45 protein-coding genes, 1 tRNA gene and 1 pseudogene are annotated in these 51684 nt (G+C 69.5%); 24 read left to right on the top strand and 23 right to left on the bottom strand.

Annotation, left to right across the window (positions count from 1 at the left end; all coding sequences use genetic code 11):
• Nucleotides 1-29 precede the first annotated feature (29 nt).
• On the bottom strand, nt 30-1361 hold the full coding sequence (locus tag Q9R22_RS11785) for a DUF2254 domain-containing protein (RefSeq protein ID WP_207387845.1): 1332 nt from the start codon (nt 1359-1361) through the stop codon (nt 30-32).
• 120 nt (nt 1362-1481) lie between these two features.
• On the opposite strand from Q9R22_RS11785, the gene Q9R22_RS11790 reads away from it, so the two are divergent.
• Nucleotides 1482-2087: a bifunctional 2-polyprenyl-6-hydroxyphenol methylase/3-demethylubiquinol 3-O-methyltransferase UbiG gene (locus Q9R22_RS11790; protein WP_131333567.1), complete on the top strand. Its 606-nt coding sequence runs from the start codon at nt 1482-1484 to the stop codon at nt 2085-2087.
• A 33-nt stretch (nt 2088-2120) separates the two neighbouring features.
• Here Q9R22_RS11790 and Q9R22_RS11795 read toward each other — a convergent pair whose 3' ends face one another.
• From Q9R22_RS11795 to Q9R22_RS11805, 3 genes are read right to left on the bottom strand one after another with little or no spacing between them, the layout of a single operon-like run.
• Nucleotides 2121-2468: a GNAT family N-acetyltransferase gene (locus Q9R22_RS11795; protein WP_064845589.1), complete on the bottom strand. Its 348-nt coding sequence runs from the start codon at nt 2466-2468 to the stop codon at nt 2121-2123.
• A gap of 44 nt (nt 2469-2512) precedes the next feature.
• On the bottom strand, nt 2513-3523 hold the full coding sequence (locus Q9R22_RS11800; RefSeq protein WP_311254268.1) for a pirin family protein: 1011 nt from the start codon (nt 3521-3523) through the stop codon (nt 2513-2515).
• Nucleotides 3520-4032, bottom strand: coding sequence for a carboxymuconolactone decarboxylase family protein (locus tag Q9R22_RS11805; protein WP_131333566.1), 513 nt, complete (start codon nt 4030-4032; stop codon nt 3520-3522). Before Q9R22_RS11805 ends, Q9R22_RS11800 begins: the two co-directional genes overlap by 4 nt.
• Nucleotides 4033-4336: 304 nt before the next feature.
• Here Q9R22_RS11805 and Q9R22_RS11810 point away from each other — a divergent pair, with 304 nt between their 5' ends.
• Nucleotides 4337-4807, top strand: coding sequence for a MarR family winged helix-turn-helix transcriptional regulator (locus tag Q9R22_RS11810; RefSeq protein ID WP_131333564.1), 471 nt, complete (start codon nt 4337-4339; stop codon nt 4805-4807).
• A gap of 129 nt (nt 4808-4936) precedes the next feature.
• Complete coding sequence (locus Q9R22_RS11815) at nt 4937-6067, top strand: DUF808 domain-containing protein (RefSeq protein WP_131333562.1); 1131 nt, start codon at nt 4937-4939, stop codon at nt 6065-6067.
• Here the strand turns inward: Q9R22_RS11815 and Q9R22_RS11820 are convergent.
• Together Q9R22_RS11820 and Q9R22_RS11825 are read right to left on the bottom strand one after the other, a co-directional pair.
• On the bottom strand, nt 6045-7184 hold the full coding sequence (locus Q9R22_RS11820) for a trans-acting enoyl reductase family protein (RefSeq protein ID WP_131333560.1): 1140 nt from the start codon (nt 7182-7184) through the stop codon (nt 6045-6047). The genes Q9R22_RS11815 and Q9R22_RS11820 overlap by 23 nt on opposite strands.
• Before the next feature lie 88 nt (nt 7185-7272).
• Nucleotides 7273-8016, bottom strand: a complete 744-nt coding sequence (locus tag Q9R22_RS11825; protein WP_242670496.1) for a hypothetical protein — start codon at nt 8014-8016, stop codon at nt 7273-7275.
• A gap of 129 nt (nt 8017-8145) precedes the next feature.
• Here Q9R22_RS11825 and Q9R22_RS11830 point away from each other — a divergent pair, with 129 nt between their 5' ends.
• From Q9R22_RS11830 to Q9R22_RS11840, 3 genes are all read left to right on the top strand, one after another.
• A complete protein-coding gene (locus Q9R22_RS11830; RefSeq protein ID WP_165489816.1) occupies nt 8146-8985 on the top strand; it encodes an arylamine N-acetyltransferase in 840 nt (279 codons plus the stop codon).
• Between the two features lie 237 nt (nt 8986-9222).
• Nucleotides 9223-10695, top strand: a complete 1473-nt coding sequence (locus Q9R22_RS11835) for an LGFP repeat-containing protein (RefSeq protein WP_242670495.1) — start codon at nt 9223-9225, stop codon at nt 10693-10695.
• Nucleotides 10696-10746: 51 nt separating this feature from the next.
• Nucleotides 10747-11076: a DUF2087 domain-containing protein gene (locus tag Q9R22_RS11840; RefSeq protein ID WP_131333556.1), complete on the top strand. Its 330-nt coding sequence runs from the start codon at nt 10747-10749 to the stop codon at nt 11074-11076.
• Between the two features lie 179 nt (nt 11077-11255).
• Here Q9R22_RS11840 and Q9R22_RS11845 read toward each other — a convergent pair.
• The 3 genes from Q9R22_RS11845 to Q9R22_RS11855 all read right to left on the bottom strand — a co-directional run bounded on the left by Q9R22_RS11845 (nt 11256) and on the right by Q9R22_RS11855 (nt 13249).
• Nucleotides 11256-11339 (bottom strand) — tRNA-Leu (locus tag Q9R22_RS11845).
• A 119-nt stretch (nt 11340-11458) separates the two neighbouring features.
• Complete coding sequence (locus tag Q9R22_RS11850) at nt 11459-12322, bottom strand: metal-dependent hydrolase (RefSeq protein ID WP_131333554.1); 864 nt, start codon at nt 12320-12322, stop codon at nt 11459-11461.
• 288 nt (nt 12323-12610) lie between these two features.
• Nucleotides 12611-13249 carry a YdcF family protein gene (locus Q9R22_RS11855; protein ID WP_242670494.1) on the bottom strand — a complete coding sequence of 213 codons (639 nt, stop codon included), beginning with the start codon at nt 13247-13249 and terminating at the stop codon, nt 12611-12613.
• A 117-nt stretch (nt 13250-13366) separates the two neighbouring features.
• Here Q9R22_RS11855 and Q9R22_RS11860 point away from each other — a divergent pair, with 117 nt between their 5' ends.
• The gene (locus Q9R22_RS11860) at nt 13367-13843 is read left to right on the top strand and encodes a thioesterase family protein (RefSeq protein ID WP_131333552.1); all 477 of its coding nucleotides are present in this window, start codon (nt 13367-13369) and stop codon (nt 13841-13843) included.
• A 33-nt stretch (nt 13844-13876) separates the two neighbouring features.
• Here the strand turns inward: Q9R22_RS11860 and Q9R22_RS11865 are convergent, their stop codons facing one another.
• From Q9R22_RS11865 to Q9R22_RS11875, 3 genes are all read right to left on the bottom strand, one after another.
• A complete protein-coding gene (locus Q9R22_RS11865; RefSeq protein WP_242670493.1) occupies nt 13877-14413 on the bottom strand; it encodes a DUF2617 family protein in 537 nt (178 codons plus the stop codon).
• 198 nt (nt 14414-14611) lie between these two features.
• A complete protein-coding gene (locus Q9R22_RS11870; protein ID WP_131333549.1) occupies nt 14612-15661 on the bottom strand; it encodes an aldo/keto reductase family oxidoreductase in 1050 nt (349 codons plus the stop codon).
• Nucleotides 15658-16293, bottom strand: coding sequence for a tetratricopeptide repeat protein (locus Q9R22_RS11875; protein WP_035964882.1), 636 nt, complete (start codon nt 16291-16293; stop codon nt 15658-15660). The genes Q9R22_RS11870 and Q9R22_RS11875 overlap by 4 nt, the downstream gene beginning before the upstream one ends.
• Nucleotides 16294-16398: 105 nt before the next feature.
• On the opposite strand from Q9R22_RS11875, the gene Q9R22_RS11880 reads away from it, so the two are divergent.
• Both Q9R22_RS11880 and Q9R22_RS11885 read left to right on the top strand, forming a co-directional pair.
• A complete protein-coding gene (locus Q9R22_RS11880) occupies nt 16399-16845 on the top strand; it encodes a YsnF/AvaK domain-containing protein (RefSeq protein ID WP_064845575.1) in 447 nt (148 codons plus the stop codon).
• A 197-nt stretch (nt 16846-17042) separates the two neighbouring features.
• Nucleotides 17043-17588, top strand: a complete 546-nt coding sequence (locus Q9R22_RS11885; protein WP_064845574.1) for a histidine phosphatase family protein — start codon at nt 17043-17045, stop codon at nt 17586-17588.
• A gap of 13 nt (nt 17589-17601) precedes the next feature.
• On the opposite strand, the gene Q9R22_RS11890 is transcribed toward Q9R22_RS11885, so the two are convergent.
• Nucleotides 17602-18435: a formate/nitrite transporter family protein gene (locus Q9R22_RS11890; protein WP_131333547.1), complete on the bottom strand. Its 834-nt coding sequence runs from the start codon at nt 18433-18435 to the stop codon at nt 17602-17604.
• Between the two features lie 340 nt (nt 18436-18775).
• Here Q9R22_RS11890 and Q9R22_RS11895 point away from each other — a divergent pair, with 340 nt between their 5' ends.
• On the top strand, nt 18776-23857 hold the full coding sequence (locus Q9R22_RS11895) for an NAD-glutamate dehydrogenase (RefSeq protein ID WP_131333545.1): 5082 nt from the start codon (nt 18776-18778) through the stop codon (nt 23855-23857).
• A gap of 53 nt (nt 23858-23910) precedes the next feature.
• Here the strand turns inward: Q9R22_RS11895 and Q9R22_RS11900 are convergent, their stop codons facing one another.
• On the bottom strand, nt 23911-26619 hold the full coding sequence (locus tag Q9R22_RS11900) for a multicopper oxidase domain-containing protein (RefSeq protein WP_311254269.1): 2709 nt from the start codon (nt 26617-26619) through the stop codon (nt 23911-23913).
• 243 nt (nt 26620-26862) lie between these two features.
• Between Q9R22_RS11900 and Q9R22_RS11905 the strand changes: the two genes are divergently transcribed.
• Nucleotides 26863-27366, top strand: coding sequence for a DUF456 domain-containing protein (locus tag Q9R22_RS11905; protein ID WP_131333541.1), 504 nt, complete (start codon nt 26863-26865; stop codon nt 27364-27366).
• Nucleotides 27367-27650: 284 nt separating this feature from the next.
• On the opposite strand, the gene Q9R22_RS11910 is transcribed toward Q9R22_RS11905, so the two are convergent.
• Genes Q9R22_RS11910 through Q9R22_RS11920 form a run of 3 tightly spaced genes read right to left on the bottom strand, consistent with a single transcriptional unit; the run spans nt 27651 to nt 30066 of the window.
• The gene (locus Q9R22_RS11910) at nt 27651-29042 is read right to left on the bottom strand and encodes a molybdopterin molybdotransferase MoeA (RefSeq protein ID WP_131333540.1); all 1392 of its coding nucleotides are present in this window, start codon (nt 29040-29042) and stop codon (nt 27651-27653) included.
• Nucleotides 29043-29064: 22 nt separating this feature from the next.
• Nucleotides 29065-29673, bottom strand: coding sequence for a molybdenum cofactor guanylyltransferase (locus tag Q9R22_RS11915; RefSeq protein ID WP_131333538.1), 609 nt, complete (start codon nt 29671-29673; stop codon nt 29065-29067).
• Nucleotides 29674-29676: 3 nt separating this feature from the next.
• Entirely contained in the window at nt 29677-30066 is a 390-nt protein-coding gene (locus Q9R22_RS11920; RefSeq protein ID WP_131333536.1) for a hypothetical protein, read from the bottom strand.
• 409 nt (nt 30067-30475) lie between these two features.
• Between Q9R22_RS11920 and Q9R22_RS11925 the strand changes: the two genes are divergently transcribed.
• From Q9R22_RS11925 to Q9R22_RS11945, 5 genes are read left to right on the top strand one after another with little or no spacing between them, the layout of a single operon-like run.
• The gene (locus tag Q9R22_RS11925; protein WP_131333534.1) at nt 30476-34210 is read left to right on the top strand and encodes a nitrate reductase subunit alpha; all 3735 of its coding nucleotides are present in this window, start codon (nt 30476-30478) and stop codon (nt 34208-34210) included.
• Complete coding sequence (narH, locus tag Q9R22_RS11930) at nt 34210-35952, top strand: nitrate reductase subunit beta (RefSeq protein ID WP_131333533.1); 1743 nt, start codon at nt 34210-34212, stop codon at nt 35950-35952. Before Q9R22_RS11925 ends, narH begins: the two co-directional genes overlap by 1 nt.
• Nucleotides 35952-36647 (top strand): nitrate reductase molybdenum cofactor assembly chaperone, encoded by a 696-nt coding sequence (gene narJ / locus Q9R22_RS11935; RefSeq protein WP_131333531.1) that lies wholly within the window; start codon nt 35952-35954, stop codon nt 36645-36647. The genes narH and narJ overlap by 1 nt, the downstream gene beginning before the upstream one ends.
• Nucleotides 36644-37450: a respiratory nitrate reductase subunit gamma gene (gene narI, locus Q9R22_RS11940; RefSeq protein WP_131333529.1), complete on the top strand. Its 807-nt coding sequence runs from the start codon at nt 36644-36646 to the stop codon at nt 37448-37450. Before narJ ends, narI begins: the two co-directional genes overlap by 4 nt.
• 35 nt (nt 37451-37485) lie before the next feature.
• Nucleotides 37486-38709 carry a nitrate/nitrite transporter gene (locus Q9R22_RS11945; protein WP_131333527.1) on the top strand — a complete coding sequence of 408 codons (1224 nt, stop codon included), beginning with the start codon at nt 37486-37488 and terminating at the stop codon, nt 38707-38709.
• A gap of 44 nt (nt 38710-38753) precedes the next feature.
• On the opposite strand, the gene Q9R22_RS11950 is transcribed toward Q9R22_RS11945, so the two are convergent.
• Entirely contained in the window at nt 38754-39122 is a 369-nt protein-coding gene (locus Q9R22_RS11950; protein WP_131333525.1) for a GntR family transcriptional regulator, read from the bottom strand.
• A 92-nt stretch (nt 39123-39214) separates the two neighbouring features.
• Here Q9R22_RS11950 and Q9R22_RS11955 point away from each other — a divergent pair, with 92 nt between their 5' ends.
• The 6 genes from Q9R22_RS11955 (at nt 39215) to Q9R22_RS11980 (ending at nt 45816) form a co-directional block, all read left to right on the top strand.
• The gene (locus tag Q9R22_RS11955) at nt 39215-40309 is read left to right on the top strand and encodes an acyl-CoA dehydrogenase family protein (RefSeq protein WP_242670492.1); all 1095 of its coding nucleotides are present in this window, start codon (nt 39215-39217) and stop codon (nt 40307-40309) included.
• Nucleotides 40306-41640, top strand: coding sequence for a bifunctional PIG-L family deacetylase/class I SAM-dependent methyltransferase (locus tag Q9R22_RS11960; RefSeq protein WP_131333523.1), 1335 nt, complete (start codon nt 40306-40308; stop codon nt 41638-41640). The genes Q9R22_RS11955 and Q9R22_RS11960 overlap by 4 nt, the downstream gene beginning before the upstream one ends.
• Nucleotides 41637-42581, top strand: coding sequence for a glycosyltransferase family 2 protein (locus Q9R22_RS11965; RefSeq protein WP_311254271.1), 945 nt, complete (start codon nt 41637-41639; stop codon nt 42579-42581). The genes Q9R22_RS11960 and Q9R22_RS11965 overlap by 4 nt, the downstream gene beginning before the upstream one ends.
• Nucleotides 42574-43038, top strand: coding sequence for an SRPBCC domain-containing protein (locus Q9R22_RS11970; RefSeq protein ID WP_064847396.1), 465 nt, complete (start codon nt 42574-42576; stop codon nt 43036-43038). Before Q9R22_RS11965 ends, Q9R22_RS11970 begins: the two co-directional genes overlap by 8 nt.
• 269 nt (nt 43039-43307) lie before the next feature.
• Nucleotides 43308-44537, top strand: coding sequence for an MFS transporter (locus tag Q9R22_RS11975; RefSeq protein WP_165489814.1), 1230 nt, complete (start codon nt 43308-43310; stop codon nt 44535-44537).
• Nucleotides 44538-44724: 187 nt separating this feature from the next.
• Nucleotides 44725-45816 carry an alanine--glyoxylate aminotransferase family protein gene (locus Q9R22_RS11980; protein ID WP_131333517.1) on the top strand — a complete coding sequence of 364 codons (1092 nt, stop codon included), beginning with the start codon at nt 44725-44727 and terminating at the stop codon, nt 45814-45816.
• Between the two features lie 240 nt (nt 45817-46056).
• On the opposite strand, the gene Q9R22_RS11985 is transcribed toward Q9R22_RS11980, so the two are convergent.
• The 3 genes from Q9R22_RS11985 to Q9R22_RS11995 all read right to left on the bottom strand — a co-directional run bounded on the left by Q9R22_RS11985 (nt 46057) and on the right by Q9R22_RS11995 (nt 48738).
• The gene (locus tag Q9R22_RS11985; protein WP_131333515.1) at nt 46057-46611 is read right to left on the bottom strand and encodes a type 1 glutamine amidotransferase domain-containing protein; all 555 of its coding nucleotides are present in this window, start codon (nt 46609-46611) and stop codon (nt 46057-46059) included.
• A gap of 144 nt (nt 46612-46755) precedes the next feature.
• Nucleotides 46756-47718, bottom strand: coding sequence for an aldo/keto reductase (locus Q9R22_RS11990; RefSeq protein WP_131333514.1), 963 nt, complete (start codon nt 47716-47718; stop codon nt 46756-46758).
• 84 nt (nt 47719-47802) lie between these two features.
• Nucleotides 47803-48738, bottom strand: coding sequence for a VOC family protein (locus Q9R22_RS11995; RefSeq protein ID WP_131333512.1), 936 nt, complete (start codon nt 48736-48738; stop codon nt 47803-47805).
• 229 nt (nt 48739-48967) lie between these two features.
• On the opposite strand from Q9R22_RS11995, the gene Q9R22_RS12000 reads away from it, so the two are divergent.
• Complete coding sequence (locus Q9R22_RS12000; protein ID WP_131333510.1) at nt 48968-49318, top strand: hypothetical protein; 351 nt, start codon at nt 48968-48970, stop codon at nt 49316-49318.
• Here Q9R22_RS12000 and Q9R22_RS12005 read toward each other — a convergent pair.
• Entirely contained in the window at nt 49296-49982 is a 687-nt protein-coding gene (locus Q9R22_RS12005) for a hypothetical protein (RefSeq protein WP_242670489.1), read from the bottom strand. The two genes, Q9R22_RS12000 and Q9R22_RS12005, sit on opposite strands and share 23 nt — an antisense overlap.
• Complete coding sequence (locus Q9R22_RS12010; RefSeq protein WP_242670488.1) at nt 49903-50382, bottom strand: hypothetical protein; 480 nt, start codon at nt 50380-50382, stop codon at nt 49903-49905. Before Q9R22_RS12010 ends, Q9R22_RS12005 begins: the two co-directional genes overlap by 80 nt.
• 13 nt (nt 50383-50395) lie before the next feature.
• Here Q9R22_RS12010 and Q9R22_RS12015 point away from each other — a divergent pair.
• Nucleotides 50396-51577 (top strand): annotated as a pseudogene (locus Q9R22_RS12015) (hypothetical protein); the annotation flags it as partial.
• Nucleotides 51578-51684 lie beyond the last annotated feature (107 nt).

Genomic DNA, 51684 nt, shown 5'->3' on the forward strand with positions numbered 1-51684 from the left:
GTTTCTGTGCGTAACCCGGCGGGGGCGGGTCACCGACTGTGGTCGGCGGGATCCGTGTGGTCGGAGGACAGGGAGCGGAGGTGGCGTAGATCCTCGGGGTGCATGTCCTTCTGCGCTTCGAGCCCGTCGAGCAGCAGTTGCATCTGTCGCTGCAGTGCCGGAACCAGATCGGGGTGCCCCTGGTCTCGCAGGTGGGTGATCAGCATCCGCAGCCCCCGCAACATGGTGGCGGCCACGTCCGGCTGGTCGAGGCACGTCTGCCGGAGCTGATCGAAGGCGTGGGCGATGTATTCCTCATGGGAGAGGTTCCAGGGCTGGACGAGCACCCGGTGGGATCCGTCCTGCAACGCCGGGGGCGGAAGTGGAGTGATGAGCAACGTCCGCATCAGACTCCCCAGCCGCAGGATGACCTCCACGGCGGTCGTGGGGTCATTCACAGCCGGACTCAGGGCACGCAGCCCGATGTCCACGAGCTGCCGGATGGAGAAGTCGACGTCCTGGAGCGTGGTGCGCATGTCGGACACGCCGATCGACTCGGCGAGACCCTTCCTGCTGGCGGCAGAGGGGCGGGGCCACACCGTCAACAGGGGTTCACCGGCGTGGATGTAAGCACCCACGCGGGTGTCCATGCGCACGGTGGTGTCGGGGGAGGCGGCCGCGAGGAGCTGGCGGATATCCACCTGGCTGATCCATCCGCTGCGCGTGGCGGGAATGACCGCGGCGTCATCGGGGGCATCGTGGAAGTCCCGGGGGTCGACCTCACGCATCCCGGAGGGCACTTCGTCGAGTGCGGCGGCCACCTTCTCTCCCTCGTCCGCGATGACCCGGGCCACGTTGCCCACCTGGAGCCCGTGGGCCAGGTGATCCAGGTGCACGATGATGCCGATCACGGTGATCAGCGTCAGCACCACGGCGAGCGTCAGCGACACCTTCGGCGCAGGGGCCGTGGTCTCCCCGCTGACACTGGGCAGCGCCAGCACGCAGTAGAAGAAGGTGGCCACGAGCAGGCCGATCACGCGCTGACTCAGCCGGTCCCGGATGAAGGACCGCATGACCCGAGGTGAGAACTGGCTGCTGGCCAACTGCAGGCTGACCACGGTCAGGGAGAACACCACGCCCACGGTGGTGATCATCGCCCCGGCCACGGTGGCCAGCAACCACGTGGCCGCGTTGCTGCTCATCTCCAGCGTGAACGGCACGTGGGTGTCGTACCCCAGGGCATGATCGACGGACGTCGCGATGATTGCCAACACGATCCCGCCCAGCATGATGATGGCGGGATAGAGGAACAGGCTCTCCTCGAATCGGTACCGCAGCGCCGCGAGGCGCAGCCGCCACGAGACGCCTCCACGTCCAGCCACTGTCTGTCCTCCGAGCATTGTTCGCCGACGAGCCTGCCGATCGTCAGCCTACCCAGACCGTTCACTGAGGCGGGCACGCGGAGCGTGGGCAAGGGGGCGGCACCTCGATAGCCTGGCCCCATGACGGAACAGAACAAGTGGCTTGCCCAGGTGGCTCGGAACCCCGGGCATTCCCAGTGGTACATCGAACGGTTCCGCACCATGGCCGCGCGCGGGGAGGACATAGTGGGGGAGGCCCGGCTCATCGACGCCATGGTTCCCCGCGGCGCTCGCATCCTGGATGCCGGGTGCGGAGCGGGGCGGCTGTCCGGGTACCTGCACGCGGCCGGGCATCGGGTGGTCGGGGTGGACGTGGATCCCGAGTTGATCGACGCCGCCCGGCAGGACTACCCGGGCCCTGAGTATCGCGTGGCCGATCTCGCCGTACTGGCCGACATGGACCTCGGGGACGCCTTCGACGCCATCGTGTGCGCGGGCAACGTGGTCACGTTCCTAGCGGAAAACACCCGGCGGGACGTGCTGCGCGGCTTCCGCAGTCACCTGGGTCAGGACGGCCGCGCGGTGGTCGGTTTCGGCGCGGGGCGCGGCTACTCCGCCGAGGAGTTCTTCGCCGACGCCGCTGCGGAGGGTCTCACACCGCAACTCACCCTGGCGGGGTGGGACGTACGCCCCTGGTCCCCGGACAGCGAGTTCCTCGTGACCGTGTTGGGACCCGCGGCCGGGTGAGTGGAAGCGGCTGTGCTGAGGCGCCGATAGAAGTTACCGATTCATCCCCGACAACGCCTGCAAGTGCGTCGGGCGGACCGCAGTGGCGTGGGGTTGGTAGTCGTCGTGCTTGCCGAGCCAGGACTTGATGTAGGGGCACACCGGGACGATGGTCTTCCCGTCGGCGATGGTGCCGTCCAAGGCCACCCTCGAGAGCGTGGAGGCGAGACCCTGACCGCTGTAAGCGTCGTCGACGGTCGTGTGGTAGAAGATCCGCTGCGGCTCGTCGGCGCCGTCGAACGGCAGGTAGTGCGCCTCGCCGATGACCGCGTCACCGTCGAGGAGTTCGTAGCGGTGCCCGTCGGCGTTGTGGCGGACGGTGATGTCGGATTCGGTTTCCACGGGACTCTCCTGGGTGGGATCGGGCGGGGCGGGATCGGGCGGGCTCAGCCGCGGGGTCGCAAAGTGACGGTGGGCAAAGTCGGGGCCGGCAATGGCGCGGGCTGATCGTCGGGAAAGGGGCCGAAGCGCGGGTACGGGGTCCCGTCCGAGTAAGTTCCGGACTCTGGGGTGGGGGCCGGTTCGGCGTCGATCTCGGCCTGCCACTGCTCACGGTAGGCCACGACCTCCTCGTGGGTGCGGCCCACGAAGTTCCACCACATCACGATCTGCTCCCCCAGGGGCTCCCCGCCCAGGAGCATGGCCCGCACGGGCTTCTCGCCGGCGGTTAGGACCACGCTGTCCCGCCCCGTGGGGAGGTAGGCCAGGTGGTCCTCCGGGATCGGCGCCGAGTTCAGGCTCAGGTCCCCGGTGTCCACCAGGACCCCGTGCTCGAAGGACGGGTCCAGGTTCAGTTCCAGTTCCGTTCCCGGCTCCATGAGGATCTCGGCGGCCACCAGCGGGGGTGTGTAGGTGTTCACCGGGGACGTGGATCCGGCCAGCTCACCGATGAATATCCGCAGCTCGGCGCCGTGGTTCTTCACGGGCTCTGGCGTGTAGTGCTCGAAGGTCGGTGCCATGTGACGGGTGTCGTCCGGCAGGGCGTACCACAGCTGCACGCCGTGCAGGGTGGTGGTGTCCGGGGTGGAGAACTCCTGGTGGGAGATCCCGCGCCCGGCGATCATGAGGTTGACCTCCCCGGGGCGCACGTCCGCGCTGTACCCGGCGGAGTCCAGGTGGGAGATGCCGCCGGTGAACAGCCAGCTCACCGTGGCCAGGCCGGTGTGCGGGTGGCGCGCCACGGACATGCCCCCGGTGTCTGCCACGGGATCGGGGCCGTAGTGGTCCAGGAAACACCACGCGCCGATGAGACTGCGATGGCGCTGGGGGAGGGTGCGGCGCACGGTCATCGCCCGCGGGCCACCCAGGGGCACGTCCCGCGGGGTCAGCAGGGCCGCCCCGGCGCCGATCGCCTCGGTGCACAGGACCTCTTGCGGGTTGCGTTCCAGGTTGGTCATCGTGCACCTCCGCTGCTCGTGGTCGCACCGGCCGGCGCGGACGCAGTCTTACGGGGACGGACGGGGTGTCCGGACAGGATGGAGATCCGGTTGAAGGCGTTGATCGCGATCGCGGTCCACTGCAGAGCGGAGTACTGCTCGTCGTTCAGTGCTTCCCGGGCCGCGGCCTGCTCGGCGTGCCGCGTGTTCTCGTCGGGCAGCAGGGTGGCCGTTTCGGCGATGATCAGGGCGGCCCGTTCTACGGCATTGAAAAGAACGGTGTCACGCCATGCGGGGAGCACGGCGAGTTGCTGCGCGGTCACCCCGGCAGCCTCGGCCTTGCGGACGTGCAGGTCCAGGCAGAACGCGCACCCGTTGAGCTGGGACACCCGCACGTTGACCAGTTCCACGACCGAGGCGGGGATGCCCGCGTCCTCGGCCGCGGCCCCGACCTTGCGGGAGAAGGCGTTGACCGCCCGCCAGCTGGAGGGGTCGGACTTGTCCAGGAAGAAGCGGTCCTGCTCGGTCATGGCGGCTCCTCGTGGTTTCGCGCGCCGGCTGCGTTCGCCGGAGACGACGACGCTGCTGTCGCGGCCTCCCGGCGCGTGTCCGGGATGCGACGGGGCGGTCCGGGTGGAGATGAACTCATTTGAACAGAAATATCTTCCTCGCAAGACTAACTTGCGGTCGGGGTCCGCTCAAGGGGTCGGGACAGGGTGCGGGGCTAGGGGTGGCCGCGCAAGAAGATTCTTGGACAAATGTTTCCGTGGCGAGGTAAAATCATCCCTCAGCTCAACGAGTTCTAAGGGCTCGAAGGGCTCGAAAGGGGAGATCATGACCGCGCACGCCGACACCGCTGCCCAGGCGGTGGACCCCGTGACCCTGTGGGGCCAGGTGATCGAGGGGTTCCAGAGCACCAACAAGAACCTGCACCGAGAGGTGGCCGCGGCCCATGCGTTGAACGCCGCGGAGGCCGAGGCGTTGCTGCGGCTGACGCGCACCCCGCACCAGCGCATGCCCATGGCCGAATTGGCCCGTCAGGTGGCCTTCAGCACCGGCGGTTTCACCAAGGTCGCGGACCGGCTCACCAAGCGCGGCCTGGTCCGGCGTGCCCCGTGTCCCGAGGACCGGCGCGTCGTCTACCTCGAGCTCACCGCCGAAGGCCGCACCACGGCAGGGAAGGTCCGTGATCTCGTGGCCGAGACGATGACGGCCACGTTCGTGGACGTCCTGGGCCCCGAACGCGCCGTCGTGGTCGCACAGGCGATGGCCGATCTGCACCGCAGTGGAATCGACCGCGCGTAGCGGTCTCGGCGACCGAGGCGCGAACCACCTCGGACAGGGGCCGATGCCGCTCGTGGTTCGCGCCGGCCGCGGCACCCTTTACGCTTGTCCTTAATCAAGATGGCTGAGCACATGGATTGAGGGAGCCTGATGGCCGCTGGACTGGCTGCGCTGCTGGATGACATCGCGGCACTCGCCAAGCTGACCGCCGCGAGTGTGGACGACATTGCCGGGGCGGCGGGGCGCGCGAGCGCCAAGGCCGCGGGCGTCGTCGTCGACGACACCGCGGTGGCCCCGCGATTCGTGCAGGGTGTTAACCCCAAGCGGGAACTACCGATCATCAAGAAGATCACGATCGGCTCCCTGCGCAACAAGCTGCTGATCATCCTGCCGGCGGCCCTGATCCTGAGCCAGTTCGCGCCGTGGTTGCTCACGCCGCTGCTGATGCTGGGCGGCACGTACCTGTGCTTCGAGGGCGCGGAAAAGGTGATCGAGCACCTGTCCCACAAGGACCACGCCCCCAACGAACCCGCCGCGGACCGCGGTCCGGAGGCGGAGAAGAAGATCACCTCCGGGGCGATCCGCACGGACCTGATCCTCAGCGCGGAGATCATGGTGATCGCGCTCAACGAGGTCTCCCACGAGCCGTTCCTGTCCCGCACGCTCATCCTGATCGTGGTGGCGATCGTCATCACGGTGCTCGTCTACGGCGTCGTGGCCCTGATCGTGAAGATGGACGACATCGGCCTGGCCCTGGCCCAGAAGGACTCCGAGGGCGCCCAGAAGTTCGGCCGGGGCCTGGTCAAGGCCATGCCCACGGTGCTGTCCGTGATCTCGATCGTGGGTGTCTTCGCCATGCTGTGGGTGGGCGGGCACATCATCCTGATGGGCATGGCCGACCTCGGGTTCACCCCCGTGTACGACTGGGTCCACCACCTGGGTGAGTCCGTGCACCACGTGGCCGGGGTGGGCCCCGCGCTCGCGTGGCTCGTGGAGACGTTCTGCGCCCTGGTGCTGGGCATCGTGTGGGGTTCCATCATCGTGGGCATCGTCCACGTGCTGCCCTTCGGGAAGAAGCACGGCGACGACGACGTTCACTCCTCCGATGCCGCCGGCCGTGAGTCCTCGGATGCCGACGACGCCGTGTCTACCCACCGGGGGAACGTCGCCGCGGTGCGCGGAGCACCGTCGTCCGGGGTCTCGGCGACCGGGGCGTCGTCATCGGCAGATCCTCATGTGGAAGGCGGCTCGACCGCGGTCAGCGAGTCGCCCCGGAGCTGACCTCCCGCAACCCCGCCGAAGCGCACAGCTCCACGAGGCCTTCCATGCCGAAGGCTTGCAGCGGGCCCACCACCCCGCGCGCCCGTGAACGGTCCTTGAGCACGTGCTCCGCCCCGGCCGCCAAGAGGTGACCCGTGAGCGTGTAGACGTTGGGACCCGCCACACGGACCTCGGACACGGTCTCGCCCCGGGAGTCGGTGACCACTGCGGTGGCCAGGGAGGACGACTTCGCCCGCTCACTCGCGCTCGGCCCGCCCTCGGACCCGGTCAGGGCGGTGATGCCCTTGCCGAGCGCCTTGCGGGCCAGGGACGAGGAACCGGCCACGGCCATCACGGGTAGCGCAGCCTTCATGACTGGCCCCGGCGCGGAGAACCACCCGTTGAACACCTCGATGTTCGCAACCTCCGGGAACGCCTCCGGCAGGAACACGATCTCGCTCCCGGGGACCATCACCGCATTGCGCTTCGCCCCGTCTACCGTGAACGTGTGTTGCCGCGGTATCCGCCCCGGCTTCTGCCACCGGTGACCACGCCACACCAGGAACGGTTTGCTCAGCTCCTCGAGCATGGTGGTCATGGTCCCGCCGCTCAACCCGGTAGGGCCCGCCCCGGGGGCGAAGTAGCCCACCCGCAGAGTCTCGGCGCGGTCCCCGGCGCGTTCCAGAGCCAGGGATCCCGCGAGGATCCCGGGCACGTAGTCGTAACCGAATGCGGGCAGCATGGTGCCGCGGGGCGCATCACCCGGCGCAGCGGCGTCGTCGGACGCGGCGGCGGGATAGCGCTTCTGGAGCCGACGCACGAAGCCCACCTCACCCGTCGAGTCCAGGTAGTGGGCACCCTGCGACGCGGCGGCGTTCGCGGCCACGTCCCCGAGTCGCTCGAAGGGACCCACGGTGGTGACCAGGACGTCCCCCTCGGAGACCAGCGCGCGGACGGAATCGGGCTCGGCCAGGTCCGCGGTCCGCACGTCCAGGCCGCCCAGCGTGCAGGCCAGCTGGTTCAGGGGCCGTTCGCGGCGCCCGGCGAGGACGGGGCGGACTCCCCGTTCCACGAGGGACTCGACCACCAGGCGGCCGGTGTATCCGGTGGCTCCGAAAACCACCACGTGAGCGTTCATGGGTGTCCTCCTGCGCTGGGACGGACCGCAACGGGTGCCGTGCGGGCTGGTTCGTCACGTTACGGGATCGGGCCGGAGTGCGCGACGACTACGCGGGCTCCCCGCGCACCACGTCTACGTGCACGTGGTCCAGGTGGCGCAGGATCTCGTTCGCGGGCGGCGGCGCGTTGTAGGGGTGCCAGCGCCCGGCGGGGGAGCGCGAACCCCAGGCCATGTCGTCGAAGATCACGTACTGGACGTCCAGGTCCTCGGCGTGGGCCACGAGCCAGTGCGCGAGCTGCCACCCCTGCCGGCGGTTCTCCTCCGTCATGGGGCGGAAGAACACGTCGACGGCGCGCCCGTCGTAGTGCGTGGAATTCTCGCCATGCCCGTGGCCCACACCGCCCGGGGCGTAACCGCCGAGGCTCAGGGGGCCGAAGACCTCGATCATCGCGTCCCGGACCGCTTCGGCCCGGGGCGTCAGCCCGGAGGGGGTGATCTCCTGCGCCTCGAGTCCCTCGCTGCTGTGCCCGCGGCAGCGCAGGCTGGGCCCAGCGTCGTCGGGCGGGCCGTGCGTGAGACGCTCCATGACAGTCGGCTCCACGCCGGGTACCGCGGAGGCGTCCGCACCGCGCACGACGGCGGTGGTCGCGGCCTTGGCCTCCTCGCGGGTCAGAGGGACGTCCCCGTCCTGCGTGGTCACCGTGCATTCCGCCCTGCCCAGTGCGGGAGGGGCACTCGACACGATCGAACGCAGCGGTCCCGAACCAACCCACACGGCACCCACCACGAGGGCGAGCACCACGAGCAGACCCAACATCCAGCCGGCGGCGCGTCCCGGAGCGCGGCTCATGAGGGGGACGGAGACGTGGTGTGCGGATGCATGACGGGTCCTTGTCGGGGTGCGGTCGTGTGTCACCATGATGCCGGGTCAACCTTGCCGTGCCCCGCGTACCGGCCCGCTCCCGTGCCCCCGGAGGTCATGATGAACGAACGCCTCGCGTCCCCGTGGCGGATCGAGGACGTGGACGTCCCCGGCTACCTCGCGGCATTGGATGTCGACGCCGCGCAGCTCGCCGCCGCCCCGCGGGACCTGGGCCTGCTCGAACGGCTGCACCGCGCCCATGTTTTCACGTTCCCGTTCAGCAACGTGGAGGTGCTGCTCGGACGGCATCCCGGGGTGGAATTGGCGACCGTGCAGGACCAACTCGTCCGACGCCGCCGCGGCGGGTACTGCTTCGAGCACTCGCAGTTGTTCGCGGCCGTTCTGGAAGCGCTGGGCTTCACCGTGCGCCGCGCCCTGGGCCGCGTGCGTTCGTTCGACAGCCCCCGCACCCACATGACCGTGCTCGCGGACCTCGCCGGCACACGCTACCTGTGTGATCCCGGCTTCGGTTTCAGCATCACGGGTCCCATCCCGTTGCACGACGGCGCTCGCCGCGTGGAGGGGGACCGCACCTTCTCGATCGGGCGGGTCACGGACGAGGGCTGGCCCGTGTGGTCGTTCGAGCGGGACGGGGCCATGGAACACGTGCTGGACGAGTCCACCATCCACCCCGCGGACGTGCGGATGGGCCACCTGCAGACCTCGACCGGTGCGGAGTCCATATTCCGCCATCACCTCATGGTCATGAAGCACACCCCGCGGGGCCACGTGACCGTGACCGAACACGGCACCACCGTGCGCACCCCTGGGCGGCCGACCCGGCAGCGGGAACTGACGGCCCCGGAGATCGTGACCGAGGTCCGGGATCTGGGCGTGCGGATCACCGAGGAGGAAGACGCGCAGCTCACCGACGTCGTGACCCGGATGAGGGGCTGATCGGGGCGGGATCGGCGGCCGCGGGCGGCCAGTCCTGGGGGGGCGACGGCTGCGAGCGGCCGGGACACCAAAAATTAACGCGGCACGGGCTTCGCGTTCGCAAAATTCGATCACGCCGATGGCATGATCTTCACCTGGCTGAGCATTTCCCCCGATGCTCGGCCAGCGCTGCGCCCGGAATGAGCTGACCGAGCGGGCCACAACTGAATACCCCCCCATGTAGAAAGCAGCCCCCCCATGCGTTTCTTCCGTTCCTCCGTGGTGCCCGCGGCGGCCCTCGCCGTGGTCACGGCGCTGTCCCCGTTGGCGCTCTCCCCGTCATTCCTGGCCCCGGCGAACGCCGCTCCCGCAGTGACCGCTCCCGCGGTTCCCGCGGTCCGGACCGCGCCGCGGGTTCCCGAGGCGCCCGTGCACGCGGCTCAGGCCCCCGCCCTTCCCGCGACCGCCCATCACAAACCCTTCAAGGCCGCGGGCAAGAACTCGAGCTACCACATCTACACGAACGGCATCGACCGTTCGAAGGCCGTGGGTGTGCTGTTCTACCTGGGCGGGGACTACGACAACCCCGGCGAGACCTGGGTGCACAGCCCCCAAGGGACCGCGCTCACAGCACTGGCCGCTCAGGCCCGCAAGAAGAACATGATCCTGGTGGTCCCCATCTCCCCGGACCACAAGCTCAAGCCCAACGGCATCACGTGGTGGGAGGACGCGGACGGCAACGGCGACTACTTTCGCGCGCTCAAGGACAGCCTCGTGAAGACCTACGACCTGGACACCTCCCGCGTGTGGCTCGCCGGCTACTCGGGTGGCGCGGAGTTCATCACGTACGAGCTGCTGGCCGATCGGCAGAACTGGATCCTTGGCGGCGGTGCGACAATCATCGGCGGCGGCGGTGCCAGCGGCATGCAGACCGCGCCGAGTGCCGCGGTGCGCTCCCTCCCGATCACATGGCACGCGGGGACCAAGGACGTGGCCGGCAGCACCAACCCACCCACGTGGTCCGCGTCCGCCGCCGCAGCCCAGGGCATGAAGCGGTTCCGGGCGGACGGGTTCACCCGCGCCTCCCTCAAGACCCTGCAGGGCTACGACCACGACGACTACGACGTCGTGGGCCTGATCGCCCAGGGTTTGGCCACGCTGCCGCCCGCGCCGACGACGACGGGCCAGACCGCCACACGGGGCACCCCTCAGACGTCCTGGCTGCGCGGGGCCATCCGGACCGACTACGTCGCTACGGGTGGGATGGGGACATATGGGCAACCGACGTCGGCGGAGAAGCCCACGGGGCGCGCGGGCGGGGTCTACCAGGGCTTCACGAAGAACTACACGTATTACTGGAGCCCCGCGACCGGCGCCCACCCCGTGAAGTGGGGGACCGGCATCGGTAACGCCTACAAGGCTGCCGGTCTGGAGCGCGGGTGGGGCTATCCCGTAATGGCGGAGCGCAAGATCCCCGGCGGCGCCTACCAGGACTTCCGCAACGGCAACGCCCGCTACCGCGCCATGTACTCCCCGGGCACGGGCACCCGCGTGATCAAGCTCAGCGGCGGGATCGGTACGGCCTGGCAGAAGGCCGGGCACGAACACGCGTGGGGGTACCCCGCGACCGACGAGTACGCTGTCTCCGGCGGTATGGCCCAGCGCTTTTCCCGCGGTGTGGTGGCCACGTGGCACTGCTCCACCGGCAAGGTCACGGTGAGTCGGGGGTAGCGGTACCCGGCCGGTGCCCCGGACGCACGGCAACCACCGTGCGTCCGGGGCGTGCCACCCGGGGTGTTGCGTCCATGGTCCGGACGAGGGCGTGATGCCCCGGTCCCCGCGCAGGGACACGACCGGCGCCTGCAGTTTCTCGGCCAGCGCGCGGATCTGATCCGCAGCGTGCCGGACCTGCCCGTGCGCTGGGTCGACGACGTCGTGGCCGCGGTGGCCCGGCGGGTCGTGCGCCCCGGGGAAGCCGTCGCGGAGTCCGCGCTCAACGGGTGGCTGCGGATGTTCGTGCTCGACGCCGCGTTCTTCCATCGGCACGCCGTGGACACGGGAGTGCTCAGGCGCGCCCTGGACGGGGCCCGGTACGAACTGACCGAGGATTGAGCGGGGGCCGCGGCGCGAGGGGCCGGCCGCACCATCGATACGGAGGGTTCCCGCGGTCTCCGTCGGCTTCGGTTCTACGGAGCCGTCCGGTGGGAAGCGCCGGATAACGGTTGCCTTCGACCGACCCCGCGAATGACGAAGTCCCGCCCGACCTTCCGGTCGAACGGGACTTCTTGCGGTGCGCGAGGGGGGAGTTGAACCCCCACGCCCTCTCGGGCACACGGACCTGAACCGTGCGCGTCTGCCTATTCCGCCACTCGCGCTCGTTGTTCCACGCGGCATTCGCCGGTGAGCAACGTCGAAAAGAATACCTGACGCGTGCGACGTTTGGCGAATCGCGGCGTGGTCGAACTCTCGGTAGGGGCGGCGGCACTGTGGCGCCTCAGATGCTCACCGTGAGTCCCGCCCACGTGACGCCGGCGCAGAACAGTCCAGCGAGCGCGTAGAGCGTCACCGGGACCAGCAGAGCGATCTCCCGGGCGGAGCCCGCGTTGCCGAGCACGGGGAAGCGCACGAACGAGCGGCCTTTGTAGAACGTGGTGGGCAGCGGCAGGGACGTGCGCAGGGGCCACAACAGGTGGATCCCCTGGGTCGTGAGCAGGTCCCCCAGCATGTGCACGGCGCATCCGAGACCCACGGCCACCACGAACCAGCGCGGGTCCCGCGGGGGATTCGCCGCGACGAACGTCCCCAGCAGGATGCCCACGATCCAGTTCGCGTGGGAGAGCCGGTCCGGGACGAACGCCAGGACCTTCACCGCGCACGCGATGAGCAGCACGGACAGCACCGCCGCCAGGGGCAACACCTGTCCTGGTAACGACGCCGCGGCGTCCGGGATCTCTCCCGCCTGACCTTCCGCCCCGGGCCAGGAGAAGGAGTTCCAGCGCAGGGCGTCCCCCACGGGGACGGACGCGCGCTGGGACAACAGCGCGAGGACGATGATCAGGAGCAGCCCCACGAGCGAGTGTGTGGCCCTGCGGTGGCCCCCGGAGAGTTTGCCGACCGCCCGGGCCACCCACGTGGACAGTGGCGGGAGGGAGCGGGCGACCGTGCCCCCGGGGTGGTCGAGATCCGGGAGCAGGGCCGCGCCGGCGCAGATCAGCGCGCCGGTGATGACGCCGGGGTCGCCCACGGGCATCACCCCCAAACCCACCGGAACGGAGACGTCGGCGAGGTGCACGGTGTAGGTACCGGTCAGCGCCACCCACGCGGCTGCACCGCACGCGGCATGGCTGGGGCCCATCATCGGGGGAACCTGGGCATGGTGGTGGTCCTCTCAAGACCTCGGGGAAGAAGCAGACCCCAGGGTAGGAACCGGTTCCGACCTGCATAAGCGGCTGCGGAGGCCGCCTCGGTGACCTGCTCGGATCCGCACTGTGCGCGGCAGTCGACCACCGCGCGTCCATGCCCCGTGCCATCCGTTCACGACGGTCGGTGCACCGCGCCTCAGTCACCCGCGTGGGGCCATGTCCTGCCCTGCCGAACCAGCGTGGGTGGGTCCGCGCACCACCCCTCGATTCGTGAGCGTGAAGCGTCAGTCCAGAGACTTGGGGTTCCAGGGGAGCTGCTGATCGCACCCCGGTGTGAGCCAGGCCTTGATGAAGCCGCCCGTCTGGTGCAGGTACTGCATGAGCAGGCTCTTGCCCGTGATGTGGAAGTCCACGGCGGACATGCGTAGCTCACCGGGATAACAGCGGGAGAGGATGAGCCGCGATCGGGGCGCGTGCTGGGTGAAGGTCACGGCGGTCACGGTGTCCCACCCGCGTTCCTCGAAAAGCTTCTGCAGCTCCATGGCCTCGCCCTGGGTCGTGGACGGATCCGGTTTGAAGCAGATCACCTCCACGCCCTCCCGGGGCGCGCAGAACGGGCGGGTCGAGTAGTACTCCTGCATCCGCGGTGGTTCGTACGGCTGGGGGTCCGGGGCGGAGATCACCAGCGTGTCCGCCACGTGCTGGTTGAACACGAGGTCCTCCGCGTAGGCCATACGGGACGTGTCCGGCGGTCCGAGCACGAACACCGCGTCAGATCGTTTCGGCGGATCCACGCGGGGGTTGTCCAGCACGGCGTGGCACACCGCGAGCCACAGCACCACGAGGATCGTCAGGACGGTCAACACCAGCAGGGGCCACCGCCGCTTCTTGGCGAGGGTCTGCCCGGAGGCCGCGTGTGCCACGGATGTCCTTCCGATGTGGGGCTTTACAGGAATGCCGCGGATATCATCTCATCCAGCGGAACCCCTTCCGAGGCTTCTGCATCTCGTACCGGTAAACACCCACCAAGGAGTCAGCTCATGCGCTCGAACGACCACCTCGAACGTTCGATGACCTGCCAGGTTCCGCTCCGGTGGGGGGACATGGACTCGTACGGCCACGTGAACAACGTGGAGGTCGTCCGTGTGCTCGAGGAAGCGCGCATCGCCGCGTTCGGCGTCCCCGTAGGCACGGGCGAGCAGGTCCTGCCGGCCAAGATCCCCTTGTTCTCAGTGCTCCCGGAGGGCACCCAGGCGCTGATCGCCGAGCACCGGGTCAAGTACCTGCGCCCCCTGGCGTACCGCAACGTCCCCGTGGATGTGCGCGTGTGGGTGGTCTCCGCCCGGGCCGCCACCCTGGTCCTGGGATTCGAGATCCTCGACTTCGCCGACGGCGCTCCCTGCGTCCGCGCCCAGACCCAGCTCGCGTTCTACCTCCCGAGCACGCGCACGGTGGTGCGCCTGACCCCCGAACAGCGCGAACTGCTGGAACCGTATACGGGGCCGTCGCCGTTCTGACCTGCGCACACCCGCGCACCGCGCCGACGCCGCTCAGGCGGCGAGCTTCACCGGGGTCCGCAACCGCAGCTGCGCGCGGGTGCGCAGGATGTGGCCGCTTTCCGGCAAGACCCGCCACGTCCACCACAGCACGGCGTGGGAGTCCGGGTCCGCGTGGCACGTGGCAGCGGTGACCGCCGCGGGGTCCTCGGTGTCCTGGACGCACACGGCCAGGGGTGCCGCATCCAGGGTGTCGTGCAGGCGCGCGAGCTCCCGCTGCAGACCGCGAGGGGAGTGCTCGGTGACCGTGCAGCCCACTTCCACGTGCGAGGCGAACGGCGTGGGGTGGGCGATGCTGCACAGCGTGGGCAGTTGCGCTGCGGTGTCCTCGAACAGACCCACGGTCTCGACCCACTGCTCCCCGGCGTGGGTGATCACGCACTGGTGGTGCAAGGAACCCACACGCAGTTCCACGACCGTGTGCTCGTCCACTCGCAGCGAGCGCCCGGCCGGTGCGTCCAGCACGCCCAGGTCCGTGCGGTACCCGAACTGTTCCGGGCGGCACACGACATGCCCGTGCAACGGGGTCATCCAGCGATGCTCCATAGCCCTGTTCTCCCTCTTAGGCCCCGCGGCAGTCCGCCGCATCGGCTTTACAGAAGAAAATATCCACCAAGCAGGGGCGCGAGCAAGCACCGGAAGGTCACCGTTTGATGACGACGCATATATGCCACCCGGGCCCACACGGACGCGGCGCGTGCCGGAACGGCCGCGGTGACAGGGGCTGGATCAGGGCAGCGGACGGCCCCGCGCCGCCGTCCACAGTGCGTACCAGTCCTCGTGGGTCATGAGCTCGGCGGCCCGCGGCGCCTGCGCGCACGCGGCGATCCGCTGCGGGTTCAGGGTCCCCACCATCGGGCGGATACCGTACGGGTGGCGCAGCAACCAGCCCACCACCACGGCCTCGCGGGACACGCCCATGCGCTGGGCGAGCTGCTCCACGAGGGCGCTCGTCCGCCGTACGGGGTCCTCGTTCACACCGCCGGAGGATGACGCCGCTCCCCCGGCCTCCGCACCGCCCATCCCGTCCTCCCCGGACGAGGCAGCCGGCGCGGACGTAGCTCCGGACGCGGGCGCGGGTGCACCCGAATAGATCCCGCCGGCCATGGCACCCCATGCCTGCAACTCGATCTCGTCCGCGACGCACTGGGCGAGCAGCCCACCGGGGAACGACACCCCGGTCCCCTCCGGGTGATTGGCGAGCACCTGGGACTCCACGAAATCGCGGTGCGCCAGGCTCATCTGGATCTGCACCGCGGTCACGGGCACGCTCAACAGTTGTTGGAACGCGGCCACGTGATGCGGCGTCATGTTGGACAGCCCCACGGAACCGATCAGGCCCTCACGGTGCAGTTCGTCCAGGGCCCGCGCGGTCTCACCCAGGGGTGTGAGCGGATCCGGGCGGTGCAGGAACAACCGCTCCACGTGGTCCACGCCGAGCCGCTGCAGGGACCCCTCCAGGGAGGACCGCACGGAGTCACGGTCGAGTCGGTAGTGGACGGGTGAGCCCTGGGGCCCGGTGTTACCCGGCAGCTTGATCCCGCACTTGGTCTGGATCCGCACCGCGCGCCGCAGCAGGGCGTCCTCGGCCAGGATGCGACCGAACAGGGTTTCAGAGGCGCCGCCGATGTAGATGTCCGCATGGTCGAAGAGTTCGAACCCGGCCCGGTGCGCGGCGTACACGGCCTCGCGAGCGACGTCGTACTGGGACGCCGGGACGGACTCCTGACCCCAGGAGCCACCCAGGGTCATGCACCCGTAGATCAGGGGAGTGCTCACGGGCGCCCGCCCTGCTGCTCGGCGCCGCGGCGCAGGCGGGCGGCCTCGGCGAACGCGGCGGCGGCCTCGTCGAGTTTGCCGGTGCTCTCGTAGACCGTTCCGAGCTCCGTGAAACAGTCGGAGCGGTCGCGCAGGGAATCGGGGACCTCCTCGTAGAAGTCCACGGCGCGGTTGTACGCGGTCACGGCCTGGGCGTTGCGCTGGGTCTCGCGGTAGACCCGTGCGAGGTTGCTGTAGCAGTCGGCCTGATCGCGGGGTTCGTGGGGGGCGTCCAGGTACTGGCCCAGGGCGTCCAACAACTGGGTCTCGGCCGCGCGCAACTCCCCGGTCTCGACCAGCAGGGACCCCAGGATCAGGTGCGCGCGGGCCTTATGCTTGCCACTGCCCGGGAGCTGGGAGAAGTACTCGAGCGCGGTGCGGTATTCCGCCACGGCTTTGCTGGTGCGTTCCATGACCACGTAGATGTGGCCCAGGTTGTAGTGGCACGCGGCGAGTTCCTTGGCGGTGTCGCCGGATTCGTGGAACAGCTCGATGGCCTGCCGGTACGCGGTCTCCGCGAGGGCGTGCTCACCGCGGTCCTCGGCGTCCAGAGCACGCGTGAAATAACCGTTGCCGTCATCCGAGTAACTCATCAGATCAACCTCCCGGGACCCAGTAAGAATCTAAGGATGCTACATGGTGAGCCGATTCGGAACCCGGCTGCTAATCTCAAAACCACACTCTCCCAGGAGGTCAGGATGGCAGTACAGAACACCGCACCGGGGCAGGACTCGCGCGACCCCCGCCACGCAGCAGCCCCGGACGACGAGCATGCTTCCGTGATCCGTCACGAGGAGCGTCTGGTGATCAACCGCGAGGAGGAGGTCACCGGCCGTGCCCGGCTGCGCAAGTACGTGGTGAGTGAGCCCGTCCGCCAGGAGGTCACCCTCGCCTCGGAGGAGGCCAACGTGGTGCGCACCCCCATCACCGAGGAGGAGCGTCAGGCGTTCCTGGACGGTCGCGAGCTGCCCGTGGGTGAGGACGAACTGATCCTGTACCGCACCGAGCCCGTGGTGCAGACCATGCGGGTCCCGTACCAGCGTGTCCGACTGGTCGCCGAGCGCGTCGAGCGCACCGAGGTGATCGAGGAGACCCTGCGCAAGGAGCGCGTGGACATCGAGACGGACGAGCGCCCCGCGCACTGAGCCACGCGGCGTCGCCCGCGGCAAGAGCTTCCAACGGACCGGCATCTCCGAGCGGGGTGCCGGTCCGTCGTCGTCCGTCCTCGCGACGGAACCCCCGGTCCGCGGCACCCGCGGTGGGTGCGGCGTCGTCCGCGTCCCCGCCACAGGGGGACGACGCCGCTGCCGCACCCCGGGTGCCCGCGGGGTAGTTTGGTGGGGTGAGCGAAACGACCCTGACCCTGATCCGCCACGGCCAGACGGACTGGAACCTGCAACGGTTGTTGCAGGGCCGCACGGACATCCCCCTCAACGACACGGGCAGGGAACAGGCCCGCGCGGTGGGCCGGGAACTCGCGGCGTCGGGGCGACACTGGGACGCGCTGGTCTCCTCTCCCCTGCAGCGCGCACGGGAGACGGCCCGGATCATCGGGGCGCAGCTCGGACTCGCACCGGCGGGGACCTACGCGGACCTCGCGGAGCGCTCCTTCGGGGACGCGGAGGGCTACGACTGCACCGGGATGACAGAGGACGAGCGGCACGCGTTCATGGAGGAGCACGGTGAGGCGGCCGAGCACGTGGTGCAGCGGGGGATCGCGGTACTGCGCGAGATCGCCGCGCGGTACCCGCAGCAGGACGTGATGATCGTGGCCCACGGGACGTTCATCCGCCTGACCGCGGGCCGGATCCTGGGGGTCGAGCTGCCGAGCCTGCAGAACGGGGAAGTGGTCGAGGTGACCACGCAGCAGCTGGCTGCCGCCCCCTGACCGACCTACCGGACTACTGCTCTGCGCCGGGGCGAGCGGCCGCGGTCTCGATGGCCTCCGTGCGGGCCGGACGGTGCGCGTACATCAGCGCGAGTCCGGTGAAGACGAAACCACCCACCAGGTTGCCCAGCAGCACAGGGATCTGGTTCCAGATCCACCAGTCGCCCAGCCCCACGTCCGCGCCCATGAGCATGCCCATGGGGATCATGAAGAAGTTGACCACGGCGTGCTCGAAGCCCAGGCCGAAGAACGCCATGATGGGCAGCCAGATGGCGGCGATCTTGCCGATGGTGTCCTTGGAGACCATGCCCATGAACACGCCCAGGGACACGAGCCAGTTGCACAGCACGGCCTTGACGAACACCGTGACCATGCCCGCGAAGCCCATGGCCTGGTAGGCAGTGGTCTTGGCCGCGGCGGTGTCGGCGAACTTCTTGCCCAGCGCGCCGGCGTCGTGGGAGCCGAAGCCCGTGAGGGTGCCCGCGTAGAGCAGGGCGAACAGCGCAGCCCCGATGATGTGGCCGATGGTCACCATCAGGCAGTACCGGGCCACGCCCGACCACGGGACGAGTCCGCGCAGCGCGGCCATGGGGGTCAGGGCGAAGCCGCCGGTGAGCAGCTCCATGCCCATGAGGATCACGATGGTGATGCCGGCGGGGAAGAGCAGGGCGCCCACCACGGGCGAGCCGGAGCTCACGGTGGCCGACACTGCGAACGAGGTGGTGGCCGCGAGCACGGCACCGCCCAGCACGCCGCGCAGCACGAGGGCGCCGGAGGGCGCTGTGGCCTTGGCCTCCCCGGCGGTGACGGCGTTCGCCACCACATCCGATGGGTTCACGTTGGTCATGACTGCTCTGCTTTCTGTCGTGGGGGGGGCGGGCCTGCGCCCCGGCTGCGGGGTCAGGGGCACCCGCAGTCGCCGGTGGGCGGGGTGCGGGGGAAAAACCGTAACTGCATGAGTGTAGGGCCGTGCAACGCTCGCGCGAACACGCGCGGCGTCTGGTCCCGGTGCTCGCGGGGTCCTATGGTGGTGGAACATGCGGCAGTGTGGCCGTGGGTTAGGCAGACGTCATGGGTTCCGGGGCGAGCGGTCCGGCGGAGGTCTGTGCGCCGTGCCCCACCGGGCACCACGAGCCACGCCGTGGAGTGACATCCCAACTCAACGACAGCTAAGGCGTGATGCAGCAGTGACCTCTCCTCAAGCCACCACCCAGGCCATCCCCACGGTGTGGCAGCGGCCGCGATGGAGTGCAGAGCAGGCGTGGCTCAACGAGTACTACCGCTCGGTCCCGGACGCGGACATGGCGGGCACGGACCAGCAGGTGCTCACGGAACGGGCGGAGAGCCACCGGGAGGTCGGGCGCAGCCGCCGGACGGACGAACTGTGCATCGAGGTCCGGGAGGACCACGGGGACACCGTGCTGTACATGGTCACCACGGACATGCCGTTCCTGGTGTCCACGCTGACCACGGAGATCGCCGCCAACTGGGGCGGCGCGAAGCTCGTGCTGCACCCGCTGCTGCTCGCCGCACGTGACTCCGAGGACGTGCTGAGATCCCTGGGGGAGGTCCCCAACATCTCCGCGGTCTCCTCCGGGGACACCACCTCGATCCCCATCACGGACGAGCTCGTGGGCGGCGCCGCCGGTGGGCGCTCACACACCGCCGTGGAGTCCTGGATCCGCGTGGAGCTGCACCGCACCCTGGACGAGCAGGCCCGCGGGGAGCTCGCGCGCCACATCGAGGCGCTCGTGGCGGACGTGCGCCGGGTTGCGGAGGACCAGGAGGTCATGCTGGAGCAGACCCGACGCATCGCCGACTCCCTCGCGCCCCTGGAGGACATCACGTTCGAGGACGGCTCGCGGCTGCCGGACGTGGGCGCGTCCCAGGAGTTCCTGGAGTGGCTGCGCGGCGGCAATTTCGTGTTCATGGGCATCAAGCGCTACGACCTCGAGGTGGACGGCGAGGACGCCGTGCTGCACTCGCGCCCGGACACGGGCCTGGGGCTGCTGCGGGAGCAGGGCACCGAGGGCCATGCCCAGAAGCTCACGGGCCTGGGCAGCGCCCATGCGCGCGACCACCAGGTGGTGTTCGTGACCAAGGCCAACCGCCGCTCCTCGATCCACCGCCGCGAGTACCTGGACTACATCGGGGTGCGCACGTTCGCCGAGAACGGGGATGTGGATGGCGAGTACCTGATCCTCGGGCTGTTCTCCCGCCACGCCTACTCGGTCCCGGCCCAGCAGACCCCGCTCGTGCGCGAGAAGGTGCAGCGGGTGGTCGAGCGCTTCGGCTTCCTCCCGGACTCCCACTCCGCCCGTGACCTCATGGGCATCATCGAGGACTACCCACGGGACGAGCTGTTCCACATGTCCGCGGAGAAGCTCTACGAGACCGCGGGGGGTGTGCTGGGGCTCAACGAACGACGCCAGACCCGTCTGTTCCTGCGCCAGGACACCTTTGGGCGCTTCATGTCCGCCGTGGTGTTCCTGCCCAGGGACCGCTACAACACCTCGGTGCGCCAGCGCATCGAGGCCCAGCTGTTCGAGGTCTTCGACGCCGAGGCCATCGACTTCGAGGTGCGCCTGACCTCCTCCTCCCTGGCCCGCCTGTTCTTCCGCATCCGGCTGCCCTACACGGGTGAGGTGCGGGACTTCGACCACGAGGACCTCGAAGCCCGCCTGCGCGCGGCGGTGCGCTCCTGGCCCGAGTCCCTGGGCCGGGCGATCGGCCTGGAGTTCGAGGATGACAAGGCCGGTGCGCTGGGCCCCGTGTGGGAGAACGCGTTCCCGGGCTCGTACCGCGAGGACTACGAGATCGAGGAGGCCATCCAGGACCTCAAGCGCTGCGAGGAGCTGTGGGGCCGCGACCCTGACCTGCCCGCGGAGGTGCGCGTGGCGCAGACCGCGGACGGCCAGGTCCGGCTGAACATCTACCTCACCCAGGCGCTGTCCCTCACCGAGCTGCTGCCGCTGCTGCACAACATGGGCCTGACCGTGCTGGACCAGCGCCCCTACACGGTCACCCCCGCGGACGGGCGCGAGTTCCAGCTCTACGACTTTGGTGTGGAGCTGCCCGAGGGTGTGGACCCCCAGGGCCCCGAGGACGCCAAGACGGAGGACCTCATCGAGCACACCCTGTGCGCGGTGCTCTCCAACCGCTCCGAGTCGGACAGCCTGGACCGACTGGTGCTCACCGAGCGCATGGGCTGGCGCACCGTGGCCGTGCTGCGCGCCTACGTGCGCTACCTGCTGCAGCTGAACTACCCCAACTCGTTCGAGTTCATCGCGGACACCCTGGTGGACTACCCGCGGGCCACCCACGAGCTCGCGGAGCTGTTCTCGGCGAGCTTCGACCCCTCCCGCTTCACCGACGACGACGCCGCCCGCGACGAGGCGCGCAACGGCGCCCTGGAGCGCCTGGCCGGGGTGCTCGACGGGGTCCCCAGCCTGAATGCGGACCGGCTGTTCCGCGCGCTCGCGGACGTGGTCACGGCCACGCTGCGCACCAACGTGTTCCAGAGCCGGCCCACCATGGCGTTCAAACTGGACCCGGCGGCCATCCCCGCGGCCCCGCAACCGCGCCCGGCCTTCGAGATCTGGGTGTGGTCCCCGCGCGTGGAGGGCACGCACCTGCGCTTCGGCCAGGTGGCCCGCGGCGGTCTGCGCTGGTCCGACCGGCGCGAGGACTTCCGCACCGAGGTGCTGGGGCTGGTCAAGGCGCAGATGGTCAAGAACGCGGTGATCGTGCCCACGGGTGCGAAAGGTGGGTTCTTCCCCAAGCAGCTGCCGGACCCCGCGACCGACCGCGAGGGCTGGCTGACCGAGGGTCGGGAGGCCTACAAGCTGTTCATCGCCTCCCTGCTGGACGTCACCGACAACATCGAGCGCGAGGCCGAGACCGGCACCGCGCAGAACGGGACCGGCGAGACCGCGCGGGACACGGCGTCGTCGTCCCGCGGTGATGCCACCCCGGGCTCCGAGGGCGGTGCGAGCGAGTCGGCCGAGACCTCTGGTGTGGCCAGGGACACCGTGGTGCACCCCGAGAACGTGGTGCGCCGCGACGACGACGACTCCTACCTGGTGGTCGCCGCGGACAAGGGCACGGCCGCGTTCTCCGACACCGCGAACGCGATCTCCCTGGAGCGCGGCTTCTGGCTCGGTGACGCGTTCGCGTCTGGTGGGTCCGTGGGTTACGACCACAAGGCCATGGGCATCACCGCCCGCGGCGCGTGGGAGTCCGTCAAGCGCCACTTCTTCGAGCTGGGCGTGGATACCCAGTCCGAGGCGTTCACCGTGGTGGGCGTGGGCGACATGTCCGGGGACGTGTTCGGCAACGGCATGCTGCTGTCCGAGCACATCCACCTGATCGCCGCGTTCGACCACCGGGACATCTTCCTGGACCCCACCCCGAACGCCGCGGCCTCCTACCAGGAACGCGAACGGCTGTTCACCGCCGGGCGCACCTCGTGGCAGGACTTCGACCGGGACGTGATTTCCGAGGGCGGCGGCGTGTACTCGCGCCGGGACAAGTCCGTGCCCATCACCCCGCAGGTGCGCGAGGCGCTCGGGATCGAGGACGACGTCGAGTCGCTCAGCCCGCAGGAACTCGTGCGCAGGGTGCTGCTCGCGCCCGCGGACCTTTTGTACAACGGTGGCATCGGTACCTACGTGAAGGCGTCCACCGAGACCAACCAGGAGGTCGGGGACAAGGCCAACGACGCCATCCGCGTCAACGGCGAGGACCTGCGCGTCAAGGTCATCGGTGAGGGCGGCAACCTGGGGGCCACCCAGCTCGGGCGCACCGAGGCCGCGCTGAACGGGATCCTGGTCAACACGGACGCGATCGACAACTCCGGCGGCGTGGAATCCTCCGATCGCGAGGTCAATATCAAGATCCTGGTGGACGGCATGGTCCAGGCCGGCCTGCTCTCCACGGACGAGCGCGCGGAGTTCATCGAGTCCATGACGGACGAGGTCGCCGAACTCGTGCTCCGCACCAACGTGGCCCAGAACGTCCTGCTGACCACCGAGCGCGCTCGCGGTGTGGAATTCACCGAGACGTTCATCCGGCTCATGCACTGGTTGGAGGAGCACGCGGACCTCAACCGGGAGCTGGAGTTCCTGCCCTCCGACTCCGAGCTGCGCGAGCGCGCCGCCCAGGGCCAGCCCCTGACCGGCCCGGAGCTGTCCGTGCTCACGGCGTACGCGAAGATCCAGCTCTCCGCGGCACTCGTGGACAGCGACCTCGCGGACGACCCCTGGTTCCACCGCACGCTGTCCCAGTACTTCCCGGCCCAGATCCGGGAGCGCTTCGATGACAAGCTAGACACCCACCCGTTGCGCCGGGAAATCATCGCCACCGTGGTGGCCAACCAGATCATCAACTACGGCGGGATCGCTTTCGCGTACCGCGTGGTGGACGACTCCGGTTCGGACCTCGTGGACGTGGCCCGCGCGTTCACTGTGGCCATGGAGATCTTCGAGCTCGAGAGCTATGCCACCCGCCACGCCCAGCTGGACGCGGACGTGCCCCTGGAGCTGTGGAACCGGATGTCGCTGCGCATGCGGCGGCTGCTGGACCGCGTGGTCCGCTGGTTCCTGCACCGCCAGGACACCGACTCCGGAATCCAGGAGCTCGTGGAGATGTACCGGCCCATCGTGGCACTGCGCTTCGGCAACGACCGCTTGCTGGGCGAGGAATCCGCCGAGCGCGCCCGGACCGAGGCCGAGCTCGCCGAGCGCCAGGGCGTGCCCCGCGCACTCGCCGTGGAATGGGCGGAACTGCTCGACGCGTTCGCGCTGCTCGACGTCGCCCGGCTCGCCCAGGCGCAGGGCATCGCGGGGTACGAGCCCGGCGACGCCGCGGCGTCGTCGGACGACACCGCGCAGGGTTCCGGCGAGGGCGTGACCGTGCAGATGATCGCCCGCGTGTACTTCGCCCTGTTCGACCGCTACGGCCTGGAGAACCTGCTCAACCGGATCACGGCCCTGCCGCAGACCACGCGGTGGGAGAACATGGCCCGGATCGCCATGCGCGAGGACCTGTACTCCACGCTCGTGGCGCTCGCGGGTCAGGCCCTGGACTCCCCGGGGGGCAACGCCCAGGAGAAGGTCCAGGCGTGGGAGCAGGAGAACGCGGACCGGCTCGAGCGGTTGCGGGAGGTCCTGGACGAGATCGAGTCCATGGCCGACAGCGGAGACGCCGGCGCCGAACTCGCCGCGCTGTCCGTGGCGCTACGGACGCTGCGCAGCGCACTGACCGACTGAGTCGGGACGTGACCGGGGGCCCGGGTGACGATGCGACGTCGCCCGGGCCCCGCTCACTCCTGGACCCGGATCAGCCCCCGGGCGCCCCGCTCGGCCTCGGCGAACGAGTGATTGACGAACGTGTAGGTCCCGGGCTCGGGGAAGTCGAGTTCCACGAAGCCGCCCTGCGCTGGTGCGAGATCCAGGGCCTGAGCGCCACCTGTCCCACCGGGATTACCGGGTCCATCGGGAGAGAGCTGGTACGCGCCCTCCGTGTAGACGGTGTCGAACTGGCCGCCCACCACGTGGAAGCTCAACCCTTGGGACGGGCCGGCCGCGAGCACCCAGATCCGTACGCGCTCTCCCGGGCGGGCCGTGAGCGGGTCGTGCATGTACTGGGTGGCATGGCCGTTGAACATCGTGAACGAGGGTTGCTTCGCGGCGATCTTCTCCGGATCCACAACCGCGTTGACCCCCTCCGGGAGACCGGGTTGATCCGGGGACGGGGCCGCGAGGTACGTCTCGCTCTGCACGAGCAGGTACTCACGGTCCACGCTCGGCAGGTTCGGGGGATCGATGATCACCGCGCCGAACATGCCCGCTGCGACATGACTGCTCATGGGCATGGTGGAGCAGTGGTAGAGCCAGATCCCGGAACGGAGGGCCGTGAACCGATACACGAGCGATTCGCCGGGGGCGATCGTGCGCATGGCCTGGTCGGGGGAGATGTCCCCCGCGTGGAAGTCCACGGAGTGACCCATGGTGCCGCCGTTGGTCAGGGTGATCTCGAAGGTGTCACCCACCTTCCCGCGCAGCGTGGGCCCCATGTATTGACCGTTGTAGGTCCACACGTCCTGGGTCACGCCGGGGGCCACCTCGCGGGCCACTTCCTGGACGTCCAGCGTCATCCGGTGCACGGTTTCGTTCGATGCGGGGGCCAGTTCGGGGGAGCGGGTCGTGAAACCCTCACCGGGGGCGGCGTTGAGATCCGCCGCCTGCGCCGGGTCCGTTCCGGTGTGCTCCGCGTGCCCGTGTGAACCGTGGGCGCCATCCGTTCCGGTGGCGGTGACCTCTTGGCCCTGTGCGTCCACGGGGATCACGTCGACGGTCATCCCCATGGAGCGGTGACCGATCACCGAGCACCAGCCTTCCAGCCTGTCGGTGATCACTCCCACGTCCACGGTCGCGGAGGCTCCCGGGTCCAGGCGGCCGGAGGTGGCGCCGTTGGTCAGGTGGATCACCAGGCGGTTTCCCTGAGGTACCCGGATCTCGGACGGGTCGAAACGCATGTCCTGCTGGGCATGCATCCTGACCTCGGTGGTTTCCCCGGTGCCCTCCGCGCTCGAACTGTTGCTGCCCGTGAGAGAGAAACCCGCGGACTGGGGTGCGACGGCGATCCCCGCCGCGATCGCGAGCAGCACCGTGAGTACCCCGGCCAGGAACTGGGGGGCCGTTCCCATCCCGCGGCGGGAGGACTCGGCAGCGGTTGCCCCGGTGCGGTCCGTGGGTGCGGTGCCGGCCGCGCGTTCGGCGACGGCGCGGCGTCGTGCGGCGATGGCCGCCTTGGCCGAGGAGATCATGAGCGGGATGAAGGCTGCGAGGACCACGGCCCCCACGATCGACACGAGCGCGCGGACCCACGAGGGCAGGACCCCGGCGGGCAGGGCGAACAACGCGATGCACAGGTTGGCGACCGTGACGCGGTAGACCCCGGCGCGGTTCATGGTGGCCAGAGATGCGCGGACGGTTGCGGGGCCGCCGCCCATGGTCGAGGGCAGGATGTAGCTCATGGCGCCGAAGAGAGTCTGCACCAGGAATCCCGCCACGAACGGGATCGTGAGGGACTGCGCCACGGAGGTCTCCACCCCTCGGGTCAGCACGAGCCACGCGGCCAGCACCGTGGTCATCACGAGCCAGGCGATGCCCGAGGCCACGGACCATCCCATGTAACCCTCGGGGCGGCGCTGCATCCCGGTGCGCAGCATGAGCCACCCCACCGTGGCCGCGCCGGCGGCGTAGAGCAGCAACGCGGCGGCCGTGAGCGGGGCCGTTCCGAGCACCGCGAACACCGCAGCGAGGAGACTGCCCGCGGCCATGAGGGGCAGAGCGATGCGTGACAACCGCACCGCGTCGTCGCGCATCCGGGTGCGCAGGATCGTGGGCCACAGCGTCAGCAGGGTCGCGCACACGGTGAGGCCCACGAAACCCAGGACATTGACGGCCTGGTGGGCCAGCAGCAGCCGGGAGTGCCACGTCGCGGAGAGGTCGCGGGCCAGGATCGTGCCGAACACCGCCCCCACGGGCAAGAAGAACGCGGCCGTGGCGTACCAGCGCACGGTGAGTCCGAATCTCGCGGGCAGTGCGGTGCGCGATTGTGCCAGCAGGGCCAGGCCGTGCCAGGTGAGCATCACGCCGATCACGGTGGCCGCGGCCACAGCGAGCCACCACCACCCCGCGAGCATCCCCACGATCAACAGGGCGGTGCCCACCGTGACCCCGTAGATCCGCACGATCTGCCGCGGACGGCCGGAGTCCGGGAGCTTGTGGTGCAGCAGTGCCTCGGTGAAGTGCTGGGACCACACCATGATGGACGTGGTGATCAGCCCGAGCGTGACCATGTGCACCATGAGCCATCGGGTGTCCGGGATCCACCGGTGCGCTGCGATCACGATCACGAGGGCCACGAGCCACCAGCGCACGGGCTTGCCCGCGGTGCGGTGCCATGAGCGGCCCCTGCGGGCGGTGGAGGTGCTGGGCCGCTGCGGGGCACTGATGGGGGGCACGCTGAATCCGTTCCATAATTGGTGTATGAAATACCATAATAGGCGGCTGCCGGTTCCGCCCGGACCGCCGCCCGGAGCGCCACGGGGACCGCTGTTCGGATCGCAGTTCACGGGCCATGGGTCTGCGGAACCACCGGTGCCGCCGGGTGTTGTGCATGGGTTGCGCAGTCGATGACGACCCCCGCGCGCCGCGTTCCGCCGCAGCGGGCCGTTCGTCAGCGGCCTTGCCCGTACGATGAGGGCGTGACCGCAGACATCATCGCCACCATCGCGACAGCCGTCCTCATCGTCATCGGCTGCGTGGGGATCGTGGTCCCGGTGCTCCCGGGCTCCATCACCGCGTTGATCGGATTGATCATCTGGGCGTTCGTGGTGCGTGCCCCCGAGGGGTGGGTCGTGCTCGCCCTGGGCGGCACGCTCCTCCTCGCGGGGATGTCCGCGAGTCTCGTGCTCACCGGCAGCAAGCTCAAACGCCGGGCCATCCCGAACCGCACGCTGCTCTTCGGTGTGGTGGGCGCGGTGATCGGGATGTTCGTGATCCCCGTGGTAGGCCTGTTCATCGGTTTCGTGGTGGGGCTCCTGCTGTCCGAGACCGTGCGCAACGGAGACTTCAACACCGCACTGAGCACATCCTGGGTGGCCGCGAAGGCCATGGGCGTGGGCATCCTGGTGGAACTGTCGTGCGCACTGCTGGCCTCGCTGACGTTCATCATCGGGGCGATCGTCTATTTCGTCACCGCGAACTGAGGTCCACCCCGGTGCCCGCCCGCGGGCGAATTTATGAGTCACCCCGGGCCACGCGGTAACTCTCAGCCATGCCCGGGCCGCTGAGGACTCCCAGGCGTTCCAAAGCCGTCCTGGACATATCAGTCATTCCAAGGCCACCCGCGAATTCCGAGTCACTCTGGAGCCACCATCGGCTGGGCTCCATGGCCTCACGGCGCCTGAAAATTGCGCGGGGGTCTCAGGGCACCCAGAAGTTCCTGGCGGGCCGGACGCACCCCGTAGGCCCACCCCGTGGCGCCCCCGCCTCAGCCCCGCCAGGGGAGGGGGATGATCTCCACGTCTTGGCCCGCGCTCATGCCGTCCTCCGGAACCACCAGGAGCACATCCGCGTGGGCGAGACCCGAGAGCATCGTGGGACCCACGGTGGGTTCCGGCAACACACGGCCGTCCTGAAGGTAGGCGGGAATCACGCGGGTGCGGCCTGTGGCCTCGAGGTCCTGACCCGCGGTGACGCGGCGCGTGAACGGCATGGCCTCACCTTTGGCCCCGGCGATCAGGGCGTGCCCCACACTCAGCAGACCGGTCATCGCGGACAGCGGTGAACCGGGAAGCGCGAGCACCACGGGACCGTCGTCAGGCAGCTGGGCCACGATCACCCCGTGGGCGGGTTCTTGCGCCACGCCGTCGATGATGAGGTGGGCCCCGAGATCCTCGAGGGCCTTACGGACGTGATCGTCCTCCCCGTGACCCGTGCCGCCGGTGGAGACCACGATCTCCGCACGGGCGTCGAGCAGCGAGCTCGCACCCATGGGGGCTTCCGTGAATGCGGAGATCATTCCGTCCGCGCCGTCGGCCACGCGCCGGACCTGATCCACGTTCGCGCCCAGTTCGCGCAGCGCGGCGGGCAGCTGCAGTCCGAGGACGTCGCGCACCTCACCGGGGCCGGGAATGCCGTCCTCGACCACGTTGGCGAAACCCAGCAGCACGGTCACGCGCGGGCGGCGTCGTACGGGGAGCATGTCGTGGCCCGCGCTCGCGGCGAGACCGAGGTGGGCGGGGTTGAGCTTGCGACCGGCGCGCAGCAGGAGGTCCCCCTGCTCGATCTCCTCGCCCACGGCCCGGACGTCCTGGTTCTTCACGAGGGTCGCTGCGGGTGTGGCGTCCTCAAGGGTGTCGCCCTCCTCGGGTCCGCGGCCGTGCTCACCGGTCGGCATGTCGCGGGCCGCGGGGTCGGCGGGGACCACGTGGCCCCGGTGGGCCTCGAGAACCGCGCGGGTCCCGAACGGGACGGCGTCCCCGGCATTGACGTGGGTGGCCTCACCCGGCTTGAGCTCCACCACCGGGAGGATGCGCTGGTCCGGGGGCAGGGTCAGCAGCAGGCGCTCGTCGGTCTCGGCGGGGCGCGGCATGCGGATCCGCCACGGGCCCTCCCCGGCCACGGCCCAGCCGTCCGCCGCGGCGGAGGCGTAGTGGGGCACGGGCATCTCGGCGGTCACGGACTCGGCGAGGATCTCGTCGAGGCATTTCGCCAGCGGCAACAGGATGTTGGGGAGGGAGTGCGGGGTGCCGTAGGCGATCCGTCGGGCCTCGTCCCACGAGGCCCAGCGCACGGTCGGTTCCGACGCCGCCGAACGGTTCTCGCGCTGGTCGTCGTCCTCGTGAGCGGCGGGATCGTGCTGGTGCGGAAGTCCGGGCATGATGTCTCCTCGACGTGGCGATTCAGTGCAGGTCGAATCTACGCACATCTTCCCATGTATCCACGTCGCTCGTGCTGGCGTGGGGGACGGGGACGGTGCCCAACGTCAGATGACGCCACACCGAGCGCACGGACACGTCCACCGTGGGCACCTCGCGCAACACCGCGCTCAGCGCCGCGGAACGGATCAGCACGGCGAGGTTCTCGGCCCGGCCCTCGTCGGACAACGCCATCACGCCGTCGACCTCCGGGGGGACGTCCTGCGCAGCCCGCACGAGCGCGGGCAGTGCGCGGTCGACATGCGGCATGTCGCATGCGAGCACCGCCGTCCACTCGTGACGTCCGCTCACGCCGTCCAGGACGACGACGCCCGCGGCCACCGCCGCCGCCGGTCCCGAGAAGGGCGGATCCTCCCGGGCGCGTAATACGTCCGGCGGCAGCCGCGGATCCTCGGGCCCCACGACCACCACGGCACCGAACAGGCGCACCGCCGCGACCGTGTGGGCCACCAGCGTGGAGCCCTCGAAGGACAACTGGGCTTTGGGGGCGCCTCCGAGTCGGGAGGAGCGGCCCCCTGCCACGACCACGGTGTCGAAGGGCAGCTGCAAGGACGCGTTCGGGGAGGAGGGCACGGCTCAGTGGGTGGGGGCGGCGTCGTCGGACTCCGCACCCACGGCACGCGACTTCTTGGGCAACCCGGCGATGCGCAGCGCGCATTCCACGGCCACGAGCACGAACGCGATGTAGTACAGGATCATGGTGGGGTAGAAGTACGGGAGCTGCTGGCTCATGCCCACGAGGGACAGCACCACCAGGACCACGGACAGCACCAGGATGACCATGTGCGCCGTGCCGAACGCGCCGGGGCGACCCTTGCGGGCCAGGTACATGGCCGCGAGCGCGAAGAGGATGGGGAACAGCAGCTGCCCCGTGAGCGTGATGCCGTCCTGGACGTAGGGGTAGATGCCCATGGCCTGGACGAGCGCGGTGATCACGAGCAGCACGGGAGCGACGAACGACTTCATGGGGCACCAGTCTACGGGCGCGGGCCCCGGCCCTCCGCGACCGGGCCGGGCACCGTCGGCCGGGAGGGGACGACGTCGCTCGGTCGCCCCGCGAGCGCCTGGAGCCGTTCGCACGGACATCCGGGAACGACGTCGCATGGTTGCCTCGCGAGCCCCCGGGAACCGGTGCGCGGACGCCGTCGGGCATCGCCCGGCAGCCTTGGGGGGGCGTCTGTGCGGCCGCCGTCGGGACCGGGACGGCGAACCGCGAGACCGCTCCTGAAAACCTCGGGAACCAGCGGCAGCACCCAGGCTTATTAGTCCAGCTAAATATGCCGTATTCCCGCACGTCACACGGGTTCACCGCAATGTCCGAGCCACGCCGAACAAAATACGCATTTTCGATACCAAATCGACCTAGCATGCCGGTATGGCAACCACCGAGACCCCTGCCGGGATCGACGGACCGGCATCAGATGCGCTGTTGAAAATGGGACGTTTCTTCTCCCGCTGGGAGGAGACGCCGGACGGCCGCGCCGTCTTCCGTGAGGGTGGTCGCGCGGGTGACGCCTTCTACCGCAACCGCTGGAGCCACGACAAGGTGGTGCGCTCTACCCACGGTGTGAACTGCACGGGGTCGTGCTCGTGGAAGGTGTACGTCAAGGACGGCATCATCACGTGGGAGGCGCAGGAGACGGACTACCCCTCCGTGGGTCCGGACCGCCCCGAGTACGAGCCCCGCGGGTGCCCGCGCGGTGCGGCGTTCTCGTGGTACACCTACTCGCCCACCCGCGTGCGCTACCCGTACATCCGGGGCGTGCTGTTGCAGATGTACCGCGAGGCCAAGCAGCTCCACCACGATCCGGTGCTCGCGTGGGAGTCGATCGTCAACGACCCCGTCAAGCGTCGTGAGTTCCAGCAGGCCCGCGGCAAGGGCGGGTTGGTGCGCGCGAGCTGGCAGGAGGCCGTGGAGATGACCGCGGCCGCGCACGTGCACACCATCAAGACCTACGGCCCGGACCGGTGCACGGGGTTCTCGCCGATCCCCGCGATGTCCATGGTGTCCCACGCGGCGGGTGCGCGGTTCATCAACCTCATCGGTGGGGTCATGAACAGCTTCTACGACTGGTACGCCGATCTGCCCGTGGCCTCGCCACAGGTCTTCGGCGACCAGACGGACGTCCCCGAGTCCGGGGACTGGTGGGATGCCACCTACCTCATGATGTGGGGTTCCAACATCCCCGTGACCCGCACCCCGGACGCGCACTGGCTCGCGGAGGTGCGCTACCGCGGGACCAAGGTGGTCTCGGTGAGCCCGGACTACGCGGACAACACCAAGTTCGCGGACGAGTGGTTGCCCGCACAGGCCGGCACGGACGCCGCGCTCGCCATGGGCATGGGTCACGTGATCCTCAAGGAGAACTTCGTGGACCGTCGCGTGCGGTTCTTCGAGGAGTACGTGCTGCAGTACACGGACCTCCCGTTCCTCATCTCGCTCGACGAGCGCGCGGACGGCACGGTGGTCCCGGACAAGTTCGTCACCGCGGAGGATCTCGCGGCAGCGGGTGATCCCGCCGCCGCGGGGCAGGCCGATCCCGCGTTCAAGACCGTCCTGCTGGATCGGCACACGCACAAGGCCGTGATCCCGCAGGGCTCCATGGGCTTCCGCTACAACGACCAGGACGAGGGCAAGTGGAATCTGGACCTGGGGGATACCCTGCCCGCGCTGTCGATCGCGGATTCGGCCGGGTACGACGGCGGTGTCACCCACCTCGATCTGCCCGCGTTCACCGACCCCACGGGGGCCGGTTCCACGATCCGCCGCGGCGTACCCACCACCACGGTGGCCGGGCGCACGGTGACCACGGTCTTCGACATCATGCTCGCGCAGTACGGCGTGGGTCGCGAGGGCCTACCGGGTGAGTGGTCCGCCGGCTACGACGACGCACGGACCCCCTACACCCCCGCGTGGCAGGAGGAGGTCACGTCTGTCCCCGCGGAGGCCGTGATCCGCACGGCACGCGAGTTCGCCGCGAACGCGGAGAAGTCCCGCGGACGCTCCATGATCATCCTGGGCGCGGGCATCTGCCAGTGGTACCACGGTGACACCACGTACCGGGCCATCCTGGCCATGCTCATGCTGTGCGGGTGCCAGGGACGCAACGGCGGCGGGTGGGCCCACTACGTGGGTCAGGAGAAGGCCCGCCCCATCACCGGGTGGGCGGCCATGGCGTCCGCGAACGACTGGATGCGTCCCCCGCGGTTCATGATCGGCACCGCGTTCTGGTACATGCACACGGACCAGTGGCGCTCGGACGGGTACTCCTCCGACTCCCTGCAGTCGCCGCTCGCGGAGGGTCACCTGAGAGGCATGCACACCGCGGACGTCGTGGCCCAGTCCACGCGGCTCGGGTGGATGCCGTTCTACCCGCAGTTCCACGAGAACTCGCTGGACGTCGCGGACGCGGCGATCGCGGGTGTGGAACGCGGCGAAGCGGCGTCGGAACCCGAATGGATCGCGGCCAAGCTCAAGAACGGCGAGCTGAACTTCGCGGTCGAGGACCCGGACGCCCCCGAGAACTGGCCGCGCACCCTCGTGCTGTGGCGCTCCAACCTGTTCGGTTCCTCTGCGAAGGGCGAGGAGTACTTCCTCAAGCACCTGCTCGGGACCAGCAATAGCGTGCAGGGGCAGGACCACGCGGAGTCCAAGCCGCACGACGTGCGCTGGCGCGACGAAGCACCCGAGGGGAAGCTCGACCTGTTAGTTTCCGCGGACTTCCGCATGACGTCCTCCACGCTGCTGAGCGACGTCGTCTTCCCCGCGGCCACGTGGTACGAGAAGTTCGACCTCTCCTCCACGGACATGCACCCCTACGTGCACGCGTTCACCCCGGCGATCACCCCGCCGTGGGAGGCCAAGACGGACTGGAAGCTGTTCCAGTTGCTCGCGGACGAGGTCGGCAGGCTCTCGGCCGGGCACCTGGACACCCGCAAGGACGTGGTGGCCACCGCGCTGCAGCACGACACCCCGGGGGAGATCGCCCAACCCGGCGGACGCGTGCCCGAGTGGAAGGGCACGGACGTTCCCGCCGTGCCGGGCAAGAACTTGCCCCAGCTGAAGCTCGTGGAGCGTGACTACACGGCCATCGGGGACAAGTTCGTGGCGCTCGGCCCGCTCGCGGACAAGCTCGGGCTGACCACCAAGAACGTCACGTTCGACGTCACCGGGGTCGTGGACCGGCTGGGCCGTCAGCACGGCGTGTTCGACTCCGGCCCGGCCGAAGGCCGCCCCGCGTTGGACTCGGACGCCCGGATGGCGGAGGCCATCCTGAGTCTGTCCGGGACCACCAACGGCGCGCTCGCGACCCAGGGCTTCGAGACCCTCGAGAAGCGCGTGGGCAAACCGCTCGCGGACCTCTCCCGGGGCTCGGAGGAGAAGGTGATCACCTTCACGGAGACCCAGCAGGCCCCCGTGCCCGTGATCACGTCCCCCGAGTGGTCCGGTTCCGAGACCGGTGGCCGCAGGTACGCGCCGTTCACGGTGAACATCGAACGCCTCAAGCCGTTCCACACCCTGACCGGGCGCATGCACTTCTTCCTGGACCACGACTGGCTCAAGGACATGGGGGAGATGCTGCCCATCTACCGGCCCCCGCTGGACATGCACCGGCTCTTCGGTGAACCACAGCTCGGGAAGAAGGGCGAACTGTCGATCGCAGTGCGCTACCTGACCCCGCACAACAAGTGGTCCATCCACTCCGAGTACCAGGACAACCTGTTCATGTTGTCCCTCTCCCGCGGTGGCACCACTGTGTGGATGGCCCCGCAGGACGCCCGCGCGATCGAGGTCAAGGACAACGACTGGGTCGAGTGCGTCAACACCAACGGCGTGTTCGTGGGCCGCGCGGTGGTCTCCCACCGCATGCCGGAGGGCGTGGTGTACGTCCACCACGCACAGGAGCGCACGATCGACGTCCCCAAGTCCGAGACCACGGGCAAGCGCGGCGGGATCCACAACTCCGTCACGCGCATCCTGGTCAAACCCACCCACATGATCGGTGGCTACGCCCACCTGTCCTGGGCCTTCAACTACATGGGGCCCACCGGAAACCAACGGGACATCGTGTCCGTGGTCCGCAAGCGTTCCCAGGAGGTCGAGTACTGATGCGTGTGATGTCCCAAGTTGCCATGGTGATGACCCTGGACAAGTGCATCGGTTGTCACACCTGTTCGGTCACGTGCAAGCAGGCGTGGACCAACCGGGCGGGCACCGAGTACGTGTGGTTCAACAACGTGGAGACCCGCCCCGGTCAGGGCTACCCGCGCCGCTACGAGGACCAGGAGCGGTGGAAGGGCGGCTGGGAACTGAACCGGCGCGGCAACCTCAAGCTCAAGTCCGGTGGCCGGCTCAAGAAACTCGCGCAGTTGTTCGCGTCCCCGGTGCAGCCGGAACTCGCGGACTACTACGAGCCGTGGACCTACGACTACGAGAACCTGGTCAACGCCCCCGCGAGTGACGACTTCCCCGTGGCCCGGCCCAAGTCCCTCATCACGGGTGAGGACACCAAGATCGAGTGGTCCGCCAACTGGGACGACGATCTCGGTGGCGCCACCGAGATGGGTCACCTGGACCCCGTGGTGCAGAAGCTGCGGGACGAGGCGAACGACCGGATCAAGTTCGAGTTCGAACAGACGTTCATGTTCTACCTGCCGCGGTTGTGCGAGCACTGCCTCAACCCGTCCTGCATGGCCTCGTGCCCGTCCGGCGCCATCTACAAACGGTCCGAGGACGGGATCGTGCTCGTGGACCAGGACCGGTGCCGCGGGTGGCGCCAGTGCGTGACCGGGTGCCCGTACAAGAAGATCTACTACAACCACAAGTCCGGCAAGGCCGAGAAGTGCACGTTCTGCTACCCCCGCATCGAGGTGGGCATCCCCACGGTGTGCGCGGAGACGTGCGTGGGGCGCATGCGCTACATCGGCATCTTCCTGTACGACGCCGACAAGGTCACCCAGGCGGCCGCGACGCCCAACGAGCAGGACCTCTACGAGGCCCAGTTGGACCTCATGCTGGACCCCAGCGACCCCGAGGTGATCGACGCCGCTCGCCGGGACGGGATTCCCGAGGACTGGCTCGAGGCGGCCCGCAAGTCGCCTGTGTACGCACTCGCCAAGACCCTGCGCGTGGCCCTGCCGCTGCACCCCGAGTACCGCACCATGCCCATGGTCTGGTACGTCCCGCCGCTGTCGCCCATCGTGGACCTGCTCAAGGAACAGGGCCACGACGGCGAGGACCCGGACAACCTGTTCGGCGCCATCGAGTCCCTGCGGATCCCGGTGGAGTACCTCGCAGAACTGTTCACCGCGGGGGACACCGAGCTGGTCACCCACGTGCTGCGTAAGCTCGCCGCGATGCGCGCCTACATGCGCAACGTCACGCTCGGGGACGAACCGGACGAGTCGATCGCCCAGGCCGTGGGGATGACGGGTTCCGAGATCCGCCAGATGTACCGGCTCATGGCGATCGCCAAGTACGACGAGCGCTACGTGATCCCCGCCGCCCACGTGGAGGACGCCCACAACCTCGAGGAGATCGGGTGTTCCCTGGACGTGGACGGCGGCCCGGGCATGGGTCAGACCGGCGTGTTCGGTGAGGCCTCCGGCCGACCCATGCCGGTCGCCGTCGAGAACTTCGCAGCCTTGCGGGCACGGCAGACGGGCGAGGACCCCACGGGCAACGACCAGTTGGCCGGTCGCGTGAACCTGCTCAACTGGGACGGCAACGGGACCCCCGCGGGACTGTTCCCGGCGCAACCGGAGCGAGATGCGGCGTCGCTCGCGGCGACCTCCGACAACCCGGGTTCGCGACCGGACCAGGGCACCGCCGGGGCGAGCGGGGGCCGGTGATGGGGCTGCTGTCGAGCCTTCTGGGTAGGGCCGGGAAGGGGACCGTGGAGGTGCCCGGGTACCGGGACCGCAACCCGCAGCGTTCCGCGGTGATCCGCCAATCGGCGGCCCTGCTGCTGAGCTACCCGCGCCCCGAGGTGATCGAGCAGCTGCCCCTCGTGGAACGGGCGCTGACCGAGGTGGGCGTGGACCCCGAGCAGGTGGCACCCCTGATCCGGTGGCTGCGGGAATCGGACTTGCGGGAGATCCAGGGCGACTACGTCCAGGAGTTCGACCTGTCTCGGCGCCACAGCCTGCACCTGACCTATTGGACGGACGGTGACACGCGCCGTCGCGGTGAGGCCCTGTCCGCGTTCAAACAGGTCTACCGCGCGCACGGGTGCGAGTTCGGGGACGAGGAACTGCCGGACCACTTGCCCGTGGTGCTCGAATTCGCCGCGCGGGTCTCCGGCGAGGACGGTTTCGAGCTGTTGCAGCGCTACCGCCCGTCCCTGGAGCTGTTGCGTCTGGCGTTGATCCGGGACGACCTGCCCCAGGCGTGCGCCGTGGAACTCGTGTGCTCCACGCTTCCCGGGCCGTCGCCCGAGGACGAGTCAGCCGTGGCCCGGATGGCCGGTTACGGACCGCCCACCGAGGCCGTGGGCCTGGAGGCCTACGACCCCCGCCTGCTGCCCATGACCGGAGGAAACCAGTGAACGTGATCGACACCCTCTTGTGGGGGATCCTGCCGTACGTGGTCATGCTGACCCTCGTGGGAGGGCTGATCTGGCGGTACAAGTACGACCAGTTCGGGTGGACCACGCGCTCGTCCCAGCTCTACGAGTCCCGGTTGCTGCGCATCGCCTCGCCGCTGTTCCACTTCGGCATCCTGGCCGTGCTCGTGGGGCACATCATGGGGCTCATGATCCCCAAGTCGTGGACGGAGGCGGCGGGTCTGTCCCAGCACGCCTACCACTTCCTGGCGCTGTCCATCGGTTCGGTCGCCGGTGTGGGAACGCTCGTGGGCATCGTGATGCTCATCGTGCGCCGTCGCCGGACCGGGCCCGTGTTCATGGCCACCACGGCCAACGACAAGTTCATGTACGTGATGCTGCTCGGCGCGATCCTGGCCGGTCTGGCCACCACGGTGCTGTCCGTGTTCGACCCGGCCACCGTGGACTACCGCGAAACGGTGTCGCCGTGGTTCCGGTCCCTGTGGATCCTGCAACCGGACGTGGGGGCCATGGCCGCCGCCTCCACGAGCTTCCACGTGCACGTGCTGTGGGGCATGGCCCTGTTCGCGGTGTGGCCGTTCACCCGTCTGGTCCACGCCTTCACGGCGCCGCTGCACTACCTCTTCCGCCCGTACATCGTCTACCGCTCGCGGGGTAATGCCCCGCGTGCCGGTTCCGTGAACTACCGCCGTGGTTGGGAGCCCATCGGTACCCAGGACCGCGCCAGTTCACGACGCCGCACGCGGCCCCCGCGCGAACGCTCCGGTTCCACGCGCGTCAAATAACCCGGCCCCTTCCCGCCCCACCCCTGAGGAGAGTCATGTCCGCCGTCCCCGCCGCTGAGGCCGCACCGAACCTGAAACAGGGCCAGTTCAGGAACCTCATCCTGGCCACGTTGGCGTCCACCGTGGGTTTCTGGGCGTGGACCATCGTGGGGCCCCTGTCCAAGCGCTACGCGAACGACATGCACCTGAGTCCCGGGCAGACCGCGATCCTCGTGGCCATGCCGATCTTCGTGGGCTCGATCGCCCGGGTTCCCGTGGGTGCGCTCACCGACAAGTTCGGCGGGCGGCTGATGTTCACGGTGATCCTGGGGATCACCGCGCCGCTCGTGCTGCTCACCGGCGTGGTGGGGGGAATGCACAACTTCCCGCTGCTGGTGGTCGTCGCGTTCTTCCTGGGCATCGCGGGCACGGTCTTCGCGATCGGCATCCCGTTCTGCTCCGCCTGGTACGAGTCCCACCGCAAGGGTTTCGCCACGGGCGTGTTCGGTGCCGGCATGGTGGGCACCGCGGTCTCCGCCTTCTTCACCCCGCGGCTCGTGGCGGCCACCGGGTACTTCGCGACGCACGTGATCATCGCCGTGATCGTGGCCATCAGTGCTGTGCTGTGCTGGTTCATGCTGCGTGACTCCCCGGCGCGCGCGGGTGTCCCCGTGGAGCCGGTGGTGCCGAAGCTGAAGGCGGCGTTCAAGCTCAAGGTCACATGGCAGCTGTGCTTCCTCTACGCCGTGGTCTTCGGCGCGTTCGTGGCGTTCTCCAACTACCTGCCCACGTACCTCGCCAACGTCTACTCGTACGACCCCACCGCCGCCGGGACCCGTACCGCGGGCTTCGCGGTTGCGGCCGTGATCGCCCGCCCCGTGGGCGGCACCCTCGCGGACAAGCTCGGGCCCAAGGTCATCACGCTGCTGTCCCTGGCCGGGACCATCGTGTGCGCGGTGCTCGTGGCGTTCCAGCCCAGCGGCGAGCACGTCTACGGTCCACTGTTCCTGCTCATGGCACTGTTCCTGGGCCTCGGCACCGGCGGCGTGTTCGCGTGGGTTGGCCGGGCGACGCCGGCGGCGAACGTGGGCACCGTGGGTGGCGTGATCGCCGCGGCCGGCGGTCTGGGCGGCTACTTCCCGCCGCTGGTCATGGGCGCCACCTACGACCCCGAGAGCAACTCCTACTTCGTGGGGCTCACCCTGCTCGCGGTGTTCTGCCTTGCCGCGTTCCTGCTGGCACTGGTGGTCCGGCACGGGGAGCGCAAGGCCGAGAAGTGAGGTTGGCGGCGCCGTCGTCCGAGGCATGGACGACGCCGCCGCTGTCACCCCTCCGAACGGGCGCGCAGCGCGTGCTGCACGAGCGCCATGCACTCCTCAGGGGAGTAGTGCAGCTGCCCGGCCACCTCGTCGAGGTACCGGGTGGCGGCGCGTGCCGCGGCGGCGTCGCGGTCGTCCCGGCCCTGCGCGATGAACGTGCCCTTGCGCCCGCGTGTCTCGATCACGCCGTGGGTCTCCATCTCCCGGTAAGCCTTGGCCACGGTGCCCGCGGACAGCCCCAGCTCGGACGCGAGCGCGCGCACCGGTGGGATGCGGTCACCCACCATGAGTTCCCCGGAGGAGACGTCCCGTAGGACGCATTCCACGAGCTGTTCGTACACCGGTGTGGAAGCGGCGGGATCCACCGTGAACATGCCTTGTCCCCTTCAATCGACTCCCCTCATGGTAGGTGGCCTACCGCTGAAAAGGTGGGGTGGGTGTCCGCCCCGACACGTAGGCTGATGGGGTGTCCGAGCACCCAGAACTTCCCGTCCCCGCCGCGGCTCCGGCCGATCCCCGGGCCGTGCAACGCTTCGTCGATCACGCACTGGACCAGGCGCGCGTACTCGGACGCGACCTGCCCGCCCCGGGGGAGGGCACCACGCGTGAACTGTGGCGCGAGCTGAGCGCACTGGGCCGCATGGACCTCGCGTACGCGAGGATCATCGAACCCCACCTGGACGCCCTGGCCATCCTGCGCCAGGCGGGCCGCACCGACCTGATCACCGACCGCGACACGTGGGGCGTGTGGGCCGCGGAGGGGTCGGGCGAGCCGTTGCTGGCCACGCCGTCGTCCGCTGCGCACTCAGCCGATGACGACGCCGCCGACGGTCCGCACTGGACCCTGACCGGGACCAAGCCCTGGTGCTCGCTCGCGGGTTCCGTCTCACGCGCCGTCGTGACCGCGCACGTCACCGACGAGGTCGGGGAACCCACGGGACACCGTCGGGCGTTCGTCGTGGCCACGGACCACCCGGGATTCCGGCCCGAGGCCGCCGCGGGGTGGACGTCCCGCGGTCTCGCCGAGGTCGTCACGGTACCCGTCCGTTTCGAGGGCGTTCCGGCGCAACCGCTCGGCGCGGACGAGTGGTACCTGACCCGCCCGGGCTTCGCGTGGGGCGGGATGGGCGTGGCGGCCGTGTGGCTCGGCGGCGCACAGTCCGTCGCGGATCTGCTGTGGTGCAAACTCGTGCGCCCCGCACGCCCCGTCGACGACGCCGCTCGCACCGCCCTCGGGCAGCTCGACCTCACGCTCGGCGCGGCTCAGGCCGTCCTGGACCGTGCGGCCGCGGCGGTGGACCGCGGCGAGGCCACGGGTGAGCACGGCGCCGCATGGGCGTTGCGCGTGCGCCGCACGGTGGCCGACGCCGCCGACACCGTGATCCGCGTGGTCTCCCGCGCCACCGGGCCCGGTCCGCTCACGGGGGACCCCGCACACGTGCGGCGGGTCGAGTCCCTGCAGGTCTACATCCGCCAGGACCACGCCGAGCGGGACACCGCCGCCCTCGGACGCACCCTGCTGGAGCTGGTCCAGGATGGGTCGGAGGAGACCCCGTGGTGAGCTTCGACCACCGTGATCCGGGCACGCCCGAGGCCGACTGGGCCCGCTGCGGCGCTCTGCACCGCGCCCCCGAGGTGGACCTGACCGGCGTGGACCGGGTCGTCGTGTTCGCGGCCCACCCGGACGACGAGACCTTGGGGGCCGGCGGCACCGTGCACCGGCTCGCGGACGCGGGAGCGGATGTGCGGGTGGTCGTGGCGACCCTGGGGGAGAACTCCCACCCGGATTCACCGACCCACACGCCCGAACGATTGGCCGCATTGCGCCACGAAGAGCTCGCCGCCGCGGTGCACACCCTGACCAGCATGGACACCCCGCCGGAGTACCTCGCCCTGACCGACGGCGGCCTGACCGAGGATGAACTGTCCGAGCCGGTGGCCCGTCATCTCGAATGGCTCGAGCAGGGGGAGCAGCCGTTGGTGATCGTCACGTGGGAGGAGGACGGGCACACCGACCACGAGGTCCTGGCCCGCACGGTCGTCGCGGCCGCCGGGGCGCGGGGGGTGCGCTGCCTGCAGTACCCCGTGTGGTTCTGGCACTGGGGTTCCCCCACGCGCCTGCCGCGCGGGCTCGTGCGGGTCCCACTGGACGACGCCGCTCGCGCTGCCAAGCGCTCCGCCCTGGCCCACCACGTGACCCAGGTGCAGCCGCTGTCCGACCGGCGGGGGGACGAGGTGCTCCTAGGCCCCCACGTGCTCGAACACTTCGATCGTTCGGTCGAGTTTTTCGTGCTCGGCACGCCCGATCAGCGGACCGTGTTCGACCGTGTGCACACCGCGAGCGCGGACCCCTGGGCCGTGGACACCTCGTGGTACGAGCGGCGCAAGCGGGACGTGCTACTCGCGTGCCTGCCGCGGGAGCATTACGGCAGCGTCCTGGATCTGGGGTGCTCCACGGGCGCCCTCACGGTGGAACTGGCCCGGCGCGCGCGTTCCGTGACCGCGGTGGACGCGAGCGACGTCGCCCTGAGCGCCGCCCGCACCCGGCTCGAACGGAAGGGCGTGCCGAACGTGGAACTCGTCAGCGCCGTGCTGCCGCGCGACTGGGACGAGGACTGGTCCCCGCGAGAGCTGATCGTGGTGAGCGAAATGGGGTACTTCTGCTCGCCCGAGCAATGGCGCGAGCTGTTGTGCCGCTGCGTGGCGGCGCTCGCGGACGGCGGGCACCTCGTGCTGTGCCACTGGCGGCACCCGATCGCGGACTGGCCGCTCGACGGCGCGGACGTCCACCGCGAGGCTCGGCGCACTCCCGGGCTGCGCGGGGTGCTGAGCCACCGCGAAACCGATTTCGTGATCGAGGTCTTCGCGCCCGTTCCCGCGGGGAACACGTGATCCGCCGGATCGCCGTGATCATCCCGGCGTGCAACGAAGAGGACCGCGTGGGCCGGTGCCTCGAGTCGGTCGCCGGTGCGATCGCGGGGCTGGGTCATGATCCGTCGTTCGCACGGTCCGAGTGGGCATCCGCCGACGACGTCGCCGGGCCCGCTCCCGGCACGTCCCGAATCGATGCCATGCCGCCCTTGCGGGGGGCGCCGCGCGCTGTGGGGACGGGCGACGTCGAGGTCACGGTCGTGCTCGCCGCGGACGGCTGCACGGACCGGACGGTGGAGCGCGCGCGCCAGGCGTGGGCGGTGTCGAACCGGGACGGTGGCCGAGCCCGACTGGAGATCGTTTCGGGGCAATGGCACAGCGCCGGGGGAGCGCGCGCCGCAGCAGCCCGGCAGGCGCTCGCGGCGTCGGACCCGGAGTGGATCGCCTCCACGGACGCGGACACGATGGTGCCCGAGAACTGGCTGCGCTACCAGGTGCAGCGCGCGGGCGCCGGTGTGGATGCGATTCTCGGGACCGTGGAACCGGATCCGACGGAGTGCCCGCCGCACGTGTACGAGCTGTGGCAGCGCGAACACACGCTCGTAGAGAGCCACCCGCACATCCACGCGGCGAACATGGGTGTGCGCGCCTCGTTCTACGAGCACACGGGCGGTTTCCCGCCCCTGGCGTGCAGTGAGGACGAAGCCCTGCTGGCTGCACTGCACCGAGTGGGCGCACGGGTCGAGGCCACGGACCGGATCCGTGCGGTGACGTCGGGGCGGCTCGAAGGACGTGCGGAGCTCGGGTTCGCGCATCACCTGCGGACGCTCTCACTGCCGCGGGAGGAATCGGAGTGGCGCGCGCCCGTTTCGCCCATCGCAAAAACGCTTGAAGGGCCTCCCTCTCCCGTGACTAACGTAGAAACCATCAGCATCGTCAATCAGGAGGTATGCCATGAGTGAGAAGTCCATCACCGTCAGTCGTCTCATCGACGCCCCGGCGGAGGAGATCTTCGAGATCTTGACACTGCCCGCCAAACACCCCAGCCTGGACGCCTCCGGGACCGTCATCTCTGGCACGGACCAGCGCATCCAGAACGTCGGCGACGTCTTCGTGATGAACATGCACGCCGAGATGATGGGCGGGGACTACAAGACGGAGAACCACGTCACCGGTCTGGACCCCAACAAGCTCATCGCGTGGAAGCCCTGCCCCGAGGGCACCTCCGTGGAGGACAACGGCTGGGAATGGGTGTACGAGCTGCAGCCCGAGGGCTCGGACTCCACCACCGTGACCCTCACCTACTCGTGGGAGCACGCCAACCCCAAGGTGACGAAGAAGATCAGCTTCCCGCTCTTCGGCGAGAAGGTTCTGGAGGAGTCCCTCGAGCGGCTCGCCTCCACCGTCGCCGGTTCCTGACACCCCGCGGAGCGGTGTGCCCCGCGCCACAATGACCGTTCGCCCGTGTCCTCCCGAGGGAGGACACGGGCGTCGTCGTGTCCGGGTGCGGTGCCGCCGCTTCCGCGTGACTCCTGCACGACGTCGCACGGAAACCTCGCGCGGGAGCGGCCCGGGCTCGGGCGCGCACCGGGCGTACCCTGGCCGAGGTCGTGCACGCATGGTACGGCCGGGGCCGGGAAGACGCAGCTGCCCGGGCAGGACAGTCGCAGCAGGAGGTGCACCCGGGTATGGGATCGTCACGCAGGGTGTGGGAGGGGTACGACAGGGGCAGTCCGGGATACAAACGGATCCTCGTGGCTCTGTTGTGCGCCGGCGTGGCCACGTTCGCCCAGCTCTACTCCGTGCAGGGCGTGCTGCCCATCATGGCCCAGGACCTCGACATCGACGCCGCCCAGGCCGCGCTCGCCGTCTCCTCCGCCACGCTGGGTCTCGCCGTGGGGGTGATCCCGTGGTCGCTCGTCTCGGACCGCTGGGGACGACGCTGCGCCATGGTCGCCGCGATCAGCTGCGCCGCCGTCCTGGGCGTGCTCATCAACGTCATGCCCACGTTCGAATCCCTCGTGGGCCTACGGATCCTGGAGGGCGTGGCTCTGGGCGGGATTCCCGCGGTGGCCATGGCGTACCTCGCGGAAGAGGTCAATCCGCGCTACGGGGCCGTGGCAGCCGGGACCTACATCTCCGGGACGAGTCTGGGAGGGCTCTCCGGGCGCATCGTGGCCGCCCCGCTCGCGGACTTCTTCGGCTGGCGCGTGGGGACGAGCGTCGTCGCGCTGATCGCCGCCGCCGCAGCCGTGACCTTCATCCTGTTGATCCCGCGTCAGCGCGGTTTCACGCCCCAGCCCGTGCGGCTCACGGGGGAGCAGGGGATGATCGCGCACCTGTGGGTCAACCTCAAGGACGTGCGCCTGGTAACCCTCTACCTGCAGGGGTTCCTGCTCATGGGTGGTTTCGTGGCGGTGTACAACTACATCGGTTTCCACCTGGGGGATGAACCGTTCAACGTGCCCCAGAGCGTGGTGTCCCTGCTGTTCCTGGCCTATCTCTCCGGGACGTGGTCCTCCGCGCGGGCGGGAAGCCTCGCCGATCGCTTCGGCCGCCGCCCCGTGTTGATCGCCGCGGCCCTGATCATGCTGGGCGGTCTGCTGCTCACGGTCGTCCCGTGGCTGCCGGTGATCGTCGCGGGGCTGCTGGTGTTCACCGCCGGATTCTTCGCGGCGCACTCCGTGGCCAACGGATGGGTTCCCGCCATGGCCACCGAGGGGCGGGCCCAGGCGTCCTCCCTCTACACGCTCTTCTACTACGGCGGCTCCTCCGCGCTGGGGTACGCCGCCGGCATCGCGTTCACGAGCGCGGGCTGGGGCGGGGCGACCCTGTGCATCGGTGCGTTGATCGTGATCGCGATCGTCCTGGCCGCCATCTTCCTGCCACGCCGCCCGGTGGCACCCAGCGGGAACTGAGGTGTGCCGCCGGGTAACGTACGACGGAACCCGAGCGGCGTCGTCGGTGATACCCACCGGGCGGTGAATCGCGCGGCCCGGGGGCCTGGGCCTACGCTGGACGTAATCCAGGACACGTCCGATGGGCCCGCACGATCGGCGGGCGAACCCCGGTCCGCCGCGGCGGTGCCAGCAAGGAGACCCAGTCATGAGCCAGATTCTCGTCCGTCATCTGTTCGGTCCCGGCCCCACCAACCCGTATCCGGAGGCCACCGAGGCGCTGGCGCGGCCGCTGCTGGGCCACCTCGATCCGCAGTTCCTGGAGATCATGGACAGCGCGTGCGACGGTCTGCGCGCGGTGTGGGGCACCGAGAACCGCCGCACGCTTCCGCTCTCCGCGACCGGTTCGGCCGGCATGGAGGCCGCGTTCGTGAACTTCGTGAATCCCGGGGATCCGGTGGTGATCGCGGTCAACGGTCTGTTCGGGGAGCGCATGTGCGACGTCGCCTGCCGGTGCGGCGCGGACGTGATCCGCGTGGACTTCCCCTTCGGCGAAGCCGTGGACGCGGAGAAGGTCGCCGCGGCCCACCCCTCGCCCAAGATCATCGCGGCGGTGCACGCGGAGACTTCCACGGGCGTGCGCTCGGACATCGCCGCCCTGGGCCGGATCAAGGGTGACGCACTGCTGCTCGTGGACGCCGTGACCTCGATCGGCGGCATCGAGCTCAAGGCGGACGAGTGGGGTATCGACATCGGCTACGCCGGGACCCAGAAATGCCTGGGTGTGGCTCCGGGGCTCGCGCCGTTCACGGTGTCCGAGCGCGCGTGGCAGCGCCGGGTCGAGAAGCCGCGTTCGTGGTACCTGGACCTCGGCATGCTGGGCGGTTACGTGGGGGAGGCCTCCGGTTCCAGTCGCACCTACCACCACACCGCGCCCGTGGCGATGGTCGCGTCCCTCGAGGCGGGTCTGCGCCGTGTCCTCGACGAGGGGCTCGACGCCGTTCGCGAGCGTCACGAGGCCGCCGGCCGCGCGCTGCAGGACGGTTTGGAGGCCATGGGCCTGGAACTGTTCGCGGCGCAGGGACACCGCTTGCCGGAACTGACCACGGTCAAGGTGCCGGAGGGCGTGGACTCGGCCGCGGTGCGCAGGGAACTGCTCGAGAAGTACGACATCGAGATCGGCGCCGGTGTGAAGGAGTACACGAACACGGTGTGGCGCATCGGGCTCATGGGTCCGAACGCCGCCCCGGAGTCGGTCACGCTGATCCTGGGTGCGCTGCGGGAGGTGCTGGGCCGCTAACGGGCGCCGAGCCCGCCCATTTCGGGGAACATCTGTGCTGCGATAAGACGCGAAATCGGGGTTCTGATGTGCGTGGTGCAGCACAGAAGTTGTGCGCACCCGCCGACGCCCTCATCCGCAGCACCCTCGCCGGTCCGACACCACCCCCACGGACAGCGGTCCACCGCACACTGCCCCCAACGACACAGTGGGCCCCGCCGGATCCGGCGGGGCCCACTGTGCATCTGTGCAAAGAGGGGATCAGATGCTCAACTGCTCCTTGATCGCACCCACGAAGGCCTCAAGGTCACCGGGGTCGCGGGAGGTGATCAGGGTCCACTCGTTGGCGGGGCACACCTTGACCTCCTGGTCCACCCAGTTGCCGCCGGCATTGGTGATGTCGGTCTTCAGCGACGCGTAGGACGTGAGGGTCTTGCCGTCCACCACGCCGGTCTCCACGAGCAGCCACGGGCCGTGGCACAAGGCGGCCACTGGGCGGCCAGAGGACGCGAAGGCCTTCGCGATCTCCTGCGCGTCCTCGTTCAGGCGCAGGGCGTCCGCATTGAGCGTGCCGCCGGGCAGCAGCAGCAGGTCGTACTCGGACTCGTTGACGCTGGAGATGGTCTGGTCCACGGGGAAGGTCTCCCCCCGGTCCCAGTCGCCCACGAGGGACTTCACCTCGCCGGTCTCGGGGGCGGCCACCGTGACCTCCGCCCCGTCGGCCCGCAACTTCTCCAGGGGCACCTTCAACTCGTCCTGCTCTACGCCCTGGTTGGTCACCAGAACGAGAATCTTCTTGCCGGATAATTCAGCCATTGTCGAGAATCCTTTCTCTTGGTTGGTGGTTCCACTGTGGCACCGCGGCACTTTCCCTGGCAAGGGTGTCCCCGCCGGTTCCGCTATCAGCGACACGATCATGACGCCGCCGCGCGGCGTCTGCTGCGTGCACCCAGCGTCCCCTCACGCGAAGGGCTGCGACACCCGGTCCAGTGCGGCGATGTCGTCCGCGCCCAGGTGCAGTGCGGGCGCCGCCACCAGCGAGGACAGCTGCGCGGCGGAGGATGCGGAAGCAATGGGTGCGGTGACGCCCTTGGCGAGCAGCCACGCGAGGGCCACGGTTGCCGGCTCGGCGCGGTGCCTGTCCGCCACGGAGACCAGTTCCTCCACAACCGCGAAACCCTCGGGGGAGACGTACTCCCGGGCCATCTGCTCGCGGGCCGCTCCTTCGAGGTCCTCGGTGGTGCGGTACTTGCCCGTGAGGAAGCCGGAGGCCAGGGCGAAGTAGGGGAACACGGCAGCGTCGTACTCCCGGGCGATCGCGGCGTAGTCCCGCTCGAAATCGCGGCGGTGCACCAGGTTGTACTGCGGCTGGATGGCCGCGGGCACCGCCAAGCCGCGCTCGCGGGCCACCGTGAAGAACTCGCGCATGCGCTGCGGCGAGTAGTTGGACAGCCCTACCGCGTGCACGCGCCCGGAGTCCACGAGCTCGTGAAAGGTTTCCACTTGCTGCTCGATGGGCGTGTCCGCGTCGTCATAGTGTGCGTAGTAGAGGTCCACGTAGCCGGTCTGCAACCGATCGAGGGACGCCTCGAGAGAAGCCACCACGGTGTCGTGGGCCAGGCCGCGAAACCGCGGGTGCGCACCGGTCTTGGTCGCGAGCACCACGGAGTCACGGTTGCCGCGCGCCGCGAACCAGCGCCCCAGAACCGTCTCGGACTCCCCGCCCTCGTGGCCCTCGGCCCACACGGAGTACATGTCGGCGGTGTCCACGAAGTTTCCGCCCGCGGCCACGAAGGTGTCCAGGACGTCGAAGGACTGCTGCTCGTCGCTCGTCCACCCGAACGTGTTCCCGCCCAGGTTCAGCCGGAAGATCTCCTGCTCGATCCCGGCGATCCGTGCGGTGGTGGGTGCGTGCTGGCTCATGGGAACCTCCTGCGGTGGTGTGGTGGCCGGTCGGGGCCTTTTCCTTGGCGACTGTAACAAGCCGACATTACGGGGCGGGCAGTGTCAGGCGACGCCCGGCTCGGGGGCCTGCGCGACCTGGATGAGAGTGCCCCAGGGGTCCTCGAAGCGCAGCACGGCGCCGTCGTGGCGAGTGGCCACGCGGTGGTCCGTGAGGCGCTCCTCCAGCGCGGCGATGTCCTCGCCGGTGGGGAGGTCGATGTTGACCTGGCCCAGGCCCAGGGACGCGGCGCGCGGACCGGCGCCCGCGCTGTTCCACGTGTTCAGAGCGATGTGGTGGTGGTAGCCGCCGGCGGAGATGAACAGGGCGGACCCGGCGTCGCTCATCACCTCGAAGCCGAGCGTGTCCACGTAGAACTCACGCCCGGTGGAAATGTCGCCCACCTGCAGGTGGACGTGACCCAGCGTGGAGGCCGGTGCCGTGGTCGGCTGTGGCGCCTCCAGGGACAGATTCGTGCGCAGGAACTCGTTCGGGTCCAGATAGTTGGAGGCCAGGCTGAGCAGGCCGTTCGCCTCGCGCTGCCAGGTCTCCCGGGGGCGGTCGGCATAGAGCTCCACGCCGTTGCCCTCGGGGTCCGTGAAGTAGAAGGCCTGGCTGTAGAGGTGGTCCGCGGAACCCGTGAAGGTGCCCGGTGCGAAACGGGCCATCGAGGCGAGCGCGCGGGCCAGGGCGGCGTCGTCGTCGAAGAGCACGGCGGTGTGGAACAGGCCCGCCTGGTTCGGGCGCCAGGATGGCAGGTCCATGACGCGGCGCAGGCGCAGGACCACGCGGCCGTCGTGGCCCAGTACGGCGGTGTCCCCGGAGTGCTGCAGGACGTCCAGGGTCACGCCGGTGGAGTAGTAGGCGATCATCCGGTCCAGGTCCTTCACGAGCAGCTCCACGGCACCCATGGTGGTGCCGTCGGAGAGCAGGTCGTCCGCCGGGCGGCGGCGCAGGCTGCGGGGATCGGGGCGTTGGATGAGCAGGGACACGGGAACCACTTCCTTGTCGGGGGACGGCCCAGGAGGCCGCCGGAATACTCAACATATTACCTAAGAAATAGTTACTGTCGCAAGTACATCCGACAAAAACATGGATGCACGTCAACAAAAAGCCACCTTGTGATGGGCCAATCATCACGTCGCCCCTCGGGCGGCCAATCGACCCTGACCACTCGGCCGAGCCCTGGTCGACGGGTCTGGGCGTGTCGAGCAGAGAGGGGGCAGACCCGTGGGAGGGTTTCTGGACCGGCGCCCCGAGCAGTTCCTCGCCGCCTGCTGGCAGCACCTGGGCCTCACGGCGCTGGCTACGGTGATCGCCCTCGTGCTCGTCCTTCCCCTGGGCCTTGCACTGACCCGCGGCCCGCTGCGTCGATTCGGGCGTCCCGTGCTCGTGGCCGCGGGCATCGGAGAGGGGGCACCCGCCATCGGTCTGATGGTGCTGCTGGCGTGCGTCCCGGGCTTCGGGGTCTGCTCCTCGGTCGCGGGCCTCATGGCCTGTGCGGTGCTCCCGGCTCTACAGGTCTTCACGGCGGGGCGGGCACCCCCGCGGTGGGTGGTCAGCCGCCCTGCTCCTGGATGATCGCGATCTTCTGCCATACCTTCCGCGCCATGTCCGATGTGAGGGCCTCGATGCCCTCCACGGCGTCCAGCACGTCTGCGTCCGTGGTGTCCTCTGCGAACAGTGCGGCGGTCTTGCCCACGAGCGAGAGCATCTCCGTGCAGTAGTCCAGGTACTGGGTCATCTGTGCGCGCGTCAGTGCCAGTTCGTCCTCCCGCGTGTCCTCGGTGTAGACCCTGGCGGCGGGCAGGCGCTCCGGGACCTTCACGAGCTGGTGCATGTCAATCACGTGGGCGAGCGAGCGCAGCCGGTGCACCACGCGCAGCACGTGGGCGCGCTCCAGGCGTTGCGGCACCGCGAGCAGGAAGAAGATGGCGATGCCCGCGAAGACGAGGTCGTTGACCACCGTCTCCAGCAGGGGTAGCCAGTCCACCGGGCCGAGGGCGTCCGGGTCCGCCCAGATGCTCAGCGCCGCCAGGGTGATGGCCGTGCCGAAGACGAGCAGCACCACCAGGACGCCCAGCCGGGACAGGGCGCGGGCGGTGCGGATCCGGCGCCGGCTGATGCCACCACCCTCGGTGACCTCGTCCACCAGGGCGATCAGCTCACCGCAGACCTCCCACAGGCTGCGCTGGGGGAAGCGGGAGTAGATCCTGCGCTGCAGGGCGGCCGCGGACGCGCGCACGGCCTGGTTGTCCAGGTGCTGGTAGCGGCTCTCGGGCGGTGGCCCGTCGTCGTGGTCGTCGGGGCGGGCGGGAAGCGGGCGGGGCGAGCGCATCCCAGTAGGGTACGTGACCTGCCCGCCCCCGGTGCATGTAGCGGTTGTTGCGCGCGGCGCGGGCGGGGTCGTGGGCTGCTCCCTGCCAGAACGCCATGACCACGCTGGCCTCGTCCAGGGGCATGACCTTGCGGCAGAACGCCACCAGCGCGCCGAGTCCGGACAGCCCCACGGCTGCGCGCTCCGCCCTCTCGTTGGTGCGCTCGAAGACGTGGGTGCAGGTGGCCTCCAGCAGGTCCGCCTTGTCCGCGAAGTAGGTCTTCAGGGCGCCGTTGGCGTAGCCGGCCCCGGCGGAGATCTGGCGCATGGTCACCGCGAAGGATCCCGTCGTCTCCGCGACCAACCGCGAGGTGGAGTCCGTCGTGGAGCGGGACACCTCCGTGGCCGGTGAGCTGCCGGTGCTGGAGGAGGAGTTCGAGATGGTCGAGCAGATCCTCTCGACCGACGATCGCTGGCTCGCCTCACTGGAGTGCCGCGGCCTGCCCGTGGAGAAGGTCCGGGTGACACCGCTGTCCGCGGGCGTGTTCGAGTACCCGGACGAGAAGGGGCGGCGGATGCTGCGCGCCCCTGCATTCCTGCAGAAGGAGGAGCATAAGCCCGCGTGGGCGACCCCATCGACGGGCTGGTGGCCTACGTGGACGTCACCAACCACGTGGTGGACCAGGTGCTGGACCTCGAGCTGGTGCCCGTCCCGGAAGAGGATGGCGACTACTCGGACCCGAAGCTGATCGGGCCCACGCGCACCACCCAGAAGCCCATCGAGATCATCCAGCCGGAGGGCCCGTCCTTCACGGTGACCGGCGGCAACCACGCGGAGTGGGAGAAGTGGAGCCTGGACCTGGGCTTCGACATGCGCGAGGGGCTGGTGCTGCACAACATCGCGTTCGAGGAGAAGGGGCAGAAGCGCCGCATCCTGGACCGCGCGGCCATCGCGGAGATGATGGTGCCCTACGGTGATCCATCCCAGGTGCGCTCCTGGCAGAACTACTTCGACGCCGGCGAGTACCTGGTGGGCCAGTGGGCCAACTCGCTGGAGCTCGGCTGCGACTGTCGGCGAGATCACCCACCTCTCGCCCGTGGTGGTCACCGGACGCGGTGAGCTGCGCGAGATCGCACCGAGGCTGGGTGCGCCGTGGCGCCAGCACCTGTTCTCGGCGCGCCTGGACATCGCGCTCGACGGCGGCCCCTGCCGCCTGGAAGAGGAGGAGGACGCCGTGCGCGTGTCCCTGTCCTCGGACGTGAGCCCGCGCGGCAACGCGTTCACGCGCAAGCGCACCGTGCTGGCCACCGAGAAGGAGGCCGTGCGGGACGCCGACGCGGCCGTGGGCCGCACCTGGGTCGTCTCCAGCGCCGAGCCCACCAATCGCCTGGGTCACCCGGTCGCGTACAAGCTGCGCCCCGAGGGCTTCTTCGACCGCTCGCCGGTCCTGGGCGTCCCCGCTCCCTCCAAGGGCCACTGCTGCGCGGGGGAACAGGAGCAGTCCTGCGGCTGCGAGTCGTAGGACCACCCGCGCCGGTCTGTGCCGGCAGTGCGTGATCGAGGCGCCCACCCTTGGCGGGGGGCGTGCGCCTCCCGACGGCGCCGTGCCCGGCCTGTGTGAGGCGCGGA

This window comes from Kocuria sp. PD6 (assembly GCF_031844145.1).
Classification (GTDB): domain Bacteria; phylum Actinomycetota; class Actinomycetes; order Actinomycetales; family Micrococcaceae; genus Kocuria; species Kocuria marina.

Excerpts from the sequence above, each read along its gene's own strand:
- Q9R22_RS11920 (WP_131333536.1), bottom strand. The coding sequence starts at position 30,066 with ATGAAGTCGTTCGTCGCTCCCGTGCTGCTCGTGATCACCGCGCTCGTC.
- narJ (WP_131333531.1), top strand. The coding sequence starts at position 35,952 with ATGGGGCTGCTGTCGAGCCTTCTGGGTAGGGCCGGGAAGGGGACCGTG.
- Q9R22_RS11975 (WP_165489814.1), top strand. The coding sequence starts at position 43,308 with ATGGGATCGTCACGCAGGGTGTGGGAGGGGTACGACAGGGGCAGTCCG.
- Q9R22_RS11865 (WP_242670493.1), bottom strand. The coding sequence starts at position 14,413 with ATGACCCCGTTGCACGGGCATGTCGTGTGCCGCCCGGAACAGTTCGGG.
- Q9R22_RS11945 (WP_131333527.1), top strand. The coding sequence starts at position 37,486 with ATGTCCGCCGTCCCCGCCGCTGAGGCCGCACCGAACCTGAAACAGGGC.
- Q9R22_RS11970 (WP_064847396.1), top strand. The coding sequence starts at position 42,574 with ATGAGTGAGAAGTCCATCACCGTCAGTCGTCTCATCGACGCCCCGGCG.
- Q9R22_RS11800 (WP_311254268.1), bottom strand. The coding sequence starts at position 3,523 with ATGACCAACCTGGAACGCAACCCGCAAGAGGTCCTGTGCACCGAGGCG.
- Q9R22_RS11890 (WP_131333547.1), bottom strand. The coding sequence starts at position 18,435 with ATGACCAACGTGAACCCATCGGATGTGGTGGCGAACGCCGTCACCGCC.
- Q9R22_RS11910 (WP_131333540.1), bottom strand. The coding sequence starts at position 29,042 with ATGCCCGGACTTCCGCACCAGCACGATCCCGCCGCTCACGAGGACGAC.
- Q9R22_RS11825 (WP_242670496.1), bottom strand. The coding sequence starts at position 8,016 with ATGAGCCGCGCTCCGGGACGCGCCGCCGGCTGGATGTTGGGTCTGCTC.
- Q9R22_RS11980 (WP_131333517.1), top strand. The coding sequence starts at position 44,725 with ATGAGCCAGATTCTCGTCCGTCATCTGTTCGGTCCCGGCCCCACCAAC.
- Q9R22_RS11875 (WP_035964882.1), bottom strand. The coding sequence starts at position 16,293 with ATGAGTTACTCGGATGACGGCAACGGTTATTTCACGCGTGCTCTGGAC.
- Q9R22_RS11880 (WP_064845575.1), top strand. The coding sequence starts at position 16,399 with ATGGCAGTACAGAACACCGCACCGGGGCAGGACTCGCGCGACCCCCGC.
- Q9R22_RS11810 (WP_131333564.1), top strand. The coding sequence starts at position 4,337 with ATGACCGCGCACGCCGACACCGCTGCCCAGGCGGTGGACCCCGTGACC.
- Q9R22_RS11990 (WP_131333514.1), bottom strand. The coding sequence starts at position 47,718 with ATGAGCCAGCACGCACCCACCACCGCACGGATCGCCGGGATCGAGCAG.
- Q9R22_RS11850 (WP_131333554.1), bottom strand. The coding sequence starts at position 12,322 with ATGATGGGCCCCAGCCATGCCGCGTGCGGTGCAGCCGCGTGGGTGGCG.
- Q9R22_RS11790 (WP_131333567.1), top strand. The coding sequence starts at position 1,482 with ATGACGGAACAGAACAAGTGGCTTGCCCAGGTGGCTCGGAACCCCGGG.
- Q9R22_RS11835 (WP_242670495.1), top strand. The coding sequence starts at position 9,223 with ATGCGTTTCTTCCGTTCCTCCGTGGTGCCCGCGGCGGCCCTCGCCGTG.
- Q9R22_RS11820 (WP_131333560.1), bottom strand. The coding sequence starts at position 7,184 with ATGAACGCTCACGTGGTGGTTTTCGGAGCCACCGGATACACCGGCCGC.
- Q9R22_RS11805 (WP_131333566.1), bottom strand. The coding sequence starts at position 4,032 with ATGACCGAGCAGGACCGCTTCTTCCTGGACAAGTCCGACCCCTCCAGC.
- Q9R22_RS11815 (WP_131333562.1), top strand. The coding sequence starts at position 4,937 with ATGGCCGCTGGACTGGCTGCGCTGCTGGATGACATCGCGGCACTCGCC.
- narH (WP_131333533.1), top strand. The coding sequence starts at position 34,210 with ATGCGTGTGATGTCCCAAGTTGCCATGGTGATGACCCTGGACAAGTGC.
- Q9R22_RS11830 (WP_165489816.1), top strand. The coding sequence starts at position 8,146 with ATGATGAACGAACGCCTCGCGTCCCCGTGGCGGATCGAGGACGTGGAC.
- Q9R22_RS11925 (WP_131333534.1), top strand. The coding sequence starts at position 30,476 with ATGGCAACCACCGAGACCCCTGCCGGGATCGACGGACCGGCATCAGAT.
- Q9R22_RS11860 (WP_131333552.1), top strand. The coding sequence starts at position 13,367 with ATGCGCTCGAACGACCACCTCGAACGTTCGATGACCTGCCAGGTTCCG.
- Q9R22_RS11985 (WP_131333515.1), bottom strand. The coding sequence starts at position 46,611 with ATGGCTGAATTATCCGGCAAGAAGATTCTCGTTCTGGTGACCAACCAG.
- Q9R22_RS12010 (WP_242670488.1), bottom strand. The coding sequence starts at position 50,382 with ATGCGCCAGATCTCCGCCGGGGCCGGCTACGCCAACGGCGCCCTGAAG.
- Q9R22_RS11950 (WP_131333525.1), bottom strand. The coding sequence starts at position 39,122 with ATGTTCACGGTGGATCCCGCCGCTTCCACACCGGTGTACGAACAGCTC.